The 57267-nt window shown below is 73.6% G+C and carries 49 protein-coding genes (1 of these 49 running past the window's edge); 25 read left to right on the top strand and 24 right to left on the bottom strand.

Features of this window, described 5'->3' with window-relative positions; genetic code table 11:
- Together ACWCPN_RS23375 and ACWCPN_RS23370 are read left to right on the top strand one after the other, a co-directional pair.
- Positions 1-420 carry the 3' end of an SIS domain-containing protein gene (locus ACWCPN_RS23375; RefSeq protein ID WP_451209313.1) on the top strand. Its footprint begins 462 nt before the window's first position, so 420 of the gene's 882 nt are visible here — the last part of the coding sequence; its start codon lies beyond the left edge, outside the window; it ends in the stop codon at positions 418-420.
- 27 nt (positions 421-447) lie between these two features.
- Complete coding sequence (locus ACWCPN_RS23370; protein ID WP_392293703.1) at positions 448-1341, top strand: class II fructose-bisphosphate aldolase; 894 nt, start codon at positions 448-450, stop codon at positions 1339-1341.
- Here ACWCPN_RS23370 and ACWCPN_RS23365 read toward each other — a convergent pair.
- Positions 1328-2464, bottom strand: coding sequence for a methyltransferase (locus ACWCPN_RS23365; RefSeq protein WP_451209362.1), 1137 nt, complete (start codon positions 2462-2464; stop codon positions 1328-1330). The two genes, ACWCPN_RS23370 and ACWCPN_RS23365, sit on opposite strands and share 14 nt — an antisense overlap.
- Before the next feature lie 76 nt (positions 2465-2540).
- Between ACWCPN_RS23365 and ACWCPN_RS23360 the strand changes: the two genes are divergently transcribed.
- The 4 genes from ACWCPN_RS23360 to ACWCPN_RS23345 all read left to right on the top strand — a co-directional run bounded on the left by ACWCPN_RS23360 (position 2541) and on the right by ACWCPN_RS23345 (position 6012).
- Positions 2541-3191, top strand: coding sequence for an alpha-ketoglutarate-dependent dioxygenase AlkB family protein (locus tag ACWCPN_RS23360; RefSeq protein ID WP_365124682.1), 651 nt, complete (start codon positions 2541-2543; stop codon positions 3189-3191).
- A 46-nt stretch (positions 3192-3237) separates the two neighbouring features.
- Positions 3238-4473, top strand: coding sequence for an ROK family protein (locus tag ACWCPN_RS23355; RefSeq protein ID WP_392293702.1), 1236 nt, complete (start codon positions 3238-3240; stop codon positions 4471-4473).
- Positions 4470-5204, top strand: coding sequence for an NUDIX domain-containing protein (locus ACWCPN_RS23350; RefSeq protein WP_451209309.1), 735 nt, complete (start codon positions 4470-4472; stop codon positions 5202-5204). The genes ACWCPN_RS23355 and ACWCPN_RS23350 overlap by 4 nt, the downstream gene beginning before the upstream one ends.
- 526 nt (positions 5205-5730) lie before the next feature.
- Positions 5731-6012 carry an SHOCT domain-containing protein gene (locus ACWCPN_RS23345; RefSeq protein ID WP_365124610.1) on the top strand — a complete coding sequence of 94 codons (282 nt, stop codon included), beginning with the start codon at positions 5731-5733 and terminating at the stop codon, positions 6010-6012.
- A 173-nt stretch (positions 6013-6185) separates the two neighbouring features.
- Here ACWCPN_RS23345 and ACWCPN_RS23340 read toward each other — a convergent pair whose 3' ends face one another.
- Positions 6186-6848: an ATP-binding protein gene (locus ACWCPN_RS23340; RefSeq protein WP_451209306.1), complete on the bottom strand. Its 663-nt coding sequence runs from the start codon at positions 6846-6848 to the stop codon at positions 6186-6188.
- A 207-nt stretch (positions 6849-7055) separates the two neighbouring features.
- Positions 7056-7379 carry a hypothetical protein gene (locus tag ACWCPN_RS23335; protein WP_199209522.1) on the bottom strand — a complete coding sequence of 108 codons (324 nt, stop codon included), beginning with the start codon at positions 7377-7379 and terminating at the stop codon, positions 7056-7058.
- 376 nt (positions 7380-7755) lie between these two features.
- Between ACWCPN_RS23335 and ACWCPN_RS23330 the strand changes: the two genes are divergently transcribed.
- Positions 7756-8883: a PLP-dependent cysteine synthase family protein gene (locus tag ACWCPN_RS23330; protein WP_199209521.1), complete on the top strand. Its 1128-nt coding sequence runs from the start codon at positions 7756-7758 to the stop codon at positions 8881-8883.
- Positions 8884-8901: 18 nt separating this feature from the next.
- Here ACWCPN_RS23330 and ACWCPN_RS23325 read toward each other — a convergent pair whose 3' ends face one another.
- Entirely contained in the window at positions 8902-9732 is an 831-nt protein-coding gene (locus tag ACWCPN_RS23325; RefSeq protein WP_199209520.1) for a DeoR/GlpR family DNA-binding transcription regulator, read from the bottom strand.
- A gap of 305 nt (positions 9733-10037) precedes the next feature.
- Between ACWCPN_RS23325 and ACWCPN_RS23320 the strand changes: the two genes are divergently transcribed.
- A complete protein-coding gene (locus ACWCPN_RS23320) occupies positions 10038-12368 on the top strand; it encodes a hypothetical protein (RefSeq protein WP_451209301.1) in 2331 nt (776 codons plus the stop codon).
- A 39-nt stretch (positions 12369-12407) separates the two neighbouring features.
- On the opposite strand, the gene ACWCPN_RS23315 is transcribed toward ACWCPN_RS23320, so the two are convergent.
- From ACWCPN_RS23315 to ACWCPN_RS23300, 4 genes are all read right to left on the bottom strand, one after another.
- On the bottom strand, positions 12408-14849 hold the full coding sequence (locus ACWCPN_RS23315; protein WP_451209298.1) for a right-handed parallel beta-helix repeat-containing protein: 2442 nt from the start codon (positions 14847-14849) through the stop codon (positions 12408-12410).
- A 111-nt stretch (positions 14850-14960) separates the two neighbouring features.
- Positions 14961-15566, bottom strand: a complete 606-nt coding sequence (locus ACWCPN_RS23310) for an Rv1733c family protein (RefSeq protein ID WP_451209296.1) — start codon at positions 15564-15566, stop codon at positions 14961-14963.
- Positions 15567-15721: 155 nt separating this feature from the next.
- A complete protein-coding gene (locus ACWCPN_RS23305; protein WP_451209293.1) occupies positions 15722-16546 on the bottom strand; it encodes an MOSC domain-containing protein in 825 nt (274 codons plus the stop codon).
- A gap of 42 nt (positions 16547-16588) precedes the next feature.
- On the bottom strand, positions 16589-17026 hold the full coding sequence (locus tag ACWCPN_RS23300; RefSeq protein WP_451209290.1) for a DUF6643 family protein: 438 nt from the start codon (positions 17024-17026) through the stop codon (positions 16589-16591).
- A 304-nt stretch (positions 17027-17330) separates the two neighbouring features.
- Here ACWCPN_RS23300 and ACWCPN_RS23295 point away from each other — a divergent pair, with 304 nt between their 5' ends.
- Entirely contained in the window at positions 17331-18647 is a 1317-nt protein-coding gene (locus ACWCPN_RS23295; protein ID WP_451209287.1) for a TerD family protein, read from the top strand.
- Between the two features lie 2 nt (positions 18648-18649).
- Here ACWCPN_RS23295 and ACWCPN_RS23290 read toward each other — a convergent pair whose 3' ends face one another.
- Positions 18650-19825, bottom strand: a complete 1176-nt coding sequence (locus ACWCPN_RS23290) for a glycosyltransferase (protein WP_451209284.1) — start codon at positions 19823-19825, stop codon at positions 18650-18652.
- A gap of 57 nt (positions 19826-19882) precedes the next feature.
- Here ACWCPN_RS23290 and ACWCPN_RS23285 point away from each other — a divergent pair, with 57 nt between their 5' ends.
- Positions 19883-20677, top strand: coding sequence for a glutamate racemase (locus tag ACWCPN_RS23285; protein ID WP_451209281.1), 795 nt, complete (start codon positions 19883-19885; stop codon positions 20675-20677).
- Between the two features lie 101 nt (positions 20678-20778).
- Positions 20779-21324 (top strand): hypothetical protein, encoded by a 546-nt coding sequence (locus ACWCPN_RS23280; protein WP_451209278.1) that lies wholly within the window; start codon positions 20779-20781, stop codon positions 21322-21324.
- Positions 21325-21354: 30 nt separating this feature from the next.
- On the opposite strand, the gene ACWCPN_RS23275 is transcribed toward ACWCPN_RS23280, so the two are convergent.
- On the bottom strand, positions 21355-22320 hold the full coding sequence (locus ACWCPN_RS23275; RefSeq protein WP_451209275.1) for an O-antigen ligase family protein: 966 nt from the start codon (positions 22318-22320) through the stop codon (positions 21355-21357).
- A 308-nt stretch (positions 22321-22628) separates the two neighbouring features.
- Between ACWCPN_RS23275 and lnt the strand changes: the two genes are divergently transcribed.
- The 4 genes from lnt (at position 22629) to ACWCPN_RS23255 (ending at position 27690) form a co-directional block, all read left to right on the top strand.
- Entirely contained in the window at positions 22629-24239 is a 1611-nt protein-coding gene (lnt, locus tag ACWCPN_RS23270; RefSeq protein ID WP_451209272.1) for an apolipoprotein N-acyltransferase, read from the top strand.
- 66 nt (positions 24240-24305) lie between these two features.
- Positions 24306-24785, top strand: coding sequence for an NUDIX hydrolase (locus ACWCPN_RS23265; protein ID WP_199209511.1), 480 nt, complete (start codon positions 24306-24308; stop codon positions 24783-24785).
- A 54-nt stretch (positions 24786-24839) separates the two neighbouring features.
- Positions 24840-25661, top strand: a complete 822-nt coding sequence (locus tag ACWCPN_RS23260) for a 3-hydroxybutyrate dehydrogenase (protein ID WP_365124592.1) — start codon at positions 24840-24842, stop codon at positions 25659-25661.
- A 76-nt stretch (positions 25662-25737) separates the two neighbouring features.
- Complete coding sequence (locus ACWCPN_RS23255) at positions 25738-27690, top strand: helix-turn-helix domain-containing protein (RefSeq protein WP_392293689.1); 1953 nt, start codon at positions 25738-25740, stop codon at positions 27688-27690.
- A 52-nt stretch (positions 27691-27742) separates the two neighbouring features.
- Here ACWCPN_RS23255 and ACWCPN_RS23250 read toward each other — a convergent pair whose 3' ends face one another.
- The 4 genes from ACWCPN_RS23250 to ACWCPN_RS23235 all read right to left on the bottom strand — a co-directional run bounded on the left by ACWCPN_RS23250 (position 27743) and on the right by ACWCPN_RS23235 (position 32493).
- The gene (locus ACWCPN_RS23250; RefSeq protein WP_451209268.1) at positions 27743-29119 is read right to left on the bottom strand and encodes an MFS transporter; all 1377 of its coding nucleotides are present in this window, start codon (positions 29117-29119) and stop codon (positions 27743-27745) included.
- 187 nt (positions 29120-29306) lie between these two features.
- Complete coding sequence (locus ACWCPN_RS23245; protein ID WP_451209265.1) at positions 29307-30329, bottom strand: TolB family protein; 1023 nt, start codon at positions 30327-30329, stop codon at positions 29307-29309.
- Positions 30326-31618 carry an MFS transporter gene (locus ACWCPN_RS23240; RefSeq protein ID WP_451209262.1) on the bottom strand — a complete coding sequence of 431 codons (1293 nt, stop codon included), beginning with the start codon at positions 31616-31618 and terminating at the stop codon, positions 30326-30328. Before ACWCPN_RS23240 ends, ACWCPN_RS23245 begins: the two co-directional genes overlap by 4 nt.
- Positions 31619-31644: 26 nt before the next feature.
- The gene (locus tag ACWCPN_RS23235; RefSeq protein ID WP_451209259.1) at positions 31645-32493 is read right to left on the bottom strand and encodes a glycosyltransferase; all 849 of its coding nucleotides are present in this window, start codon (positions 32491-32493) and stop codon (positions 31645-31647) included.
- A gap of 476 nt (positions 32494-32969) precedes the next feature.
- Here ACWCPN_RS23235 and ACWCPN_RS23230 point away from each other — a divergent pair, with 476 nt between their 5' ends.
- From ACWCPN_RS23230 to ACWCPN_RS23195, 8 genes are all read left to right on the top strand, one after another.
- Positions 32970-34277, top strand: a complete 1308-nt coding sequence (locus ACWCPN_RS23230; protein WP_451209257.1) for a sugar transferase — start codon at positions 32970-32972, stop codon at positions 34275-34277.
- Between the two features lie 23 nt (positions 34278-34300).
- Positions 34301-35356 (top strand): Gfo/Idh/MocA family protein, encoded by a 1056-nt coding sequence (locus ACWCPN_RS23225; protein ID WP_451209255.1) that lies wholly within the window; start codon positions 34301-34303, stop codon positions 35354-35356.
- A gap of 11 nt (positions 35357-35367) precedes the next feature.
- On the top strand, positions 35368-36369 hold the full coding sequence (locus tag ACWCPN_RS23220) for an NAD-dependent epimerase/dehydratase family protein (RefSeq protein WP_451209253.1): 1002 nt from the start codon (positions 35368-35370) through the stop codon (positions 36367-36369).
- On the top strand, positions 36366-37505 hold the full coding sequence (locus ACWCPN_RS23215) for a DegT/DnrJ/EryC1/StrS family aminotransferase (RefSeq protein ID WP_451209250.1): 1140 nt from the start codon (positions 36366-36368) through the stop codon (positions 37503-37505). The genes ACWCPN_RS23220 and ACWCPN_RS23215 overlap by 4 nt, the downstream gene beginning before the upstream one ends.
- Positions 37502-38212: an acetyltransferase gene (locus ACWCPN_RS23210; RefSeq protein ID WP_451209248.1), complete on the top strand. Its 711-nt coding sequence runs from the start codon at positions 37502-37504 to the stop codon at positions 38210-38212. The genes ACWCPN_RS23215 and ACWCPN_RS23210 overlap by 4 nt, the downstream gene beginning before the upstream one ends.
- On the top strand, positions 38209-39327 hold the full coding sequence (locus tag ACWCPN_RS23205; RefSeq protein ID WP_451209245.1) for a DegT/DnrJ/EryC1/StrS family aminotransferase: 1119 nt from the start codon (positions 38209-38211) through the stop codon (positions 39325-39327). Before ACWCPN_RS23210 ends, ACWCPN_RS23205 begins: the two co-directional genes overlap by 4 nt.
- Before the next feature lie 69 nt (positions 39328-39396).
- Positions 39397-43002 carry a DUF4082 domain-containing protein gene (locus tag ACWCPN_RS23200; RefSeq protein WP_451209242.1) on the top strand — a complete coding sequence of 1202 codons (3606 nt, stop codon included), beginning with the start codon at positions 39397-39399 and terminating at the stop codon, positions 43000-43002.
- 70 nt (positions 43003-43072) lie between these two features.
- Positions 43073-44119, top strand: a complete 1047-nt coding sequence (locus ACWCPN_RS23195) for a glycosyltransferase family 2 protein (protein WP_451209239.1) — start codon at positions 43073-43075, stop codon at positions 44117-44119.
- Between the two features lie 17 nt (positions 44120-44136).
- Here ACWCPN_RS23195 and ACWCPN_RS23190 read toward each other — a convergent pair whose 3' ends face one another.
- Positions 44137-44793 carry a hypothetical protein gene (locus ACWCPN_RS23190; RefSeq protein WP_451209236.1) on the bottom strand — a complete coding sequence of 219 codons (657 nt, stop codon included), beginning with the start codon at positions 44791-44793 and terminating at the stop codon, positions 44137-44139.
- A 71-nt stretch (positions 44794-44864) separates the two neighbouring features.
- Here ACWCPN_RS23190 and ACWCPN_RS23185 point away from each other — a divergent pair, with 71 nt between their 5' ends.
- Both ACWCPN_RS23185 and ACWCPN_RS23180 read left to right on the top strand, forming a co-directional pair.
- Positions 44865-46892, top strand: a complete 2028-nt coding sequence (locus ACWCPN_RS23185) for an O-antigen ligase family protein (RefSeq protein ID WP_451209233.1) — start codon at positions 44865-44867, stop codon at positions 46890-46892.
- Positions 46889-47800, top strand: coding sequence for a glycosyltransferase family 2 protein (locus ACWCPN_RS23180; protein ID WP_451209231.1), 912 nt, complete (start codon positions 46889-46891; stop codon positions 47798-47800). Before ACWCPN_RS23185 ends, ACWCPN_RS23180 begins: the two co-directional genes overlap by 4 nt.
- Positions 47801-47819: 19 nt before the next feature.
- Here the strand turns inward: ACWCPN_RS23180 and ACWCPN_RS23175 are convergent, their stop codons facing one another.
- From ACWCPN_RS23175 to ACWCPN_RS23135, 9 genes are all read right to left on the bottom strand, one after another.
- Positions 47820-48611 carry a glycosyltransferase family 2 protein gene (locus tag ACWCPN_RS23175; RefSeq protein ID WP_451209228.1) on the bottom strand — a complete coding sequence of 264 codons (792 nt, stop codon included), beginning with the start codon at positions 48609-48611 and terminating at the stop codon, positions 47820-47822.
- An 11-nt stretch (positions 48612-48622) separates the two neighbouring features.
- Positions 48623-49669, bottom strand: coding sequence for a hypothetical protein (locus ACWCPN_RS23170; protein ID WP_451209226.1), 1047 nt, complete (start codon positions 49667-49669; stop codon positions 48623-48625).
- A complete protein-coding gene (locus ACWCPN_RS23165) occupies positions 49666-51153 on the bottom strand; it encodes an oligosaccharide flippase family protein (RefSeq protein ID WP_451209223.1) in 1488 nt (495 codons plus the stop codon). Before ACWCPN_RS23165 ends, ACWCPN_RS23170 begins: the two co-directional genes overlap by 4 nt.
- Positions 51116-51994 carry a Wzz/FepE/Etk N-terminal domain-containing protein gene (locus ACWCPN_RS23160; RefSeq protein WP_451209220.1) on the bottom strand — a complete coding sequence of 293 codons (879 nt, stop codon included), beginning with the start codon at positions 51992-51994 and terminating at the stop codon, positions 51116-51118. The genes ACWCPN_RS23165 and ACWCPN_RS23160 overlap by 38 nt, the downstream gene beginning before the upstream one ends.
- Positions 51995-52045: 51 nt before the next feature.
- Positions 52046-53161 carry a non-hydrolyzing UDP-N-acetylglucosamine 2-epimerase gene (gene wecB, locus ACWCPN_RS23155; protein ID WP_451209217.1) on the bottom strand — a complete coding sequence of 372 codons (1116 nt, stop codon included), beginning with the start codon at positions 53159-53161 and terminating at the stop codon, positions 52046-52048.
- Positions 53162-53164: 3 nt separating this feature from the next.
- Positions 53165-54424 (bottom strand): nucleotide sugar dehydrogenase, encoded by a 1260-nt coding sequence (locus tag ACWCPN_RS23150; RefSeq protein ID WP_365124557.1) that lies wholly within the window; start codon positions 54422-54424, stop codon positions 53165-53167.
- Positions 54424-55194, bottom strand: a complete 771-nt coding sequence (locus ACWCPN_RS23145) for a WecB/TagA/CpsF family glycosyltransferase (RefSeq protein ID WP_451209214.1) — start codon at positions 55192-55194, stop codon at positions 54424-54426. Before ACWCPN_RS23145 ends, ACWCPN_RS23150 begins: the two co-directional genes overlap by 1 nt.
- Complete coding sequence (locus ACWCPN_RS23140; RefSeq protein ID WP_451209211.1) at positions 55191-56363, bottom strand: hypothetical protein; 1173 nt, start codon at positions 56361-56363, stop codon at positions 55191-55193. Before ACWCPN_RS23140 ends, ACWCPN_RS23145 begins: the two co-directional genes overlap by 4 nt.
- 277 nt (positions 56364-56640) lie before the next feature.
- Positions 56641-57240 carry an acyltransferase gene (locus ACWCPN_RS23135; protein ID WP_365124551.1) on the bottom strand — a complete coding sequence of 200 codons (600 nt, stop codon included), beginning with the start codon at positions 57238-57240 and terminating at the stop codon, positions 56641-56643.
- Between the last annotated feature and the right edge of the window lie 27 nt (positions 57241-57267).

Below are 57267 nucleotides of genomic sequence, written 5' to 3'. Positions count from 1 at the left end.
ACCGCGGTCGTGGTCGCCGACGCCCGCACGGCCCTGGCGAGTCCCCTGCCCGAAAGGCTGGTCGACCGCACGCAGTTCACATTCCTAGGACGCGGCTGGACCGTGGGTCTCGCGAACGAGGCCGCCCTGAAGATGCGGGAGGCCTCGCTGTCCTGGACCGAGGCCTACCCGGCGATGGAGTACCGGCACGGGCCGATCAGCGTCACCACCGAGGGCACCGCCACCTGGATGCTCGGCGAGGCACCCGCCGGCCTCGCCGAACAGGTGCGCGACACGGGCGGTTCGTGGATCGCCGGCACCCTCGACCCGCTCGCCGAACTGGTCCGCGTCCAGCGCCTCGCGGTCGCCGTCGCCGCCCGGCGGGGCCTCGACCCCGACCTCCCGCGCCACCTCACCCGCTCGGTGATCCTCGCCTCCTGACCCGCGCTTCCGGAAGGGAGACGAGCCGTGCCCCTCGCGACCACCGGCGAGCTGGTGACCCACGCCGCCGAAAACCGTTCCGCCGTCGCCGCGTTCAACATCATCACCCTGGAACACGTCGAAGCCGTCATCGCCGGCGCCGAATCCACCGGCGCCCCCGTGATCCTCCAGGTCAGCGAGAACGCGGTGAAGTTCCGCTACGGACGGCTCCTGCCGCTGGCCCGCGCCGCCGTCGCCGCCGCCGAACGCGCCGACGTGCCCGTCGCGCTCCACCTCGACCACGTCCAGAGCGACGACCTGCTGCGCCAGGCGCCCGGCGCCGGGTTCGGCTCGGTGATGTACGACGCCGCCCACCTGCCCTACGCCGACAACCTCGCCGCGACCCGGGCGGCCGCCGACTGGGCGCACGCCCGGCACCTGTGGATCGAGGCCGAGCTGGGACAGATCGGCGGCAAGGACGGCCGGGCCCCGCTGGACGCCCACGCGCCGGGGGCGCGCACCGACCCCGCCCAGGCGGACGACTTCGTCGCCGGCACCGGGGTCGACGCGCTCGCCGTGGCCATCGGCAGCGCCCACGCGATGACCACCCGCACCGCGGCCCTGGACCACGCCCTGCTCGGCCGGCTGTCCGCCGCGCTGTCCGTACCCCTGGTCCTGCACGGCTCCTCGGGCGTGCCGGACCACGGTCTGGTGGCCGCGGTCGCCGGCGGCATCGCCAAGGTCAACGTCGGCACCGCCCTCAACGCGGCGATGACCGGCGCGATCAGGGACTTCCTGGCCGCCCATCCGGATGCCGTCGACTCCCGCAAGTACCTGCACGTGGGCAGGGACGCCATGGCCCGGGAGGTGGCCCGGATCATCGACGTCCTGGCCGGCGGCCGGACCGCGCCCCCCGCGGATCAGGTGGTCAGCCCCGCTTGACGGCCTTCAGCACCACGAACTTCGGGTCGCTCGCCACCAGCCCGCTGTTGCCGAACAGCCGCTTCAGCTTGACGTGGTAGCCCAGATGCCGGTTGCCGATCACCCACAGCTCGCCGCCGGGGCGCAGCGCCCGCTTCGCCCCGGTGAACATCCGCCAGGCCGTCGCGTCGGTGGTCGCCTGGTGGGAGTGGAACGGAGGGTTGTTCAGCACGAGGTCCACGCTGCCGGGCGCCACCCCGGCCAGGCCGTCCCCGACCCGGAACTCCGCGTGCCCGGGAACCCCGTTGGCCTTGTACGTCGCCTCGGCGGACGCCACGGCCTGGAACGACTCGTCCACGAACAGCACTTCGGCCGCCGGGTCGGCCAGCGCCATCGCCGTACCGACCACACCGTTGCCGCAGCCGAGGTCCGCCACCCGCCCGGCGCCCGGTCCGGCCGGCAGGTGCCGCAGGAAGAAGCGGGTGCCGATGTCGAGCCGGTCGGCGCAGAAGACCCCCGCGTGGTTGACGACCGGGCGCCCGGAAACCGCCCCGACATCCTCGGGGAGGTCGTAGCCGTACGGCCACGGGTTGGCGGGCCGCTCCAGGGCCGGGTCCGGGGAGCAGAGGATCAGCCGGGCCTTCTGCCGGGCCAGCGAGGTCCGGGTCGGCCCGAGGATCCGCTCGAACAGGTTCAGCGTGGAGGTGTGGATCTCCTTCACCATCCCCGTGCCGACCACCACGGTGCCCGCGTGCACGGCGGGTGCGAGCCGCAGCAGCTGGTCCTCCAGCAGGGCCAGGCTCTTCGGCACCCGCACGAGCAGCACGTCCACCCGCTCCGGCGGCTGATCCTGGGTGGTCAGCAGCCGCACGGCACCGGGTTCGACGCCCGCCCGGGCCAGGTTCGCCCGCGTCGCCTCCTGGCTGAGGAAGGAGTCGGTGATCTGCGTCGGCCGGTGCCGGGCGAGCGCCGTGACCAGCGCGCCCCAGCGGTCGCCGACCACCACGACCGTGCCCGTCAGCGGCACCCCCTCCTCGGCCAGGTGCCGCAGCAGGTACGCGTCGGAGGCGTCCCAGGCGCGCAGCGGGTCGCGGGGATCATCGGGGAAGCGGGACAGCTCGAGCTCGCCCCATGGCGTCGTCATACGGTCGTTCATCGCGCTCCAGGCTAGCCGAGCCGCAGCTCACGACCGTTCGTGCAGGATGGAAGGTATGGATGGCATGGATGCGGAGCTGTTCGCCAGGGAGCCGACGCGGGTCGCGCCGGGCGCCGTGCACGTCCCCGGCTGGCTGCCCGCCGAGCGCCAGCGCGCGCTGCTCACCTCCTGCCGCGAGTGGGCCCGGCCACCGGCCGGCCTGCGCACCGTCCGCACACCCGGCGGCGGCACGATGAGCGCCCGGCAGGTCTGCCTCGGCCGGCACTGGTACCCGTACGGCTACGCCCCCACCGCCGTCGACGGCGACGGGGCGCCCGTGAAGCCGTTCCCGCCCTGGCTGGACGAGCTGGCCCGGGAGGCCGTGACCGACGCGCTCGGCCCGCGCGCGCTCCCGGCCGAGCCGTACGACATCGCCCTGATCAACTTCTACGACGGCGACGCCCGCATGGGCATGCACCGCGACGCCGACGAGCGGTCGGACGCGCCGGTGGTGTCGCTGAGTCTGGGCGACACCTGCGTCTTCCGGTTCGGCAACACCGAGACCCGCACCCGGCCGTACACGGACGTCGAGCTGCGCGGCGGCGACCTGTTCGTGTTCGGCGGGCCGTCCCGCCTCGCCTTCCACGGGGTGCCGCGCGTGCGTCCGGGGACGGCGCCGCCGGAACTGGGCCTGACCGGGCGGCTGAACATCACCCTGCGGGTCGGTGGTCGGTAGCCCCGGGGCAGGCCATCACGGCTGCGGATCATGGGAGACTCCCCTCATGACCGGCAAGGCGGACCCCCGTAAGGCGGGGGAAGGGACCACCCCCAGGGCGCGGCTGGACCGGGGGCGCGGTGCGCTCGGACCCGCGCTGGAGCTCGTGCACACCGGGCGGGCGCCGACCCGGGCCGTGCTCACCGCCGAACTCGGGGTGACCCGGGCGACCGCCGGAGCGGTGGCGGCCGAGCTGGAGGCGCTCGGGCTGATCCGGGTGAACGCCCGGCCCGGCGCGGCGGCCGGTTCCCAGGGTCGCCCCTCGCACCGCCTGGAGGTCGCCGAGGACGGCCCGGTGGTGCTCGCCGCGCAGGTCCACGCCGACGGCTTCCGGGCCGCGCTGGTGGGCCTCGGCGGGCGGATCGTGGCGACCGCGCCCGGCTGCGAGACCGTCGACGCGGACCCCGCGAAGGTGCTCGGCTCGGTCGTCGAGGCGGGCGCCGGACTCCTGCGCACGACCGGCCGCCGCTGCGTGGGCGCCGGGCTCGCCGTGCCCTCCGCCGTCGCCGAACCCGACGGCCTCGCCCTCAACCCGCTCCACCTGGCCTGGCCGGTGGGCGCACCGGTCCGCCGCATCTTCGCCGAGTGCGTGCGGGACGCCGGCATCACCGGCCCCGCCTTCGCGGCCAACGACGTCAACCTCGCCGCGCTCGCCGAGCACCGGCACGGCGCCGGCCGGGGCGCCCGGGACCTGCTGTGCGTGGCCACCGGGCACCGGGGCGTGGGCGGCGCACTCGTCCTCGACGGCCGCCTGCACACCGGGAGTTCGGGCCTCGCCCTGGAGGTCGGGCACCTCACCGTCAACCCGGAGGGCCGCCCCTGCCACTGCGGCAGCCGCGGCTGCCTCGACGTGGAGACGGACCCGCTGGCGCTGCTCGTCGAGGCGGGCCGCGACCCGGGCCCCGAGGTCTCCCTGCTCCAGCAGGCCAACGACATGCTGCGCGAGCAGTACACCGACCCGGCCGTGCGCACCGCCGCCGAGACCCTGATCGACCGCCTCGGACTGGGCCTGGCCGGTCTGGTCAACATCCTCAACCCCGACCGCATCATCCTCGGCGGACTGCACCGCACCCTGCTCGACACCGACCCCGGACGCCTGCGCGCGGTGGTCGCCGACCGCAGTCTGTGGGGCCAGAGCGGCGGCGTGCCGGTCCTGGCCTGCACCCTGGACCACAACAGCCTGGTCGGCGCGGCCGAGCTGGCCTGGCAGCCGGTGCTGGACGATCCGCTGGCGGCGCTGTGACGCGGGCGGGCCGGGTGGAACTGCTGGACGCCCCGCGCATCCGGCTCGTCGAGACCGCCGTGCCCGAACTGTCCCTCGCGCACCGGTCGGCCATGGACCGCCGGTGGGAGGAGGCGGTCCGGGCCAATCCGGCGCTCTTCGACGGTCCGGTGGCCGCGCTGACGGGCCTGGAGCGGGACGGGCGGGACGGTCTTGTGCTCTGGTGGGCCCGGGCCACGTACCGGTACCGCGCCCTGCGGGGGGTACCGGACGCGCCCAAGTGCTCCTCCCTGTTCGTCTCCGTGGTGCAGCCGTCCGACGACGGGCGTCTGGTGGTGGGGCGGATGGCCGCCTCGACGTCGGCGCCGGGCCGCTGGCAGCTTCCCGGCGGGACGGTCGAACCACCGGACGAGGGAGCCGAACTGGACGTCGACGGGCTGCGCCGGCACGCGGCCCGCGAGCTGTCCGAGGAGACCGGCTCCGGCATGCCGGCCGAGGCCCTCACCCTGTGGCTGACCACTCGGGGCGCGGGCGGCGGCGTCGGCGTCATGTTCCTCGCCCCGCCGTGCCCCGGCCGGGAACTGCGCGAGCGGTACGCGCGGCTGGTGACCACGGAGACCGGCGAGGGCCGCGAGCCCGAGTTCGACCGGATCGAACTGATCCGCCCGCCGGCCGGCCTGGACGGGCTGGAGGGCCCGCGCGTCGACTACCTGGAACCGGTCCTCCGTCACTACGCGGACGCCTCGGCCTGAGCCGCGGGCACCGGTCCGGCCCGGCGACCCGGCCGCCCCGGGCGGTGGAAACCGCACGCCCGCGCGCGTCCGGTGTCTGCGTCCGGCGTCTGCGTCTGCGTCGGACGGCCGGTTCCCCGCCGCGGCAGGGACAGACCTGCACCAGGGCCTCGCCGCACGGCGCGCGGTACGTGCACTCGGACCGAGCGGATCCGGGCCGGATCGTGCGCCGCGAGCGCTGCGCTCCCGCGGCGCTCGATGCGGGCGCGCGTCTCCCGTGCCATGAGCGTCTCGTCTCCCCGGGTCGCGGACCGGCGGTGCCGCGCTCTTCGTCGTCCTGGCGGCGGCCCCCACCGGAACCCCCCTCCGGCCGGGGACCCGCGCGATCGGGCCGCGACCGTGCCCGGGGCGGCGTACGGCATCTCCCTCGGCGTACTCCCGCGGAGGTACACGCACTGCCGCCGGCCGCACGACGACCCGGACCCCCCTGCGGAGGGAGTCTCGTGCCATCACCCGACGAACCGAGACGACGACGGAGACGAACGAGATGCAGACCCTGGCGAACTGGGACGGCGGGCCCGGCCCGTGGATCCTCTTCTTCCCCCTGATCTGGGCGGCCGTCGTGATCGGTGCCGTCACCTTCCTGCGCCGCACCGGCCTGCGGGGGAGGGGCCCGTGGCGGCCGGTGACCGGTGGCCGCCCGGCGGGTGACGCGCCGCTCGCGGTACTCGGCCGCCGCTTCGCCGCCGGTGAGATCGACGAGGACGAGTACTGGCGCCGGATGTCCGTCCTGGAGGAGCACTTCGGCCGCAAGGACGGTGCTGCCTGAGGACCGTGACGGCGGGCGCGCGGAAGGCGGCCCGCGTGGCCGGCGCGGCGAGGACGTGGACGGCGGCCACGGCGACGGTGCGAGGGGCGCGACACCGGGAACGCGCTCGGCGACCCCTCGCGCCCCGCCCCGTCCGTACGTCGTGGTGGCGTCGTGGTGGCGTCACCGCCCGGTCAGCCGGGAACGGCCGACCGGGCGGGAGCGGATGCCACGGCCGAGGCATGCGCCACGGCGGGGGCGGGGGCGGGGGCGGGGGCGGGGGCGGGGGCCGCGGGGACCGGTGTGGGCGCCGCGGTGACGGGTGCGGGAGCCGGGGCGACCGGTGTGGCCGCCACCGGGGCCGGCCGTGCCTCGGTGAGCCGGGGCGCGGGGCGCCGCTCGGCCGCGGGCCGGGGCGAGCGGGCCGGCCGGCGGACCGCAGCGGACGGCGCGGGCAGGGTGAACCACACGACCTTGCCGTCGTCGCCCTCGGGGCGGGCTCCCCAGCTCTCGCTCATCGCGGCCACCATCGCCAGCCCTCGGCCGCAGGTGGCCAGCGGGACCAGGTCCAGTGCCTCGACGGCGTCGGCGACCACGGGGAGGCGGGGATCGTGGTCGCGCACCGAGACCGTGAGCCGGTCGACCAGCAGTTCCAGCTCGACGGTGCACGACTTGTCCGGCCGGGCGTGCCGGTGGACGTTGCTGAGCAACTCGGTCACACCGAGCGCGGCCCGGTCTATCAACGGGTCCATGTGCCAGTAGCGCAGTTGCGCAGATACGATTCTGCGGACCTGGCCGATCCGCGACGGCAGGGCTTGGAGCTCCACCGTGCAGTGCCTGCTTGAGTGACTGATCACGGCTGCGACTCCCCGATGTGAGGTCCGGAGGAACCGGAGGAAACACGGAGAACAAACGGATCCAGCAGGGTGCTTGCGTCCAAACGTCCGCCTGCTGTGAGGGCCGGCGGGCTGGTTCGCAGCGTTATCGCCGGTAAACCCAGAGTGACGTGAGACCAGCGTGACGCAGCGGATGCGCTCCCGCAACTCGCCACCGTCGGTTGCCGGTCAGCCGCCACGACCGGCCGCGCGGCGCACCGCTTCGATGAACCGCCGGGCCGCCGGCGGCCCCGGCTCGCCCGGCGCGGGGTCGTGCTCACCCAGCGTCAGCGAGTACCGCTTGCCGTTGAGGTCCGCGTGCGCCCGGGCCTCCGGGGCGAACCACGGCCTGGAGGCGCGTACCGCCTGCACCGGCGCGCTGTCGATCTCGCTGCCGTAGCTGGTGAGCAACTCCACCCGGCCGTCGCTGATCCGGACCTGCCCGGCCCGGGTGAGCGAACGCAGCCGTTTGCCGATCCGCACGCCCTTGGCCGTGAACTCCGGCTCCGCCATGTCCTGCCGCCCCCTTGTGCGCGTCCTTCGCCGCGGTGCCGGACCGCGTGGGTCCGGATCGGCCCGTCCGGTCGTGCCGGTCCGGGCCGGCGCGGTGTCGTGCTCCAGTGTGCGCCGCTGTCCGGGACGATCGTCCCGTTCGGTGCAGTCTGCCCCGGCGAGGTCGGGAGCACCAGTGCGCAGGGGGCGCGCGCGAAGGGCGCCCGGAGCACTCCCGCCAATGCGCCCCGGGGCGCCTCGCGCTGCTGTGCCCCAGCGTTCCTTTGAGTGGCCCAAAGATGCGTTTATGCAGGTGAGGCGAGGTGTGCAAGGTGCCTATGATGCGAGGTGCCGGCCGCAGGAGGCGCCGTCGGCGCCCAGCGTAAGGAGCCCCGCCGTGAGCACCACCCCACAGACCGGCACCACCGGCACCACCCTGGACGTCGACCGCAGCGACGCCGCCTACCGAGCCTGGCTGAAAGACGCCGTCCGCAAGGTGCAGGCCGACGCCAACCGCTCGGCGGACACGCATCTGCTGCGCTTCCCGCTGCCCGAGCGGTGGGGCATCGACCTGTACCTGAAGGACGAGTCGACGCACCCCACGGGCAGCCTCAAGCACCGGCTCGCCCGCTCCCTGTTCCTGTACGGCCTGTGCAATGGCTGGATCCGGCCGGACCGCCCGGTGATCGAGGCGTCCAGTGGCTCCACGGCCGTCTCCGAGGCGTACTTCGCGAAGCTGGTCGGCGTGCCCTTCATCGCCGTCATGCCACGCACGACGAGCGCCGAGAAGTGCCGTCTGATCGAGTTCCACGGCGGACAGTGCCACTTCGTGGACGACTCCCGGAAGATGTACGAGGAGTCCGCCCGCCTCGCGGTGGAGACCGGTGGCCACTACATGGACCAGTTCACCTACGCCGAGCGGGCCACCGACTGGCGCGGCAACAACAACATCGCCGAATCGATCTTCCGCCAGCTGGAGTTGGAGCGTTTCCCGGAGCCCGCCTGGATCGTCGCCACGGCGGGCACCGGCGGTACCTCGGCGACCCTCGCGCGCTATGTGCACTACATGCAGTACGACACCCGCATCTGTGTCGCCGACCCCGACAACTCCTGTTTCTTCGAGGGCTGGACCACCGGCGATCCGGACGTCACCTGCGACTGCGGCTCCCGGATCGAGGGCATCGGCCGGCCGCGCATGGAGCCGAGCTTCGTGCCCGGCGCGATCGACCGGATGATGAAGGTCCCGGACGCCGCCAGCGTGGCCGCCGTACGCGCCCTGGAGCGGGCCATCGGCCGCAAGGCGGGCGGCTCGACGGGCACCGGACTGTGGAGCGCGCTGAAGATAGTCTCCGAGATGGTGGCCGAGGGGCGCACCGGCAGCGTCGTCACTCTGCTGTGCGACCCGGGGGACCGCTACCTGGACAAGTACTACTCCGACTCCTGGCTCGAGGAGCAGGGCCTGGACATCGCCCCGTACACGGCCGCGATCGAGTCGCTGCTGGACACGGGCGTGTGGCCGGACTGAGGGCCGGCCGACGCCCCGTCAGATGTCCTCGTCGTCCTCGGTCTCGCCCGCCACCACCAGCCGGCGCAGGTGCTCGGCGATCTCCGTGCGCGCCTCGGCGGGCAGGCCCGCGTCGGTGACCAGCGTGTCCACCTGCGCCAGTCCGGCGAACGAACTCAGGCCCACCGTGCCCCACTTGGTGTGGTCGGCCACCACCACGACCCGGCGCGCCGACTGCACGAGCCGGCGGTTCGTCTCGGCCTCCGCGAGGTTCGGCGTGGACAGCCCGGCCTCCACCGATATCCCGTGCACGCCGAGGAAGAGCAGATCGAAGTGGAGCGCGGCGATCGCCTGGTCGGCCACCGGGCCCACCAGCGAATCGGACGGGGTGCGCACCCCGCCGGTCAGCACCACCGTCGCCGCGCCCTGCCGCTGCCCCGAGGTGCGCTGCGCCGCGTGGAAGACGTCGGCGACCCGCACCGAGTTCGTCACCACGGTCAGGTCGGGCACCTCCAGCAGGTGCTGCGCGAGCGCGTAGGTCGTCGTACCGCCGGACAGGGCGATCGCCGTGCCCGGAGTGACCAGCCGGGCGGCGGACCGCGCGATGTCCTCCTTCGCGGTCAGCTCCAGCGCCGACTTCGCCTCGAAACCGGGCTCGTGCGTGCTCGCCTCGACCACCGGGACCGCGCCGCCGTGCACCTTCTCCAGCATGCCCTGGCGGGCCAGCGCGTCCAGGTCGCGCCGCACGGTCATGTCGGACACGCCGAGCTTGCGGGTCAGTTCGTTGACCCGGACACCGCCCCGGCGCCGGACCTCGTCCAGGATGAGGGCGCGGCGCTGCTCCGCGAGGAGGTTCTGATTCTCACTCACGTACGCTCCGGTCCCTTCGCCGCGATCCGTCGTCCGACCCGCCCGCCGCACCGGCTCCGACCTGGAGTCCAGTGGTCCGGGGTGCACGGGCGTTCCATCCTTTCACGGGACGGCCACGGTCGCGCCACCGCCTTTCCCGACGCGCACATGCCATCGCGGCCCGGGACACGGCCGGGGTACCGGGACCGCTGTCACACGGATCGGGGAGATTGCGTGACGAGAGGTGTACCAGGGCCCGGAAACGGAGAACCTGAAGCCCGCGTGGACAGGTGTCCGGCAGCCGCGTCTCGGGGGAAGTGCTGACAGTGGAACGTGCGCAGGAACGCAGTCCCGGGCCGGCGACGGACGGCTCCGCCTTACGGCCCGCACCGGCGGGCGCCGAGCTGGAACTGCTGGTGCACGGCGTCGGCGGCACCACACCCGAGAAGATGCTCGGTGACCCGCGCACCGTGCGGGTCACCGGCGACGGCACGGCAGCGATCTTCCGGCGCGCCGCCGACGCCGGGGAATGCGCGGCCGCGGACGGACCCCGCGGCGAACCGGTCCAGGAGGCGTACGTCTGGTGCAACCTCACCTCCGGTGACGGCACCCGCGCCCTGTGGCTCCTGCTGCTGCCTTTCATGGTGGTCAACCTCGCCCACTGGATGCGCCCCGCCGCCCACGGCCGCATGCGCACCGTCCGGCTCTACGGCCTCCTCGTGCGGCTGGCCGCCCTCACCCTGACCGTGCTGTTCACGGCCGCCGCCTGTGAGGTCGTCCTCGACCTGGTCGCCTGGCAGTGCGCGGGTGTCGCCGACTGCGCCCGCCGCCACACCTGGCTGGGCTTCCTCTCCCCGGCCGTGGCCGGCGACGCCTGGTGGACCCGGCCGGGCCGCCGCCTCGCGCTCGCCGCGCTGATCCCGGCCGCCCTGACCGCCCTGCTCTGGTACCTCTCGCACCGCACCTGGAACACCTACGAGTCCCACCAGCCGATGGCCCGCGACCCCGAGCCGGAGACCGACACGAGTGCCCTGGCCCGGCCCGGCTTCTGGTACGGGCGCCGCCTGGTGGCCCGGCTGCGCGCCGCCCACACCGCGGCAGGCCTGCTCACGGTCGCCGCCGCCGTCGCCACGCCCACGGCCCGCTTCGACCACCGCCCCGGCGGGCCGGCCGTGCTGAACGCGCTCGGCTGGCTCCTCGCGGCCGCCCTGCTCGGCTGCGCGGCCGCCGTGGTGGCCGTTGTCTGCCGCCGCGGCCGCAGCGAGCGGTGCCCCGACCACCGGCTCGACCGCCACCTCGTGCGCCGCCTGCCGCTCGGCGCCCTCGTCCTGCTGCTGCTCACCCTGGTCCACGCCGGCTGGTCCCGTCCCGGCTGGCGGTCCGCCGGCCGGCTGCCCGGTGACGCCGCCTTCGGCGCCCTCATGCTGACCCAGGGACTGCTCGTCGTCGTCCTCGCCGTCGTCGCCCGCGGCCTGTACCGCCGGCGGCCGGAGCCGCGCGCCGCGGGCCACGGCCTCGGCGGGCCGGCGGTGGCGCTGCTCGCCTGCGCGCTGGGCGGCGTGATGTCCGGCGGCGTCGCACAGCGCGTCGCCGACTGGCTGGACGGCACCCGGTCCCTCCTCGACGGCCCGCCGGTACTGCTGACCTGGCAGGCCTCCGTCATCCCGCCGCTGCTCGTGGTGCTGCTGTTCCTCGCCGCCCACCTGGCCCGGCGCACCGCCCGGCTCGCACGGGCCGAGCGCGACCGGGTACGGCACGAGCATCCCGGCGAGCCCGAGGACCCCGCCCGCACCCGCCGTATCGCCCACGCGCGGGCCATGGCCACGCTCACCGACCGGGCGCCGCTGGTCATCGGTGTGCTCTGCGCCGCCACCCTGGTGCTGGGCGCGGCCGCGCTCGCGGGCGCCCTGGCCACCGGCGAGCCGCCCGAGGGCGCGGCCCGGCGGACGTACGACGTCGTCCGGGCGGCCGCCGAGACCTCGCAGGCGCTGGGCTCCTGGCTGGTCGGCATAGGGTTCCTGCTGTTCGTCACCTGGGGCCGGCGCGCCTACCGGGACGCCTCCGCCCGGCGCACCATCGGCATCCTCTGGGACGTCGGCACCTTCTGGCCGCGCGCCGCCCACCCCTTCGCCCCGCCCTGCTACGCCGAGCGCGCGGTGCCGGACCTGACCTGGCGGATGGCGACCTGGACCGCGCGCACCGGCGGCCGGCTGGTCCTGTCCGGCCACTCCCAGGGCAGCGTGCTGGCCGCGTCCGCCGCCTGGCAGCTCAGCCCGTCGACCCGCAAACGCGTCGCCCTGCTCACCTACGGCTCCCCGCTGGAGCGTCTCTACGGCCGCTGGTTCCCGGCCCACTTCGGTCCGCCCGCGCTGGCCGCACTGCACCGGGACGTCGCCTGCTGGCGCAACCTCCACCGCCCCACCGACCCCATCGGCGGACCCGTCCGGCTGCCCGGCGACTGCGGTCCCGAGGTCGACCACGAGCCCCTGCGCGATCCCCTCGCCTACGGCCGCACCCCCGAGCACCCGCTCCCGGCCCCGGTCCTCGGCCACTCCGACTACCAGGCCGATCCGGCCTTCGCCCGCGAACGGGCCCGTCTCCTGTCCCGCCTGCGCCCGGAGCTGCCCACCCAGCGTCCGCAGAGCCCGGAACCGTGACGCGCGCGGGCTGGACTGCCCCGGTCAGGGCAGCTCGGGTCAGGGCAGCTCGGGCAGGTCCTCGCCGTACAGCAGGGTCAGGTCGTCGGTGCTGGGCTCCGCGAGCTGGGCGACGCGGCTCGCGTGCCGTTCCACCATCGCCTCGAAGGTCTGACGCGCGGTACGGCCGTTGCCGAACGCGGCGCCCTTCGGGATCGCCGTGAAGTACTTCAGCAGCGCCTCCGACGCTCCCGGGGTCAGCCGGTACTCGTGCTCGTCGGCCTGCTGCTCCACGATCCGGAGCAGCTCGTCCGGGCCGTAGTCCCCGAAGGTGATGGTCCGTGAGAAGCGCGAGGCGACACCGGGGTTGACGGAGAGGAAGCGCTCCATCTCGGCCGTGTAGCCGGCGACGATCACCACCACCGCGTCCCGGTGGTCCTCCATCAGCTTCACCAGCGTGTCGATGGCCTCCTTGCCGAAGTCGCGCCCGGCGTCCTCCGGGGAGAGCGCGTACGCCTCGTCGATGAACAGCACACCGCCGTGCGCCCGCTGGAAGGCCTCCTGGGTGCGGATCGCCGTCGAGCCGATGTGCTCACCGACCAGGTCGACCCGGGACACCTCGACCAGATGTCCCTTCTCCAGCACCCCGAGGGAGGCGAGGATCTCGCCGTACAGCCGGGCCACCGTCGTCTTGCCCGTACCGGGGGAGCCGGTGAAGACCAGGTGCCGCTTGACCGAGGCCGCCTTCAGGCCCGCCTGCTGCCGGCGCCGGCCCACCTCGATCATGTCGGTCAGCGCCCGGACCTCCCGCTTGACGCTGTCCAGGCCCACCAGCGCGTCCAGTTCACCGAGCACGTCCTTCGAGGACCGGGCCGGCTGCTCCGGCCCGACCGCGGCGACGGCCGGTTCCGCGTCCAGGGCGCGCTGGCCGGGGATCGCTCCGAGCAGGCCGGCGGAGGAGGGGGCCGCCGACTGCTCGGCCGTCTCGCGCCGGTCCGGCGGCCTCAGGCCGCCGCTCTCGTCGCTGGTGCAGTCCTCCACCACCGGGCCCGTCCCGGAGCCGGCGTCCGGCCCGGCGTCCGCGAACTCGTAACCACCGCGCGCGCACCGCTCCGTGCGGCACTTGCGCAACGTCGTGCGGCATCCGTCGATCACGTGGAATCCGTAGCCGCCGCTGCCGCTGACCCGGCAGTTCACGAAGGTGCCCCGGCCGCCGGCGGAGACGTAGAAGCCCGCCTCGGCGGGGGAGTCGACGGTGCACCGCTCGACGGTGGGGTCGGCGCCCTTGGTGACGATCACCCCGGTCTGGGTGCCGTCCACCGTGCAGTTGGCGAGGTTGCCGCCGCTGCCGTGGTCGCGGAACCAGGCGCCGGTGGCCGCGTCCCGGATCCGGCAGTCGTCGAGCTGTGCGGTCGCGCCGTCGCTCACCGACACCGCCGTGTTGCGGACCTGGTACAGATCGCTGTCCACGACGTCCGCGCGCGAGCCGCGGTCCAGCACGAACAGCGCGTCCGGCACGTCGTGCACCCGGCAGGCGTCGAGCACCGCGGTGGCGCCGTCGCTCACCCACACCGCCGGGTAGTCACCTGTGCTGTCGAAGATCTCGCACTGGTTGGCGTCGACCCGGGTGCCCGGGTCCCACACCGAAAGGCCGTTGCGGCCGAACTGCCGGACCGTCGTCCTGGTCAGCGTGAGCACCGAGCGGGAACGCAGGTCGATCGCGTTCTCCGGGACGTCGTGGATCCTGCAGTCGGCGAGCGTGAGCACCGCGTCCGTGTCCAGCGTGACACCGTCGGCCGTGGTGCGGTGCAGATCGCAGTCGGTGAGATGCGCCGTGGCCCGCCCGGTGACCTGCACCCCGGAGCCCCGGACCTCGTACACCTCGCAACCGACCGCCTCCAGCGCCGAGTTCTCCCCGGTCGCGGTCAGTCCGTTGCCGGCGGCGTGGTGCACGCGGCAGCGCTCCAGCCGAGGATGGGCGCCGCCGTGCACGGAGACCCCCGCCTGCCCCGCCGAGACGACCTCGCACTCCTCGAACACCCCGCCCGCGCCGTCGAGTACGGCGATGCCGATGCCGGCCGGGTTGTCGACGGTGCAGCGACGCACGGTCGGACGCGCCCCGCCCCGCACCTCGATGCCCGCGGCGGACCGGGTGACGACGCGCACGTCCCTCAGCTCGGGCGTGCCCTCCTCCACCAGCAGGGCGGGCGCGGCGCCGTCCTGGCCCTCCACGTGCAGGTCCTGCACCACCGCGGAGGCCCGGACGGTCAGCGGGACACCGTCCGGCGGCGCGATCCGAACCGAGCCCGGCGCGCCCTCGGGACCCCGCAGGGTCACCGGCCGCCGCACGACCAGGTTCTCCCGGTAGGTGCCGGGGGCGATGGTGAGGACGTCGCCGTCGGCGGCGGCCTCCAGGGCTGCGGCGAGCGAAGCGTACTCACCCGTGCGGCGACGCCACCGCGAAGTACCGCTGTGCGTCACCTGGACCGTGCCCTGTGCCATGGCGTTGCCGTGCCCCCACCTCGTAGTACGCGGGTTTTGGTGCCGAATGCGAGTCGGCCGCTCCACCGTAGCGTGCGCGCGGGTGGTGGGATGACCAGAGCGGGAAGGCCGTCAGCTGCCGGTGCCCGCCTTGCCCCAGTCCGGACCCGCCCGGTCCCAGGCCCGGTCCCAACGCGCGTACCGGCGGCGGACCATGCGCCACACGATCAGCCGCCGCCCGCATTCGACCAGGCCCGCCGTGAGCAACGCGGCGCCCAGGCCCGCCAGTACGGCGTGCGTGGTCGCCGTGGGGGAGTCCAGCGGGCGTGTCGTGACACGGCCGTGCCGGTCCGTCCAGAGCGCGAAGCGGTCGCCGGGGTGCGGCGATCCGAGCTTCGCCAGTGCCGGTCCGCGCCGGTGGCCGCCACCCGGTGCCGGCCAGTCCGCGAGGACCCTGCTGTGGGCGTCCCCCACGGCGCTGGTGTCGGGGTCGGTCTCCACCGGGGCGCCGCCGAGTCTTCGCACCACGGTCGCCGTGACGAGGTGACGTTCGTGCTGCTGCTCCCGCGCGGAGCGCTGCAGGGAGTCCTGAGCCGTCGTCCCGACCAGGACGCCGGTCACCGGAGCGGCCACGGCGATCAGCACCAGTGCCGCCAGGGCCACCCAGGCCTCGGTCAGATCGGTCGCACGGCGCAGCGGATTCCGCCGCCAGCGCCACAGTCCTTTGATGGCCCGCACGTCCCCCACCCCCTTCCGCTCCTCGGCGGTCCCCCCGAGGAGCCGCCCGCCCCCGCGTCCGGGCCGGGGGCGAGTGGCCTCACCCCCGGCCCGGACCGTTCACGCAATCCTCATGGTGTCCCAACGACCGGTCCCCGCGCCGGGGTTCCCGGGAGTCACGACAGCACCCGGACCGGGTCGCCCACCCGGATGGTGCCGGGCGCGAGCGGCACCAGGTTCTGGCCGAACAGCAGCCGGCCGCCGACCTTGCGGTGCCGGGCGAGGGTGCGCAGGGGCTCGCGGCCGCGCCGGGCGGTGTCCTGGTCGGTCGTGGTCACCACGCAGCGCGCACAGGGCTTGGCGACCCGGAAGTCCACCCCGCCGATCGAGAGGCCGGACCAGTCGTCCTCCGCCCACGGCTCGGTGCCCTCGACGACCACGCTCGGCCGGAAGCGGTTCATCGGAAGCGGGCCCTCGTCGGCGTGATCGCCCCGCGCCACCAGTTCGTTCAGGGCGTCGAGGGAGGCGACGGAGGTGACGAGCAGGGGATAGCCGTCGGCGAAGCTCACGGTCTCGCCCGGTCGCGCGTACTCGGGGTCCAGCGGGCGGCGGGACGCCGGATCGTCCATGTGGACCAGCCGGACACCGGCGCCCAGATGGCCGGAACACCACATATGGGCGGAGTCGGACGCCGGGACCGCCGTCACCTCCGTGCCGAAGACGCTCACCGGCACCGTGGCGGCCGGTTCCGGGACCGCGACCTCCAGCGGTTCACGTCCGGGTGCGGACAGCCGAACGCCGCCGCCGGGCAAGGGCTCGGCGGCGGCGAGTGCGAGACGCGGCTGTTCGCGCTGTGTGACGACCTTTCCCCCGTCGTCGATCAGTGTCCAGCGTCGGTCCCCGGCCGGCCCCCAGGGCTCCACCACGGCCTCCCGGGGCGAGACGCCCCGGAACGCCTTGACCGGATAGACGTGGATCGACCGCAGTCGCGCGTTCCCCATGAGGCCATCGTGCCAGGTGGCAGCGGCGGCCGGGGGTGCGGGTCAGTAGCCCCGGTACTGCTGGTTGTTGTACGGGTCCTGGTACGGAGCCGCGGCCGGCCGCGGGGCGGCGGGGCGCATGGCCTCGTACCCGGTGCCGCCGGCCATCGGGCGCTGCTGCTGCGGCGCCTGCGGACCCGGGTAACCGCGCGGCGCGCTCGCCTGCTGCGGGATGTACGCCGTGGGCGCCTGCTGCAGCGGGGCGGGGTGCTGCGCCTGCGGGTAGCCGTAGGCGGGGGCCTGGTGCGACGGACCGGCCGGGAGGGCGGGCAGCGCCGACGGCAGCGCGGGCAGGCTGCTGCCCGTGTCGTACGCGGCGGGGACCCGGATCGGGGCGATCTGCGGGGTACCCCGCTCGGCCACGAGGGAGTCGTAGATCGGGGTGTCCGGGAAGGAGGCGGAGTAGTAGCCGCCGCCATAAGTGGAGCGGGGGGAGGTCATGGCACATAAGTTAAGCCCACGATGTGCTGGTTGGGGAGACCGATAAGAGGGTTGTTTTCCGTGTCGGCAGTGACGCGGGATCCCCAATCCGAGCGAACTCGGCAAAAATGGACGCCGATCAGGGTTTGGATCGTGTAAAAGCCGAGTTCCTGATGGGTTACCGGCGGTTGACAGGCGATCTTCGCCGCTCGTCCTGTGCGGCTCATGTGCGTCCGCCGTCCCCGGGAATAGGTTGGGCGGGTAGCGATCATCCGGGGTGCCCGGGAACGTCCGGGGCGCACGCCGACACGCGATGGGGGCGGACATGACAATGACGAAAGGATCGAACGCGCCGGTGCCGACCACGGCCCTGCGCGTCGAACTGGGCTGGCGACCGGGGCCCTCGGTACCCGACGCGGACGCCTCCGCGCTGCTGCTCGCGGCCGGAAAGGTCCGCTCCGACGGGGACTTCGTCTTCTACAACCAGCCCGCGCACCCCTCGGGCGCGGTCCGGCACCAGGGCAAGCGGACCACCGGTGAGCGGGTCACCGACACTCTCCTCGTCGACCTCGCGCGCGTGGAGAGCGGGATCGACCGGATCGTCCTCGCGGCCTCGTCCGACGGCGGGACGTTCGGGCAGGTGCCCGGCCTCTACGTCGAGGTGACCGAGGACGGCGGCGGCGCGGTGGTCGCCCGCTTCGACAGCCCCGGAGCGACCTCCGAGACCGCCTTCGTGCTCGGCGAGTTCTACCGGCGCCAGGGCGGCTGGAAGTTCCGCGCCGTCGGCCAGGGCTACAGCAGCGGACTCGAGGGACTGGCAACGGACTTCGGCATCACCGTCGACGAACCGCAGCGGCACGCCGCGCCGTCCGCACCCCCTGCCCCGCCCGCGACGCCGCCCGTCCGGCCCGCCGCACCGCCGCCCCCGCCCGCCGCGCCGCCGGTGACGATGCCGCCGCCGGTCACCGCGTCGGTCCCGCTGCCGCCGCCCCCGGCCGCCGCGACCGCGCCGGTCCGCCTCTCCAAAGTCACCCTCACCAAGGCCGCCCCGTCCGTCTCGCTGGCCAAGCAGGGCGGTACATCGGGAGCCATGCGGGTCAACCTGAACTGGCAGGTGCGCAAGCAGTTCCCTGGCCGGCGGGGCCGCTGGGGCGGCGGCCAGGGCGACGTCGACCTCGACCTGTGCGCCCTGTACGAACTCGCCGACGGACGCAAGGGCGTCGTACAGGCCCTCGGCAACGCCTTCGGATCGCTGAACCGTCCGCCGTACATCCACCTGGACGGCGACGACCGCACCGGCGCGGTCGCCGACGGCGAGAACCTCACCGTCAACCTCGACCACAAACAGGACTTCCGGCGCATCCTGGTCTTCGTCACCATCTACGAGGGCGCCGCGTCCTTCGCCGACCTGCACGCCACGGTCACCCTCCAGCCGCAGCACGGCGCCCCGATCGACTTCTCCCTGGACGAGTGCACCGTCCCGTCCACGGTCTGCGCGCTCGCCCTGATCACCCACGCGGGCGGCGACCTCGTCGTCCAGCGCGAGGCCCGGTACCTGGTGCCCGACCGGGGAATGAGCCCGCAGCGGACCATAGACCGCGCCTACGGCTGGGGCATGAACTGGACACCCGGCCGCAAGTGAAATCAGCCCTCGTCGGGCCGCACCTCCGGACGCGCGTAGGTGCGGCCCTTCCAGGCCGCACCCCGCCCCCGGTAGTGCTGCACAGCCGAGTCCACCGTCATCAGGAGATAGAGGAGAGCGGTGAAGGGCAGCAGCGGCGCGAGCCACGGCGGCTGCCGGTGGTAGCGCAGCATCGGCAGGTACGTCCCCGCCATCACCGCCCACGCCAGCGCGCCCGCCGCCGCCGTGGCCGCACTGCCCGCGGCCGCCCCCGCCACCACGGCCGCGGGCGGCACCAGGTACACGAGGGCGAGCCCGGCGACCGTGCCGAACAGCAGCGGCGGGCTGTGCCGCAACTGGGCGTAGGCACTGCGCGAGACCATCCGCCACAGATCGCGCAGCCGGGGGTAGGGCCGCACGCTGTCCACCCGGTCGGCCAGCCCCAGCCACACATGACCATCGGCACGCTTCACCGCGCGCGCGAGGGCGACGTCGTCGATCACCGCGTGCCGGATGGCGTCCGGGATCCCCGCCCGCTCGGCCATGTCCGCGCGCAGCAGCACGCAGCCGCCCGCGGCGGCCGCCGTACGCGACCCCCGCCGGCCGATCCGGCGGAACGGGTAGAGCTGCGCGAAGAAGTAGACGAACGCGGGCACCACGAGCCGCTCCCACAGGCTCGCCACCCGCAGCCGCGCCATCTGCGACACCACGTCGAAACCGCCCGTACGGGCCGCCGCCACCAGCTCCCGCAGGCTGTCCGGCGCGTGCGCGATGTCGGCGTCCGTCAGGAGCAGGTACTCGGGGTCACGCGCGCGTGCCAGGGCGATCCCGTGCCGCACCGCCCAGAGCTTGCCCGTCCAGCCCGCCGGCGGCTCGCCGGGGGAGGCCACCGTGAGCGGCAGCCCTCCGTGCCGGCGGGACAGCTCCCGGGCCACCTCCGCGGTGCCGTCCGTGCTCCCGTCGTCCACCAGGACGATCCCGGCGCGCCCCGGATAGTCCTGGGCGAGCAGCGACGGCAGACTCGCCGGCAGCACCGCGGCCTCGTCCCGGGCCGGCACCACGACGCACACCGACGGCCAGTCACCGGAACCGCCGCGCGGCGGCAGCCGGACGTCCGTGCGCCAGAAGAAGCCCTGGCACAGCAGCAGCCAGCACCAGGCGGCGAGGGAGGCGACGGCGATCCACAGAAGGGCGCTCACGGGCGCAGTCTGCCCCACCCGACCGGCCGATCGGAGCCCATCGTCTATCGTGGCCGGGTGAAGATCGCGCTCATGGACTCCGGAATCGGCCTGCTGGCGGCCACCGCCGCGGTACGGCGCCTGCGGCCCGACGCGGACCTCGTCCTCTCCCTCGACCCCGACGGCATGCCCTGGGGGCCGCGCACCACCGAGGACCTCACCTCACGAGCCCTGGCCGTCGCCGACGCCGCCGCGGCCCACCGTCCGGACGCCCTGATCATCGGCTGCAACACCGCCACCGTGCACGCGCTGCCCGCCCTGCGTGCCCGTCTGGAGCCCGGCATCCCGGTGATCGGCACGGTCCCGGCGATCAAGCCGGCCGTCGCCGGCGGCGGCCCGGTCGCCATCTGGGCCACGCCCGCCACCACCGGCAGCCCCTACCAGCGCGGTCTCATCGAGGAGTTCGCCGACGGCGTCCGGGTCACCGAGGTGCCCTGCTGGGGGCTGGCCGAGGCCGTGGAACACGCGGACGAGGCGGCCATCGACACCGCCGTCGCCGCCGCGGCCGCGCTGACCCCGGACGACGTCACGACCGTCGTCCTCGGCTGCACCCACTACGAACTGGTGGCGGACCGGATCCGCGCCGCCGTACGGAACGGAAGCCCCACCCCGCTCGCCCTGCACGGCTCCGCCGGGGCGGTCGCCGCCCAGGCCCTGCGCCGCCTCGGCGAACAGCCCACCCCCGAGGTCCCGGCCGACGGCACGCTGACGGTGCTGCTCAGCGGCCGCGAGGGCGCGCTGCCCGCGGCCGCGCTGCTCTACCCCGAGGGACGGCTGCTGCCGTCGGCCGGGCCGCTCGCCGACCGGCACTGACCCCTCACCCGGGCCGCACCCGGCCGGTGTCCGGGCGGCCCGGAGGAGTCACCCTCCGCGAGCCGGTAGCCGCGCACCGAAACCTGAGTAACCTCGTATCCATGAGCGAGCACCGCCACGCCGAGGACGCCTCGCACCCCGACGTCTGGACCGGACGCGCCACCAACCGGGTCCAGTGGCTGCTGGCGCTGGTGGGCGCCGCCTGCATGGCGCTCGGCATCGAGCTGGCCGTGGAGTCCGCCTGGACCTCCGGCGTCGCCGCGCTGGCGATGTCCGTCGTCGGCTGCATCGCGGCCGGCCTGCTGGTCCTCTTCGGCACGCTGGCCTTCGTGCACGTCGACCTGAAGCTGGAGAAGGACTGCCTGGAGGTGCGCTGCGGCCACATCGGCGTGCCGCGCCGCCGCATCCCGCTCTCCGAGGTCGCCGGAGCCGACTTCGCCGCCCTCGTCACCCCCTGCCACTGGGGCGGCTGGGGCTACCGCTGGCGCCCCGAGAAGGGCACCGCGGTCGTCGTCCGGCGCGGCGAGGGCATCGTGCTCCGGCTGTGGGACGGCCACACCTTCACGATCACCGTGGACAACGCGGAGTCCGCGGTCCGCGCCATCAGGGCCCGGCTGCGGGCCATCACGCCGGGCACCATCAGCTGACACCCGGCCGGCTCCGCCCGTGCCGATCCGCTACGGCTGCGTGCCGTCCCCGGTCCACGGCCGTGCCGTCGCCCACCCCGCCAGCAGACCGGCGCCCGCCGTCACCGTGGTGAAGCTGAGCGCGTTGCCGACCGCGGCGAGCACCGCGACCGCGGTCAGCGCCGCGCCCGCCGTGAGGGCCACCGGGGTGGAGCGCGGCGAGCGCCACAGGGCGTGCAGTATCCAGCCGTGCACGGCGACCAGCAGCAGGACTCCGATCAGGCCCTGCTCGGCCGCCTGCTGGAGCGGGGCCGAGTGCGGTCCGCCGCCGGCCGGTGCTCCCGGTGGACCGGCCGCCGCGAACTCGCCGAACCGGCCGGGGCCGACGCCGAGCAGGGTGTCGTGGCCCGCCAGCCGCGCGGCCTCCCGCCACAGCCCGAGCCGGCTCTCGGTGAACCGGCTCCGCAGGGCCCCGGTGAGACCGGCGGGCAGCGCGTCCGCCCCGGCCGCCCAGACCGCCGCCGCGGGCGCGGCCGCCGCGAGGGCCAGCCCGGCGATCCCGGCGCCCCGGCAGGGCATCGCGCCCGCCGCGAGCGAGCACAGCAGGACGGCCGCGCCGGCCGCGCAGCCGGCGGCCGAGTCCGTCGCGGCACCGGTCAGCGCGATGCCCGCGGCCAGCAGCCGAAGACCGATCCGGGTCGCCGGCCGACGCGCCGACCAGGCGGCGCAGCAGGCCGCGCCGGTGGCCAGCGCCAGTACGGCCGCGGTGGCACCGGCGTGCCCGAGGGGGACGGCGTACCGGGCGCCGGGGGAGAGGCCGGGCAGCACCAGCGGCAGCGCCCCTCCCACGACCGCACCGGCCGCCGGCGCGGCCACCGGCAGCAGCGACCCGGAGATGCGCCCCGCGGCATAGCCCGCGGCCACGGCGAGCACCGCGAGCAGCACGCCCTCGGGCCGCCCCTCGTGGGCCGCCGCCGTGATCAGCGACCAGGCGGCGCACGACCCGAGGAGGATCATGCCCACCCCGTCAGAAACGTTTCGTCCGGTCTCCCGGCAGTCGGCGCCGTAGTCGCCGGCCGCGGCTTCCGTTCCCCTCGACCCCACCCCGTAGCCCCTCGTACCCAGGTCCCCCGACCTGTGGCGGTCCCCGGCGGCGCGCACCGGGACCCGGCCGCACCGCTGGGGCTGGGCACACGGTAACGGCTGACGGCCGCTTTGTGGACGAGTCGCGCGGCAGGACGTGACCGGTGACGGGGCGCCGGAGGCGGCCGGGACGTCCTGGACGGCGCTGTCGGCATCGAGGGGGGCCGCCGTAGACTCCCCGGGTGACCGTCACCGCAACTTCCGTGGACCAGTCCGACCAGCTCAGGCCGCCCGCCGCGCAAGCGGCGCGCGGCGGCCGGCTCCTGCGGCTGGTCCCGGCCGCCGTCTCCGCCCTGTGCGGAGTGCTGCTCTACGTCAGCTTCCCGCCGCGCACCCTGTGGTGGCTGGCCCTGCCCGCCTTCGCCGGCTTCGCCTGGGTGCTGCGCGGCCGCGGCTGGAAGGCGGCCCTCGGCCTCGGCTACCTCTTCGGGCTCGGCTTCCTGCTGCCGTTGCTGGTGTGGACGGGGGTGGAGGTCGGTCCCGGACCCTGGCTCGCGCTCGTCGCCATCGAGGCGATCTTCGTGGCGCTGGTCGGCGTCGGCGTGGGCGCGCTGTCGAGACTGCCGGCCTGGCCCGTGTGGGCGGCCGCCCTGTGGATCGCCGGAGAGGCGGTCCGCGCGCGCGTGCCCTTCCGCGGCTTCCCCTGGGGCAAGATCGCCTTCGGCCAGGCGGACGGCGTCTTCCTGCCGCTCGCCGCGGTGGGCGGCACCCCGGTGCTCGGCTTCGCCGTCGTGCTGTGCGGGTTCGGCCTGTTCGAGGCCGGGCGTCTGATCGCCGAGCGGCGCCGCACCCGGACCCTGCGGCGCGGGGCGGCGGCCGCCGCCCTGCTGAGCGTCGCCGTCCCGGTCGCCGGAGCGGTCGCCGCCCGGCCCCTGGTGAGCGACAAGGCACAGGACGGCAGCGCGACCGTCGCGGTCATCCAGGGCAACGTCCCCCGCTCCGGTCTGGAGTTCAGCGCCCAGCGCCGGGCCGTGCTCGACCACCACGTGAAGGAGACGCTCGAGCTCGCCGCCGACATCAAGGCGGGCAAGGCCGCGAAGCCCGACTACGTACTGTGGCCGGAGAACTCCTCCGACATCGACCCCTTCACCAACCCGGACGCGGCCGCCGTCATCGACGAGGCGGCCAGGGCCGTCGGGGTGCCGATCTCGGTCGGCGGGGTCGTGGAGAAGGACGGCAGGCTGCTCAACGAGCAGATCCTGTGGGACCCGGTCAAGGGACCGACCCAGACCTACGACAAGCGGCAGGTGCAGCCGTTCGGCGAGTACCTTCCGCTGCGCGGCCTGGTCGGCGCGATCAACAAGGACTGGACCGGCATGGTCCGCCAGGACTTCAGCCGGGGCAGCGAGCCGGGCGTCTTCGACTTCGGCGGTGCCCGGGTCGGCCTCGCCACCTGCTACGAGGCCGCCTTCGACTGGGCGGTCCGGGACACCGTCACGCACGGCGCCGAGATGATCTCGGTGCCCAGCAACAACGCCACCTTCGACCGCAGCGAGATGACCTACCAGCAGCTCGCCATGTCCCGCGTCCGTGCCGTCGAGCACAGCCGGACCGTGACCGTGCCGGTCACCAGCGGCGTCAGCGCGATCATCATGCCGGACGGCAGGATCACCCGGAGGACCGGCATGTTCGTGCCCGCCTACCTCGTGCAGAAGGTGCCGCTGCGCACCTCCGAGACGCCCGCGACCCGGCTCGGCATCCTGCCGGAGATGGCCCTGGTGCTGATCGCCGCCGGCGGCCTCGGCTGGGCGATCGGTTCCGGTGTGCGCGCCCGGCGCGCCGGTGAGGCGTAGCCGTACGACGGCCGTACGTCCCCTGACATGCGCGGGAGCCGCGGACCGGCCCGTTAGGGTCGGTCCATGGCTACTCCTGACTTCATCCGCACCCTCCGGGCCAGCGCCGGTCAGCAGCTGCTGTGGCTCCCCGGGGTCACCGCGATCGTCTTCGACGACGACGGCAGAGTGCTGCTGGGCCGGCGGTCCGACACCCGCAGGTGGTCGGTGATCGGGGGCATCCCGGACCCGGGCGAGCAGCCCGCGGCCTGCGCGGTGCGGGAGGTGTTCGAGGAGACGGCGGTGACGTGCGTCCCCGAGCGGGTCGTCCTCGTCCAGGCCCTGGAGCCGGTCACCTACACCAACGGGGACGTCTGCCAGTACATGGACATCACCTTCCGCTGCCGTGCCGTCGGCGGCGAGGCCCGCGTCAACGACGACGAGTCACTGGAGGTCGGCTGGTTCACGGTGGACGCGCTGCCGGACCTCAACGAGTTCGGGCGCCACCGGATCAAGCAGGCCATGTCCGAGGCACCCACATGGTTCGACCCTATGACTAATAGCTGAAGTGTGGGTGGTCACCACATGTGGTGAGGGGTGGGCCCCGCCTATCGTCGGCTCATGACCACGTCCAGCCCGCCACCGGCCGCCCAGCCCACCGCCCCGCACCCCTCCCTCGACCTCGGCGGCCGCACCGCCCTCGTCACCGGCGCCGCCAGCGGCATCGGGCGCGCCTGCGCGCTGCGGCTCGCGGCCGCCGGCGCCGAGGTGAGAGCCGTCGACCGGGACGCGGCGGGCCTCGCCGAGCTGGCGGAACTCGCCCAGCGGGCCGGTGACCTCCCGGGCTCGGTCGTACCCCACGCCCTGGACCTCACCGACCTCGACGCCGCCGAGCGCGTCGCCGCCGGCACCGACGTCCTGGTCAACAACGCCGGACTGCAACTGGTGCGTCCGCTGGAGGAGTTCCCGCCCGAGGTCTTCCACACCGTGCTGACCGTGATGCTGGAGGCGCCGTTCCGGCTCATCCGGGGCGCCCTTCCGCACATGTACGCGCAGGGGTGGGGGCGGATCGTCAACGTGTCCTCGGTGCACGGACTGCGCGCCTCGGCCTTCAAGTCCGCCTACGTGGCCGCCAAGCACGGCCTCGAGGGACTGTCCAAGACGGCCGCGCTGGAAGGCGCCCCGCACGGGGTGACCTCCAACTGCGTGAATCCCGCCTACGTGCGGACCCCCCTGGTCGAGAAGCAGATCGCCGACCAGGCGCAGGCCCACGGCATCCCCGAGGAACGCGTCCTGTCCGAGATCCTGCTGAAGGACAGCGCCGTCCAGCGGCTCATCGAACCCGAGGAGGTGGCCGACGCCGTGGCGTACCTGTGCGGCCCGCAGGCCTCCTTCGTCACCGGCACCTCCCTCGTCCTCGACGGCGGGTGGACGGCCCACTGAACGGTCCTGCGCCGCCGGGCCCCGGAGTTCTCCACGGGCCCGGCAGGCCGGGCCGCCGATGCGGAATCCTGTGACCATGTCTCGCGATCACGTCCAGCCGGCCGGAACCCCCGCCTCCGAGGGCGCCCCGGGGGTGCCCGACGACGGCGCGGGCGCCCCCTACCTCGAGCTGCTGGCCCGCGACGCCCCGGTGGAGGCCTACGAGCAGCCGGTGCTGCTCGCCCGCGCCGAGGGACAGCCGGCCGACCGGGTCGCCGCGCTGGAGCGGGCCAAGCTGCTCGCCCTGCGGGTCCGCTCCGAACTGGAGGGGCGCCGCCGCCGCGAGGCCGAACTGTCGGCGCTGTTCGAGACCGCCCACGACCTGGCCGGACTCCGGGACCTGGACGCCGTCCTGCAGGCCATCGTGCAGCGCGCCCGGTCCCTGCTGGGCACGGACGTCGCCTACCTCAGCCTCAACGACCCGGCACGCGGCGACACCTACATGCGGGTGACCGAGGGCTCCGTGGCCGCCCGCTTCCAGCAACTGCGGCTCGGCATGGGCGAGGGGCTCGGCGGGCTGGTCGCCCAGACCGCGCGGCCGTACGTCACCGACGACTACTTCAAGGACGCCCGCTTCCAGCACACCCGCGCCATCGACGCCGGCGTCGAGGACGAGGGCCTGATCGCCATCCTCGGCGTGCCGCTGATGCTCGGCCCGAACGTCATCGGCGTCCTCTTCGCCGCCGACCGGCGCGCCCGCGTCTTCGAACGCGGGCAGATCGCCCTGCTCGGCTCCTTCGCCGCGCTCGCCGCGGCCGCCATCGACACCGCCAACCTGCTCACCGAGACCCGCTCGGCGCTGGCCGGTCTGGAGCGGGCCAACGAGATCATCCGGGACCGCAGCGCGGTCATCGAGCGCGCCTCCGAGGTGCACGACCGGCTCGCCGAACTGGTGCTGCGCGGCGGCGGGGTCCACGACGTGGCAGCGGCCGTCTCCCAGGTCCTCGACGGAACGGTCGAGTTCACCGAGGCCGGCACGGCGCCGGCCGGGGCCCTGAAGGCCTCCCGGACCGAGGGGCACGCGGTACGGCACCAGGGCGACTGGGTCGCCGCGGTGGTCGCGGGCGGCGAACTCCTCGGCGCGCTCGTGCTGCGCGGCCACCCGGACCTCGACCCGGTCGACCAGCGCACCCTGGAACGCGCGGCGATGGTCACCTCGCTGCTCCTGCTCGCCCGCCGCTCCGCCGCCGAGGCCGAACACCGGGTGCGGGGCGAACTGCTGGACGACCTCCTGGACGCGCGCGAGCGCGACCCGCGCCTGCTGCGTGAACGCGCCGCCCGGCTGCACGCCGACCTGGACGCCACCCATGTCGTCCTCGCCGCCCGGCTCGAGGGGCCGGCCGCCGACGCCGACGACGAGGCGGCCGCCCGGCGGCGCCTGTGGTCGGCCGCCTCCCATCTCGCCGCCACCCGGCACGGCCTGGCCGCCGCCCGGGACGGCGGCACGGTCCTGGTGCTCCCGCTGGCCGCCGGCGACAGCGCCACGGAGCTGGCCCGCCGGACCGCCCGCCACCTCGGCACGGCCGTCCACCAGCCCGTCACCGTCGGCGCCTCCGCGCCGGTCACCGACCTCACCGTCCACCACGACACGGTGGCCGGCGCCTACGCCGAGGGCCGCCGCTGCCTGGACGCGCTGCGCCTGCTGGGCCGCGGCGGGGACGGCGCGGCGGCCGAGGACTTCGGCTTCCTCGGCCTGCTCCTCGCCGGCGACCGGGACGTGGGCGGCTTCGTCGGCCGCACCGTCGGCCCCGTCGTCGACTACGACGAGCGCCGCGGCACGGAACTGCTGCACACCCTGGACGCCTACTTCGCCTGCGGAATGAGCCCCGCCCGCACCAAGGACGCCCTCCATGTGCACGTGAACACGGTCGCCCAGCGGCTGGAGCGCGTGGGCAGGCTGCTGGGCGAGGACTGGCAGACGCCGGCCCGCGCCCTGGAGATCCAGCTCGCCCTGCGGCTGCACCGGCTGGCGGCCCCGGAACGGCACTGACCGGCCCCCGCGAAGGGAGCCGGTCAGTGCGGTGCGCGAGCGGTGCGGCCGGTCAGACGGTGCCCGCCCTGGCCGCCGGGTTCGCGTCGGCGGGCTCACCGTCCCCCGCCTCCACGTCGGCGAGGTCCCGGTGCCGGGTCTCCTTGGCCACACCCACGGCGATCAGGGTGAGCACGGCCGCCGCGATCACGTACAGCGCGATCGGGGTGGAGCTGCCGTAGTCGGCCAGCAGCGCCGTGGCGATCAGCGGGGCGGGCGCACCGGCGGCCACGGAGGCGAACTGGGCGCCGATGGAGGCACCCGAGTACCGCATCCGGGTCGCGAACATCTCGGCGAAGAAGGCCGCCTGGGGCGCGTACATGGCCCCGTGCAGCACCAGCCCGACGGTCACGGCCAGCAGCAGGTACCCGAAGGAACCGGTGTCGACGAGCGCGAAGAACGGGAACATCCACAGCCCGACGCCGGCCGCGCCCAGCAGGTACACGGGCCGCCGCCCGATCCGGTCCGAGAGCGCGCCCCAGGCGGGGATCACGGCGAAGTGCACGGCCGAGGCGATCAGCACGGCGTTCAGCGCGGTCTGCTTCGAGACGCCGGCGGACGTGGTGGCGTAGACGAGGATGAACGCGGTGATGACGTAGTAGCTGATGTTCTCCGCCATGCGGGCGCCCATGGCGACGAGCACGTCCTTCCAGTGGTGGCGCAGCACCGAGACGAGCGGCAGCTTCTCCGGCTCCTCGGTCCGCCGGGTCTCGGCCCGCCGCAGCGCCTCCTTGAAGACGGGGGACTCGTCCACGGAGAGGCGGATCCACAGACCGACCATCACCAGCACACCGGAGAGCAGGAACGGTATCCGCCATCCCCAGGTGCCGAAGGCGTCGTCCGAGAGCACGGCGGTGAGCAGCGACAGCACTCCGGTCGCGAGCAGCTGCCCGGCCGGCGCACCCGTCTGCGGCCACGCGGCCCAGAACCCGCGCCGCCGCGCGTTCCCGTGCTCGGAGACCAGCAGGACGGCGCCGCCCCACTCACCGCCGAGCGCGAATCCCTGCACCAGACGCAGCGTGGTCAGCAGCACCGGAGCGGCGGACCCCACGGTCGCGTGGGTGGGCAGCAGACCGATGGCGAAGGTCGCCCCGCCCATCATCAGCAGGCTCAGCACCAGCAGCTTCTTGCGCCCCAGCCGGTCACCGTAGTGCCCGAACACCAGGGCGCCCAGCGGGCGGGCCGCGAACCCGACGGCATAGGTGAGGAACGACAGCAGTGTTCCGACGAGCGGGTCGGAGTCCGGGAAGAACAGCTTGTTGAACACCAGCGCGGCGGCGGAACCGTACAGGAAGAAGTCGTACCACTCGATGGTGGTGCCGATGAGGCTCGCGGCGACGATGCGGGGAAGGTTCGAAGGAGCGGGTGGGGCGCTTGCGGGCGACGACATCGGCACCACTTCCTGCGTGTGACGGGGGACGTTTGCGTGTCGCCACACCGTAGGAACGAGTGGGTCGTAGGCGTATGTGGTGGGGCACCATAGTTTTCCGTGCCGGTGTGCGTGCGCCGACCATGGAGGACGACATCTCTCGGCCACCCGGGGACACCGGCGGATCACCCGCGGCGCCCGCCTCCGGCTACAGCGGCGCCGGTGAGGAGGCCCCCGCGATCAGCAGACGGGGGGTTCCCGTGCCGTCGGCGGGCACGCTCCACAGGTCGCTGCCGCCCACCCTGCCGTCGGCGGGCAGGGCGTAGGCGAGGGTGCGGTCGTCGAGCCAGGTGGCCTGGTCGTCGACACTGTGGCGCTCCGCCAGCGGCGTCCGGCGCAGGGTGCGCAGATCGAGGACGTACTCGTGCCAGAGCGTGGCGCCGGACAGCACCCGCTTCTTGAAGGCGACCCGGGTGCCGTCGGGGGAGAGCGAGGGGCACTCGACGTTCTCGGCCAGGGTGGTGACCGACCGCCGGGAGAGCGAACCCCGCACCAGATAGGTCTTCCCGGCGGTGTTGAGGGTGGCGTAGAAGGTGTCGTCGTCGGAGGCGAAGGTGACGCCCCAGAAGTTGATGTCCGAGGCGTGGTACGGCTTGCCGTCCCTGACGACCGAGAACTTCTCCAGGCTGGGGACCAGCCGCATGGTGCGGGTGTCCAGGATCGAGGTCCGGGTGGAGAAGAAGGCGGAGGAGTAGGACTCGCCGGAGACGAAGACGGTCCAGGCGGCGTAGCGGCCGCTGGGCGACACCCGGGCCCGGCTGGGCGTGCCCGCCAGCGGGAACTCGCGCCGGGTGCGGAGGTCCGCGTCCAGGAGCAGGGCGCGGTTGCTCTGCTTGAGGACGCCGGGGTCGGACTGGAGGCAGACGCCGGTGCCGGCCGCCGCGTAGAAGCGCGCGCACTTCAGGTCCGAGGCGATCCGCCGGCCGCCGGGGTCGGCCGACGGCACCGACGCGACCGAGGCGCGGTGCGGCCCGGCCGCCGCGTTCACGAACGCCAGGCGGTGCTTCCCGTCGAGCGTCAGCCTGCCCTCGCCCACGGCGGGGCCGCCCGCCCCCGGCCGGTCGGCGCGGTCGGCGCGGGAGGCGGCGTGCAGGACCACACCGGTGCCCAGGCCGGCGAGCAGCAGGACCGCCACGGCGAGTACGAGCAGGCGGCGGTGGAGCGTCGTCATCCGGATCCTTGGGGCTGAGGGGGTCGTCGGGTCCCGCCGGCCGGCCGCAGCACCACGGCCGCGACGGCCGCGCACACCAGCAGGCCGACCGCCGAGCCGGCCAGTGCCGGGCCGTCGCCCCACACCGTCCAGGCCGCGCCGAAGGCCAGCGAACAGCAGAACCGGGCCAGCGCCTGGCTGGTGCCGACGATGGCGAGGCCACTGGCGCGCAGCTCCTCGGGCACGATGCCGGCGAGGGCGGCCGGGAGCACGCCGTCGGTGGCCGCGTAGAACGTGCCGTGCAGGGCGAGCACGGCGGGGGCCAGGACCGGTGTGGCCGGGGCCCACAGCAGCAGGGCGTAGGCCACGAGCAGGCCCACGTGCCCGGCGAGGAACACGGTGCGCCGCCCGATCCGGTCGGCCAGCGCGCCGGCGGGCACGGCGAGCAGCAGGAACACCGCGGCGGTGCCCAGCGGCAGCAGCGTGAACCACTGCTCGCCGATGCCCGCGCGGCGCTGCAGGAGCAGGTAGACGAAGGCGTCGCTGACGGTGGTCAGGCCGAGGAGCGCGGCGCAGCCGGCCAGCGCCCGCAGCCGTGGCAGACGCAGCAGCGCGAGAGCCTCGCGCACCCGGACCGGCGGCCTGCCGTCCGGGCCTTCCGGTGCGTCGGTGCCCGCCTCCCGCCGCCTGCCGGGTACGAACAGCACCAGCACGAGCACGCCGAGCACGGCGACGCAGGCGCTCACCCCGAACACGGCGTCGTAGCCGTCCGCCGCCGCGCGCAGGATGAGGAAGGCCGCGAGCGGGCCGAGCATCGCGCCGGTGGTGTCCATCGCCCGGTGCACGCCGAAGGCCCGGCCCTGGTTCGCGGCCGGCGTGGACAGGGAGATCATCGCGTCGCGCGGGGCGGTGCGCAGGCCCTTGCCGGTGCGCTCCAGGGCGAGGACGGTGCCGAGCGTGCCGATGCTGCCGGCGAGCAGCAGCAGTGGTTTGCAGAGCGCGGACAGGCCGTAGCCGAGTCCGGCCAGCAGCTTGTGGTTGCGCACGCGGTCGGCGAGGTGGCCGCCGGTGAGCTGGACCAGGGCGCTGACGCCGTTGTAGACGCCGTCCAGGGCGCCGAACCCCAGCGGGCTGAAGCCGAGTCGGCTGACCAGGTAGAGCGGCAGGACCGCGGTGACCATCTCCGAGGAGACGTCGGTGATCAGGCTGACCGTGCCGAGCACGAGCACGACCGGGGCGACCCCGCGCCGGGGGCCGCGACCCCGCGCGGTGTCCGCCCGGGCGGGTGTGGAGCGGTCGGTGAGGTACATGATCGGGGACTCCAGGTGCGGTGCGATCAGTTCTGCCGGCTGCTCTCGTCCCGCAGCCAGGTGCCGAAGTCCTCCGCCTCGATGGCCTTCCGGGCGCGCCACCGGGCGACGACCGCCGTGGCGACGAAGACCACGGCACCCGCCAGGAGCCCCGGCTCCGCGCGGACCACGGCCAGCAGATCCGCCCTGCCGGTGCGCGCCGACGCCTCCCGCGGGTCCCGGTGCTTCTCGACCTGGGCGGTGGACACCGCGGCCCGGATCCGCCGTCTGACCAGATCCGGCCAGGTGCGCGGCGGGTGGACCACGACCCGGGCCGCACCGACCACGAGCCTCTCCTCGGGGGCGAACGCCAGGGACGCGGCCAGGTCGTCCGCCATCAGCGGCGGCAGCGCCGCGATCCGGGCGTACCCGGCCTTGGAGACCGCGATGACGCCCCGGCCGAACAGCCCCTCACGCACGGCCGGGAGCCGCTGCCACACGCGGTAGTAGGCCCGCACCGGCCAGGCGCATGCGGCCAGCGGGAGCTGACGTTCGGGCGCGGTGGCGAGGATGCCCGAGGCCTCGTCGGCGAGGGGCCCGGTCAGCGCCCGCACGTCGGCGCCCGTGATCACGACGTCGGCGTCCACGTAGATCCGCGGGAAACCGCGCGCGTGGTCGTCCCCCGCCCGCAGGGCCGCGTGCTTGGAGGGGACCGGGATCTCCACCACCGTTACGCGCGGCCCGCGTTGGGCGGCGATCCGCGCGGTGTCGTCCGTGCAGCCGTTGCACACGACCACGATCTCGGTCTCGTCCCCGGAGGGGTCCGCCAGCAGCGAATCGAGGAGCCGGCCGAGGACGCGCGCCTCGTTGTGCGCCGGGATCACGATGCTCGTCACCCGGGCAGTATGCCGTCGGTGTCGTCATTGCGCCGAGTGTTTCGTCCAACTGTTCCCGCGACTGCGTCCCGTGGTCTAGATTGAGGTCCGCCGGGCCGGTTTGGGAGGGACATCCACACCTGACGCTCAGTCAAGTAGCGGATTCGTAAGCCGGATACGGCACAGGCAACAGCCAACATGCAGGGTTCGCGAGGCGGTTGGGGAACCGCTGACCGCTCCCTGGTTTTCCGGCGTCGATGTGTTGAGGAGACGCACCGGCGCCGTTCCGGCCCTGGCCGCGGACTTGCGACCGTATGTCCGCATCGCTCGGTCAGGGGTAGCCCGCATGTGGTGGGGGGGGCATGACCATTGAGGTCACGCATGAGCAGGTGGTTCTGGATCACAGGAGTCCAGAAGCGCGCCGAAGACCTTGGGAACGGAAGTACCGTTCGGTCCTGTTGGTCGCGGACGGCCTGGCGGCCGTAGCCGCGGCCTTAGTGATCCACGGGGCCTACGGCCGCTGGACGGTGGCCCTGGTGCTGCCGCCGATGTGGATCGTGGCGATGCTGGCGCATCGCTCCTACGACCGGGGCGCCCTGGGCCTGGGAACCGAGGAGTACCTGCGGGTGCTGCGCGGGGCCGTCGCCCTGCCGGCGCTGGCCGCTTGCGCGTACTGGCTGTTCGCACGCGACCTGGGGCTGCTGCACGACATGATCGCGGCCGCGGTACCGGCCGCCGCGATCGCCCTGGCGGTCCGGTACGCGCTCCGCCGCCGGCTGTACCGGCGCTGGGCGCGCGGCCGGGACCGCACCACGACGCTCCTGGTCGGGCCGTCGCGCGGGATCGTCGAACTGGTCGCCGTGCTGCGCAGGCCGGGCGGCGCCAATGAGTTGCAGGTCGCCGGCGTGTGCCTGAGCGACCCGGAGAACGCCGTCGCGATCCGTGAGCTGGGGCTCCCCGTCCTCGGCGGGATCGGCGACATGAACGACGTCGTCCGCGCCATGGGCATCGGCACCGTCGTGGCGCTCCCCGCGCCCGAGTTCGACGCCTCCGTCCTGCGCCGGATGTCCTGGACGGCCGCCGTGCAGGACGTCGACTTCCTGCTGGCACCCGTGCTGACCGACGTGTCCGCCTCCCGGCTGGTGGTACGGCCCACCAACGGGGTCCCGCTGATGCGGATACAGGCACCGAACCTCTCCCGTGCCTCCCGGCTGCCCAAGGACCTGCTGGACCGGGCGCTCGCCGCGGCGCTGCTGGCGGTGCTCCTGGTGCCCATGCTGGTGATCGCCCTGGTCGTCCGGCTGGACAGCACTGGTCCCGCGCTGTTCCGGCAGCGCCGGGTGGGCCGCTACGGAAACCACTTCACCATGCTGAAGTTCCGCACCATGCGGCAGGACTCCGAGGCCCTGCGTGCGGAACTGGAGCACCTCAACCAGAACAGCGACGGTCTGCTGTTCAAGGTGAAGGAGGACCCGCGGATCACCCGGGTCGGCTCGCTGCTGCGCCGCAGCTCGATCGACGAGATCCCGCAGCTCCTCAACGTGGTGCGCGGCCACATGTCGCTGGTCGGCCCCCGCCCCTCGCTGCCCGAGGAGGTCGAGGAGTACACGCCGGACGTCAAACGCCGGCTGCTCGTGAAGCCCGGCCTCACCGGACTGTGGCAGGTGAGCGGCCGTTCCGACCTGCCCTGGGACGAGGCGGTCCGGCTCGACCTCGGATACGTGGACAACTGGTCGATGGGCCTCGACCTGACCATCCTGCTGCGCACCGGGTCCGCCGTGGTGCGCGGAGCGGGGGCCTACTGATGGACCGAAGGAAGAGGAACACAGTGACGCAGACCACGGATCCGCTGGGGGTCGCGGTCGTCGGAGCCGGCTACTGGGGCCCCAACCTGGTACGCAACTTCCAGGCCAGCGAGCGGTTCCGGCTGCGCTGGCTCTGCGACCTCGACGTGGACCGGGCGCAGCGGGTCCTCGGCGGCTACTCGACGGTCCAGGCCACCGCAGACTACGCGGCCGTCCTGGCCGATCCCGCCGTCGCCGCGGTCGCCGTGGCCACCCCCGCCGGGACCCACCTCGACATCGCCCTGGCCGCCCTGCGCGCCGGCAAGCACGTCCTGGTGGAGAAGCCGCTCGCGGCCACCTACGCCGACGGGATGCGCCTGGTCGCCGAGGCGGAGGAGCGCGGCCTCACCCTGATGTGCGACCACACCTACTGCTACACACCCGCCGTGAGCCGCATCCGCGACATGGTCCGCTCCGGCGAACTCGGCGAGATCCACTTCGTCGACTCGGTGCGGATCAACCTCGGCCTCGTCCAGAAGGACATCGACGTCCTGTGGGACCTGGCCCCCCACGACCTGTCGATCCTGGACTTCATCCTCCCCGACGACGTCGAGCCGGTCGCCGTCGCCGCCCACGGGGCCGACCCGATCGGCACGGGACAGGCCTGCGTGGCCTACCTGACGCTCCAGCTCAACACGGGGGCCATCGCCCACGTGCACGTCAACTGGCTCTCCCCGACCAAGGTGCGCACCACCATGGTGGGCGGCTCCAAGCGCACCCTGATCTGGGACGACCTCAACCCGGTGCAGCGCGTCGCGGTCTACGACCGCGGGGTGGACCTGGCCGCGCCGCAGGAGATCGGCGCGGACGAGCGCAGGGAGATGCTCGTCTCCTACCGCTCCGGGGACATGGTCGCCCCCGCGATCGGCGAGAAGGAAGCGCTGCGCAGCATGGTCGACGAGTTCGCCGACGCGATCGGCGGCGGGCGGGCACCGCTGACCGACGGCCGGGCGGGCCTGCGCGTGCTGGACATTCTCGAAGCGGCCTCGCGGAGCCTGGAGTTCCGGGGCGCGGTCGTCGGCCTGCGCGCCGGGCATTGACAGTTCCACCGATGGAGAGGGCACTTCAGTTGAGCAGCGTACGGGGCAAGAAGATCCTGGTCACCGGAGGGGCGGGGACCATCGGGTCCAATCTCGTCGACCTCCTGGCCGAGGGCGGTGCCCGCGAGATCGTCGTGCTGGACAACTTCGTCCGCGGACGGATGGCCAATCTGGCCGGCGCCCTGCGCAGCGGCGTCGTCGAGGTCGTCGAGGGCGACATCCGTGACGCCGCCGCCGTGCGGAAGGCCACCGACGGCGCGGACCTGGTGTTCCACCTCGCCGCGATCCGCATCACGCAGTGCGCGGAGGAGCCCAGGCTCGCCAACGAGGTCATGGTCGACGGCACCTTCAACGTCCTGGAGGCGGCGGTCGAGGCCGGGGTCGGCAAGGTGGTCGCCTCCTCCTCGGCCTCCGTCTACGGCATGGCCGAGGAGTTCCCGACGACCGAACGCCACCACGCCTACAACAACGACACGTTCTACGGCGCGGCCAAGGCCTTCAACGAGGGCATGCTGCGCAGCTTCCACGCCATGTACGGCCTGGACTACGTGGCACTGCGGTACTTCAACGTCTACGGCCCCCGGATGGACATCCACGGCCTCTACACCGAGGTGCTCATCCGCTGGATGGAGCGCATCGAGTCGGGCGAGCCGCCGCTGATCCTCGGCGACGGCAGCCAGACCATGGACTTCGTCGACGTCAGGGACATCGCCAGGGCCAACGTGCTCGCCGCCGAGTCGGATCTTACCGACGAGGTCTTCAACGTCGCGAGCGGCACGGAGACTTCGCTGAAGGAGCTCGCCCAGGGCCTGCTCGACGCGATGGGCGCCGAGGGCCTGGAGCCCGAGCACGGCCCCGCCCGCGCGGTCAACGGGGTGGTCCGGCGGCTCGCGGACACCACGCGCGCCGCCGAGCGGCTCGGCTTCACCGCGCGGATCGACCTGCGCACCGGGCTCAGGGACCTGGTCGACTGGTGGCGCGCGGAGCGCGCCGCGGGGGAGGCCGCCCGGTGAGCGCCGACCGTGTCCCGGTGATGATCCCCTGGCTCGGCGAGGAGGAGGCCCGGGCCGCCTCCGAGGCGGTGCTCTCCGGATGGGTCGCCCAGGGCCCCCGGGTCGCCGCCTTCGAGCGGGCCTTCGCGGAGCGGGTGGGCGCCGAGCACGCCGTCGCGGTCAGCTCGTGCACCACCGCCCTGCACCTGTCCCTGGTCGCGCTCGGCCTCGGGCCGGGCGACGAGGTCGTGGTGCCCTCGCTGTCGTTCATCGCCACCGCCAACGCGGTGCGCTACGTCGGCGCCGAGCCCGTGTTCGCCGACGTCGAGCCCGCCACCGGCAACCTGACCACGGCCACCGTCGACGCCGTCCGCACCCCCCGCACCAGAGCCGTCCTCGCCGTCCACCAGGGCGGCGTACCGGCCGATGTGCACGCCCTGCGGGCCGCCTGCGCCGACTGGGACCTGCCGCTGGTGGAGGACGCGGCCTGCGCCATCGGCTCGACCGTCGGCGGCAAGCCCGTGGGGCACGGAGCGCTGATCGCCGCCTGGTCCTTCCACCCCCGCAAGGTCGTCACCACCGGCGAGGGCGGCATGGTCACCACCGACGACGCCGCGTGGGCCGAGCGCCTGCGCCGGCTGCGCGAGCACGGGATGAACGCCTCGGCGGCCCAGCGCCATGCGAGCAGCAAGCCGGTCCTGGAGAGCTACCTCGAGGTCGGCTACAACTACCGGATGACGGACATCCAGGCCGCGGTCGGCCTGGTCCAGCTCGGCAAACTCGACGCGATGATCGTCCGTCGCCGCGAACTGGCCGCCCGCTACGACCGGTCGCTGCGGGACGTGCCAGGACTCACCCCGGTCCGCGACCCCGGGCACGGGCAGAGCAACTTCCAGTCCTACTGGGTGCTCCTGGACGAGGGCTTCCCCGTCGGCCGGGACGACCTGCTGGCCGCGCTCGCCGATGCCGGAGTCTCCGCCCGGCGCGGGATCATGGCGGCGCACCTCGAACCCGCCTACGCCGGCCACCCCCGCGCGCCGCTCCCGGTCACCGAGCGGATCAGCCGCGACTCGCTGATCCTGCCGCTGTTCCACACGATGACCGAGGCCCAGCAGGACCGCGTCGTGACGGCGCTGCGCGAACAGGCCCGAAGATGACCGGGCTGCTGATCGTCGGCGCCGGCGGCTTCGCCCGGGAGACCGCGCAGGCCGTACGGGACGCGGGCGGCACCGAGCTGCTCGGCCACCTCGACGACGACGCCGCCCTGCACGGAACCGAGGTGGACGGCGTCCCCGTCCTCGGCGGCTGCGACCTGGTCCACGACCTGGACCGGGCCCGCGTGGTCGTCTGCGTGGGCAACCCGCGGGACTACGCGTCCCGCGCCCGGCTCGTCGGCAGGCTCGGTCTGCCCGCGGACCGCTACGCCACCGTGGTCCACCCGACCGCCTCGGTGTCGAGGTCGTCCGAGGTGGGCCCCGGGTCGGTCCTGCTCGCGCACTGCGCGCTGACCGCCGCCGTGCGGGTGGGCGCGCACGTCGCGGTGATGCCGCAGGCCGTCCTCACCCACGACGACGTCGTCGGGGACTTCGCGACCATCGCGTCCGGCGTCCGCATCGGCGGGGGCGCACGGGTGGAGCGGGGCGCCTATCTGGGCTCCGGCGCCCTGATCAGGGAAGGCACGACGGTCGGCGCCTGGTCGCTGATCGGGATGGGGAGCGCCGTGCTCGGCGATGTGCCGCCGGGCGAGGTCTGGGTGGGGAGCCCGGCCCGGCGGCTGCGCGCGGCGGACACGCCCGCACTCGACCAACTCGCCTCGCGCAAAGACGACTTCGCGACGCACGCACTGGGGGGACCAGTCACATGAACCAGATTCCGCTCGTGGACCTCAAGGCGGCCCACGAGGAGGTCGCCGACGAGGTACGGGCCGGCTTCGAACGTGTCCTGGCGGGCACCGCGTTCATCGGCGGCGAGGAGGTCCGCCTGTTCGAGCGCGAGTACGCGGACTTCGGCGGCGTCGCGCACTGCGCCGGTGTCGCCAACGGCACCGACGCCGTCGAACTCGCCCTGCGCGCCAGTGGGGTGGGACCCGGCGACGAGGTCGTGGTGCCCGCCAACACCTTCATCGCCACCGCGGGCGCGGTGGCCCGCACCGGGGCGCGGCCGGTCCTCGCCGACTGCCTGCCCGACACCTACCTGCTCGACCCGGGGGCCGCGCTGGACGCGGTCGGCCCCGCCACCCGCGCGGTCGTCCCGGTCCACCTCTACGGTCAGATGGCCGACGTGACGGCCCTGAGCGGCGGGCTGCCCGGAAACGTCCGGGTGGTCGAGGACGCGGCACAGTGCCAGGGCGCCACCCGCGACGGCCGGTCGCCGGGCAGCGGCGGCATCGCGGCGACGAGCTTCTACCCGGGCAAGAACCTGGGCGCCTACGGTGACGCGGGCGCGGTGCTCACCGACGACGAGGAGCGGGCCGGCCTGGTACGGGCCATCGCGAACCACGGCGGCGTCGCCAAGTACCGCCACGACGTGCCCGGTTTCAACAGCCGGCTGGACGGGCTGCAGGCCGTCGTCCTGCGGGCGAAGCTGAAGCGCCTCGCGGCCGGCAACGAGGCCCGCCGGGCGGCCGCGGCCCGCTACGACGAGCTGCTCGCCGGCCTCGCCGCGTCCGGCCGGGTCGTGCTCCCGGTGACGGCGCAGGGCAACGTCCACGTGTGGCACCTCTACGTCGTCCAGGTCGACGGGGCCGACCGCGACGACATCGTCGGCAAGCTCAACGCGGAGGGCATCGGTGCCGGGGTGCACTATCCGGCGCCGGTCCACCTGACCCCGGCGTACCGCCACCTCGGCCACTCCCGGGGCGACTTCCCGAACGCCGAGCGGACGGCGGAGCGGATCCTGTCGCTCCCGCTCCACCCGCACATCACCCCCGACCAGCAGCAGCGCGTCGTGGACGCACTCGCCCACGCCCTGCGCGGCTGACCGGTCACGGCTTCACAGCTCCACCCCGACCGCACGGGTCGGTCCTGCACAGCACCGTGAGAGGTACACATGAAAAAATGGAGCAGACGGATCCGGGGCGGCCGCCTCGCCGTCGTAGCAGCGTTGATCTGGGCGGTGCTCCCGCAGGCGGGGATCGCCCTGGCAGCCTCCGATCCGTGCGGAACGGGTTCGAACCCCGTCGTCTGCGAGAACTCCAAGCCGGGCAGCCCGAAGTCCGACTGGTTCTCGCCCAACGCCTACGGTGACATCAAGGGCTTCTCCACCAAGGAGAGCGTCCAGGCCGGTGACACCGTGCAGTTCAAGGTGCAGTCGAAGGTCCCGTACCACATCGAGATCTACCGCCTGGGCTGGTACGGCGGCGACGGCGCGCGCGAGATGTCCACCGCGGCCCAGGCCGCCGTCACCTACCCGGCCAACTACCTGACCAATCCCGCCGGCTGCACCAAGAAGAGCAGCACCGGCCTGGTCGACTGCGGCAACTGGCCGGTCACCGCCAACTGGACGGTGCCCGGTGACGCCGTCTCCGGCCTGTACATCGCGAACCTGACCCAGGCGGACGGCGACGGCCTGATGCCGTACCCGTTCGTGGTCCGCAGCGACTCCAGCACCTCCGACGTCGTCGTGCAGACCAGCGACCAGACCTGGCAGGCCTACAACGACTACGGCGGCCAGGACCTCTACGGCGGCACCGGGCCCGCTCCGGACGGCCGCGCCTACGAGGTCAGCTACAACCGCCCGCTGGACATCGGCGGCGACAACGGCATCTACGGCTCCGAGTACATGATGCTGTCCTGGCTGGAACGCAACGGCTACGACGTCAGCTATCTGTCCGGCGTCGACGTGTCGGCCAACGGCGCCACCCTGCTGAAGAAGCACAAGGTGTACCTGTCCTCCGGCCACGACGAGTACTGGACGCAGAGCCAGTACTCCAACGTGCTCGCGGCCCGGAAGGCCGGCGTCCGGCAGGGCTACTTCAGCGGCAACGAGGTCTTCTGGAAGACCCGGCTCACCCCGAGCATCGACGGCGCCAACACGGCCAACCGCACCCTGGTCTGCTACAAGATGACCAAGATGGCGCAGAACAACGGCATCGCCGACCCGAGCGGCACCTGGACCGGCACCTGGATGGACCCCGCCAGCACCCAGTACGGGCAGGACTACCAGCCGCCGAACATCCTCACCGGCTCCATGTTCACCGTGAACGGCTACCGCAGCGACGCCATCACCGTCCCCGGCTCGTACGGGAAGAACCGGATCTGGCGCAACACGTCCGTCGCCGGGCTGACGTCGAGCCAGACCGCCACGTTCCCGACGGGCACCCTCGGCTACGAGTGGGACAGCGACATCGACAACAGCACCCGGCCCGCCGGGGCGATCGACGTGTCGTCCACGACGGTGGACATCAACGACGGCAAGCTCCGCACGGACTGGGGCAACGTCTACGGCAACGGCACGGCGACCCACAACCTCGTCGAGTTCCGCGACCAGGACTCCGGCGCCCTGGTGTTCGGGGCGGGCACCGTGCAGTGGTCGTGGGGACTGACGAACATCCCGACGTACAACCCCGACGACACCGTGGTCACCGAGGACGCCCGCATGCAGCAGGCGACCCTGAACGTCTTCGCCGACATGGGTGTCCAGCCGCAGACCCGGCAGAGCAACCTGGTCGCCGCGACGGCCACGACCGACACCACCGGCCCGGCCGTCACCGTGACGGCCCCGGCCTCCGGAGTCACGGTCCCGGCGCTGAAGCCGGTCACCGTCACCGGCACCGCCACCGACTCCGGCGGCGGCGTGGTGGCCCGGGTGGAGGTGTCCACGGACGGCGGCCAGACCTGGAAGGCCGCCACCGGCCTCGCGTCCTGGAAGTACACCTGGACCCCGACCACCCCCGGCGCCGTGTCCGTCAAGGTCCGCGCGGTGGACGACAGCGTCAACATCGGCGCCGTCGGCACCCTCCCGCTCACCGTCGGCCCGCAGGCCTGCCCCTGCACCGTCTGGCCCGCCTCGGCCGTGCCCGGCACCGTCAACGGCGGTGACGGCAGCTCGGTGGAGCTCGGCGTCAAGATCCGTACCACGGTCGCCGGTTCGATCACCGGTGTCCGCTTCTACAAGTCGCCCGTCAACACCGGCACCCACACCGGAAGCCTGTGGAGCGCCTCCGGCACCCGCCTGGCCACCGGCACCTTCACCGGCGAGACGGCCTCCGGCTGGCAGCAGCTGAACTTCTCCACCCCGGTGAGCGTCAAGGCCAACACCACGTACGTCGCCTCGTACTTCGCCCCGAACGGCGGATACTCCTACGACGGCGGCTACTTCTCCGGCGGTGACGCGGGCCTCGCCCCGCTCACGGCCCTGAAGTCCGGTACCGACGGCGGCAACGGCGTCTACCACTACGGCTCCACCAGCGCCTTCCCGTCCTCGCAGTCCTCGGGCAGCAACTACTGGGTCGACGTGGTGCTGGACACCTCGACGGCCAGCACCACCGCGCCCACCGTCACCTCGACCTCCCCGACGTCCGGGGCGGCCGGCGTGTCCATCACGGCCCCGGTGTCGGCCGTCTTCAGCTCGGCCGTCGACTCCGACAGCCTGACCTTCACCGTGAAGGACCCGGCCGGCGACACCGTGCCGGGGACCTGGACGCTCCCCGCGTCCAACAAGGCGACCTTCACCCCGTCGACGGAACTGGCGCTGCACACCACGTACACCGCCTCCGTCCAGGCCTCCGACCTCTGGGGCAACGCCATGGCGGACCCGGTGACCTGGACCTTCACCACCAGTACCACCCCGCCGGCGGTCACCTGCCCCTGCACCCTGTGGGGTCCCTCCGCCGTACCCGCCACCACGGACATGACCGGCGACACCAACTCGGTCGAGCTGGGCACCCGCTTCACGTCCTCCACGAGCGGCTGGGTCACCGGTGTCACCTTCTACAAGGGAACCGGCAACACCGGCACCCACACCGGCAGCCTCTGGTCCGACACCGGCACGCTGCTCGCCACCGGCACCTTCACCGGCGAGACGGCCACGGGCTGGCAGCGGATGACCTTCACCACCCCGGTGGCCATCGGCGCCGACACCCCGTACGTCGTCTCCTACCACGCGCCGAACGGCCACTACGCGGTCGACGGCGGCTACTTCGCCGCGGCCCACCAGTCCTATCCGCTCACCGGCACCGCCGACACCACCGCGCACCACAACGGGCTCTACCGGTACGGCGCCGACCCGGCCTTCCCCAACGGTTCCTACGGATCCGCGAACTACTGGGTGGGCCCGGTCTTCACCGCCGACAACCCGGGCGCGTCCCTGGCGGCGCCCGGCGCCTCCGAGGACAACGCGGCCACGCTGACGCACACCGCCGACGCGGGCAGCCCGCTCGTCACCACCCTGCCGGCGAAGACCGCGGTGTCGTCCGTCAAGGCGACCGTGACCGTCCTGTCCGGCCCCCGGGCGGCGGCGGCCAGGAAGCTCCACGTCACGGCCGTCACCTCCTACGACCGGGCGGGTCACAAGGTGTCCGTGCACCTGTCCGCCCCGCTGCCGGACGGCACCCGGTTCAAGGTCACGGTCACGGCCCGGGACAGGCACCGCCACGCGGTGAAGTCCCGTACCTGGACCCTGACCGCCAGGACCGTCCACAAGAAGAAGAACTGACCCGTCACAGCGCACCGGTGGCGGCCCCCGCGAACCCGGGGGCCGCCACCGGGGATTGGCATTCCCACCGATGAGCAGCGTCAGTGTTGTGATCCCTTGCCACAAGTACGGCCACTTCCTGGCCGACTGCGTGAGCAGCGTCCTGGACGAGCAGGACGGCGTCGACGTCCGGGTCCTCATCATCGACGACGCCTCGCCCGACGACTCGGCGGAGATCGCGCACAAGCTGGCCGCCTCCGACCCGCGGATCGAGGTCCGCGTCCACGAGACCAACAAGGGCCACATCGCCACCTACAACGAGGGCCTGCTGGACTGGGCCGACGGCACCTACGTCGCCCTGCTCTCCGCCGACGACCGGCTGGTGCCCGGCGCCCTGGTCCGGGCCGCCGCGCTGCTGGACGCGCACCCCGAGGCGGGGTTCGCCTACGGACGCCCCCTGCGCTTCCAGCACGGCGGCCCGCTGCCGCCGGCCCGCACCCGCGGCACCGGCTCCGTCGTCTATCCCGGGCAGTGGTGGCTGGAGCGGCGCTTCCGCGAGGGCACCGGCTGCATCACCTCGCCGGAGGTCGTCGTCCGCACCAGCCTCCAGCGCGAGGTCGGCGGCTACGACCCGGCGCTGCCGCACGCCGGCGACATCGAGATGTGGATGCGGCTCGCCGCGCACGCCGACGTCGGCTACATACGCGGGGCCGACCAGGCCTTCTACCGTGTCCACGGCAAGAACATGTCCACGACCGACTTCGGCGGTCAGCTCGACGACCTGCGCCAGCGCCTCGTGGCCTTCGACTCGGTGCTCGCCAAGTGCGCCGACCGGCTGCCGCACGCCGACCGCCTCGCCGAGGAGGTCCACACCCGGCTGGCCCGCTTCGCGCTGCGCCGGGCCTACCGTGCCTACGACCGGGGACGCACCGGGGCCGTTCCGGTCGACGAGTGCGTGGCCTTCGCGGAGGAGTGCCTGCCGGGATACGCGGCGCTGCCCGAATACCGCGCGCTGCGGCTCAGACGGCGGATCGGGCCGAAGGCGATGCCGTATCTCCAGCCGCTGGTGTGGTCGGCCGTGGCCGAACGCGGCCGGGAGTGGCTGTGGTGGGAGTCGTGGAAGCGCCGCGGTATCTGATGGGAGAACAGTTCGTCTCAGCCGGCCGCGGGGACCGGGCCGGCGTGCCGGCCGGGCGCGGCCTCGCGACGGCTCATCAGGTACCGGTCGAGCCACAACGCGCCGACAACGCCGCCCGCCAGGCCCAGCAGGCCCGTACCGGCCAGCCCCCGGCTCCGGTCGCCCCGCACCTCGGCGGCGCTCGGCGAGGTCAGCACGGAGGCGGTGATCCGCGAACCGGCCGGCACCCGCTGGGCCGACTGCATCGCGTCGACGTGCTTGGTGTAGACGTCGACGATGCGGCGCACCGCCGTCACGGCGGCATCCGGCCCGGCGGCCTGCGACTGGATCTGCAGGGAGGGGATCAGATAGCGGGGCGTGGCGCTGGTCCCGCTGTTGCGGGGGACGAGATGGTAGGTCCCCTGGACTCCCGCCGCCCTCAACTCCCTTTCCCCGGCCGGGGATTCGAGCTGCTGCACGACCCCGTAGGAGACCAGGGCGAGCGGCGGCTGCAGATTGGTGAGCTGGTTGGGCTGGTTCCGGGTCACCGGCGGCTTCAGGACGACGACCGCGGACCCGGTGTACTGCGGCGCGGGACGCACCACCTGGTACGCCGCGGCGGCCGTCAGCAGCAGTGCGGCCAGCACCACGTACCAGCGGCGGAGCAGTGCGTCGGCGACGTTCCCGGGCGACATACGAGATCCTTCCGTCAGCCCCGATACTGGCAGGACGCGCGGCGGGATGCCACCGAACGGGGGGATGGTTCATGAGTCTTGGTGAGATCTGGGCCATTCTGCGCAGACGCTGGTACTTCGTCGTGCCCCTCACCCTGCTCAGCCTGGTCTGCGGCGGATACCTCTACGTGACCGTCCCCGTCTCCTACCAGTCGCAGAGCTCGGTCACCCTGCTGGACTCCTCGGCGGTCTCCCGGCTGCCTCCCACCTTCGGCAACCCCATCTCGAACGCGGGCGGTTCGCTGATCGTCACGGCCGACGTGCTGATCAGGACCCTGGAGTCGAACGACGCCGCCAAGGAGCTGCGCGGCCGGGGCGTCACGGACCCGTACACGGCCGGCTTCGCGCCGACGGCCGACAGCCCGCTGCTCACGCTCAGCGTGACCGGGACCGACCGGGCCAAGGTGCTGAAGGAGACCAACACCCTCACCGAGTTCGCCGGCGAGCAGCTCAAGGCCCTGCAGGCCGCGGCCAAGGTCCCGCCCGCGTACTTCGTGCAGACGGCGCCCGTCGTCCTGCCGCAGACCCCGGTGGCGAAGTCGAAGAACCGCTACCAGGACATCGCGGCCGTCGTCATCCTCGGAGTCGTCAGCGCCTTCCTGCTGTCGATCCTGATGGAGGGCGTCGCGGTGGTCCGCCGCCGGCGGCACGCCGCGAGGAGCGCCGCGCCCCGGTCCCGGGACGCCCGCGCCCCCGTTCGGGTCCGGAGAGGACTGCTCGGCCGGCGGGTCGACGCCACGGCGATCCTCACCGTCTACCTGGTACTGGCCCTCTTCATCCCGTCGAACCTGGCCCTGCCCGCGCTCGGCGGGGTCGGCACCCCCGCCAACGTCTTCGCCCTGCTGGGCCTGTTGTGGTACCTCGCGACCTGGCTCGGCGGCCGCGTCCTGCCCGCGCGGGGAACCAGGCTGGCGCGCGTCGCGATGTGCGTGCTCGGGCTGGCCGTCCTGGCGGCCTACATCTCGGACGCGGCACGTGAGAGCTCGCACGCGGAGGTCCTGGGCGCCGACCGCGGCCTCATCGGGTTCCTGGTGTGGGTGTCGCTGGTCGTCCTGACCTCGGCGGGCATACAGGAGCGCGGCCGGCTCGACGTGCTGATGCGCCGGGTGGTGGTCCTGGGCGCGGTCGTCGCCGCGATCGGCTTCTACGACTTCTTCTCGGGAACCAACATCGCCGACTCCATCCACATCCCCGGCCTGCAGACCAGCGTCGCCCAGGTGAGCGTCATGGACCGCGGTGCCTTCACCCGGCCCCGGGCCACCACGGCCCAGCCGCTCGAGTTCGGCGGCATGCTCGCGATCCTGCTGCCGTTCGCCATCCAGCAGGCCTTCGACCCGGTACGCCGCCACCTCCACCGGACCCGCCGCTGGGGTCCGGTGCTGCTGATCGCCGGCGCGCTGCCCCTGACGGTGTCGCGGACCTCGATCATCGGCCTGCTGCTGGTCGCCCTGGTGATGGTGCCCCGCTGGCAGCCGGCCCGGCGCTGGGCCGCGATCGGCGTGATGACGGCCTCCGTGGCCGTCTTCAAGGTGCTCGTCCCCGGGCTGATCGGCACGATCACCGGCCTGTTCGCGTCGTTCCTGTCCAACTCCGACAGCAGCACCCAGGCCCGTACGGTCAAGTACAGCGCGATCGTGCCCTATCTGGAGGAACATCCGCTGTTCGGGCGGGGCTTCGGCACCTTCACCCCGGACCGGTACTTCTTCACCGACAACCAGTACATGCTGACCCTGGCCGAGATGGGCGCGCTCGGACTCCTCGCCATGCTCGTCCTGTTCGTCGCCGGCATCCACCAGGGCGGTGCCGTCCGGCGGCTGGCCCGTACCGAGGCCGACCGTGAACTGGGGCAGGCGTTCTTCGCCTCGTCGCTGGTCGCGCTCGTCGTGAGCGCCACCTTCGACTCGCTCAGCTTCCCGATGTTCGCCGGCCTGTTCTTCCTGCTGCTGGGGGCGGGTGGCAGCCTCCTCGGCTTCGTCCGGGGCGAGGCGGCCGGCGCCGCCGAGCCGGCCCCCGCAAGGACCACCGAACCCCAGCTCCCCCGACTCGTGGAGGCCCGATGAGCCCCGTCGCCGTCATCGCCGTCACCTGGAACAGCGCGTCGGTGCTGCCCGGGTTCCTCGCCGCGCTGCCCGAGGGCATGGCCGGCCTCGACTGGCGGCTCGTCGTCGCCGACAACGACTCAGCCGACGACACCGTCGAGGTGCTCCGGTCGCTCGCCCCGGACGCCACGGTCGTCCAGACCGGCCGCAACGCCGGGTACGCCGCCGGGGTCAACGCGGCCCTGAAGGCGGCCGGCGAGTGGGAGGACGGATACGCGGCCGTACTCGTCTGCAACCCGGACATCCGGATGCGGCAGGGCTGCGCCAAGCGCCTCGTGGACACCCTCGGGGCCCAGGTGGGCATCGCCGTCCCCCTGCTGTACGAGGAGGGCCGGGCGGCGCCCCTGCACTCGCTGCGCCGCGAGTCGAGCGTGCCCCGGGCCCTCGGCGAGGCCCTCATCGGCAACCGCCGGGCCGGGCGTTTCCCGGGCCTGAGCGAGCTGGTCACCGACCCCGCCGCCTACGCGCGGCCCACGCGCGCGGACTGGGCGACCGGCGCGCTCATGGCCCTCTCGGTCGACTGCCTGGCCGCCTGCGGGCCGTGGGACGAGTCCTTCTTCCTCTACTCGGAGGAGACCGAGTACTGCCTGCGCGCGCGGGACCGCGGCTACGCCACCCAGCTGGAGCCGACGGCCGAAGCCGTTCACCTGGGCGGCGAGTCCCGGGTCTCGCCCCGGCTGTGGACCCTGCTCACACTCAACCGCGTGCGCCTGTACGGGCGGCGCCACGGGCCCGGCGCGACGGTGTGCTTCCGGGCCGCCGTGTTCCTGCGCGAGGCGTCCCGCGCGGCCCTCGGCAGGCGGGCCAGCCGGGCCGCGGCGGCCGCGTTGCTCAGGCCGGGCGCGCTGCGGGTCACGCCCGGGCCGTGAGGCGCGGCCGGCCTCCCGCTCAGCCGGACCAAGTGGTGTAGAAACTGCCGGGGTTCACCAGGTACCGCACGGTGGCGTGCGGCACGTGGCGCACGGTGTGGCGGCGGCTGTAGCGGTGGACCAGCTCCCAGTCCTCACGGGGCAGCACCTCCGGGGTCCGGCGCAGCCGGCTGAAGCGAAGGGTCCTGTCGCGCCGCCCGACGAAGGCGTTGGTGTCCAGGAAGGACTCGCGGGCGGACCGGCGGCGGTCGAACGGCACGGACAGGACGTCCCGTTCGGTCCCGTCCGGCAGGACCCGGCGCAGCGCCGTGTAGACGCCGTCGGGCCCGCCGGGGGCCTCCAGCACCGCCAGCGCCCGCTCCAGATGGTCCGGCTCCCACAGGTTGTCGTCGTCGAGGAAGGCCACGTACCGCGACCGGGTCAGGCGGATGCCCACGTTGCGCACCACCCCGGCGACCCCGGTGTTCCGGGCCAGCGACACGGCGAACAGCCGCGGATCGTCGGGGAGTCCGGGGAGGCCCGCGCCGTCGTCGACGACGATGACGACCTGGTCGCGGACGGTCTGGTCCAGCGCCGAGCGGACGGCCGCCCGCAGTTCCCCGGGGCGGCGGTGCGTGGCGATCACCGTCGCGACGAGGGCGGCCGGCGGGGGAGCGGTGGCGGCCGCGAGGCGACGGGTCTCGGCGCTCTCGACACGGCGCAGTCGCACCGCGGACGGGGCGAGGAGGACCTTGTTGCGGAGCTCGAACAGCACGAGCCAGCCGAAGGCGCCCTTGAGCAGTTCCCAGGGGGCGCGGGCGATGCGTCTCATGGTTCTCTTCCTCAGCCGGCCGGCTCGGGGGCGACCGAGTGCCCGTGGGTGAACCGGTTGCCGCGCCAGACGTTGCCGGCCCCGCCGGCGTTCCAGGCGGTGACGGCGCCGTAGTGGCCGGAGTTGCGGTGGTACCGGGTGGAGAAGACGTTGTTCGTGACCTGGATGCCGGTGGCGCCCTCGCCGCCCCCGTACAGGGCGTAGGCGCCGCCGGCCAGCAGATTGCCGTCGATGACGGTGTTGGAGACGGGTCCGGTGTCGGCGAAGAGCCCGACGGCGGCCGAGGCCCCCTGGTCCACGGGGACGGAGTTGAGCAGCGTGTTGTGCCGGACGACGAGGCTGCCCTTGTTGCTGCCGCCGCTGATCACCGCGTCGGTGTGCTGCCACTCGCCGCCGGCGTTGCGGAAGGGCACCAGGTCGTGGACGTAGTTGTCGTGGAGGTCGCCCTGTCCCATGGAGAGGGCGTTGCCGAAGACGGAGACGTCGCACCAGCCGACCTCGACGGCGCTCACGCCCATGTTGGAGACGGCGTAGTCCACGCCCCCGTTGTCGGGGCCCTTGCCGGGGACGGCGGTGATGGTGCTGTGCAGGATCCGCAGCCCGCTGTGCCCCGGACGCAGGTTCACCCCCCACCAGTTGGTGGAGGTGATCCTCGAGTCGATGATGGTGACGTCGTCCGCGTAGATGTCGAGTGAGCCGGTGATGTCCCACCCCCGGATGACGGTGCCGTCGGTCCTGACGCTCATGTTCCCGGTGGAGTGCGGCTCCAGCGGGATGCGGGGCCCGGTGGAGCGGGCGTCGGGGAAGCCCGCTTCGGCTTGCGCCGCCGGTGCCGCGGGCCGCGGGGACGCCCCGCGGGGCGCGGGGCTCCCGGACGACGAGCCGGCCGGGGCCGCCGAACGGGCTTCCGGTGACGAGGGGTCTGCCGGCGCCGGGGGAGGCGGGTGGGCGGTGCCGCGGGAGGTGCCGTGGACGGACGGTGCGGCGTCGGCGCCCGAGGCGCACGCGGCGCAGAGTAACAGGGCGAGTGCGGCGAGCAGTTGACGGAGCCTGGTCACGCGGCCTCCGGGGTTCGGGCGCCGAGCAGGAAGCGGCGGCTGGGCAGGACGCACACCACATAACAGGCCAGCGCGGTGGCGCCGATGGCGAAGAGGGCGACGATGCCGTCGCCGAGGAGCCGCTTCGCGGTGAGGGTCACCACGGTCATCACGACTCCCCCGAGGAAGGGCCAGGTACAGGCCCTGACGACGTGGGCGGGGCCGATCCCGGCCCGGCCGAGGGCGTACAGAAATACGGGGACGACGAGAACGGCCGCGACGATGACGTGTCCCTGGGAGACCCCGACGATGCCGCCGAGGCGGGCGCCGGCGACGAGGACGGGGACGAGGGCGACGACCCACAGGCCCTGGACGAGGATGAGGGAGCGCCGCTGGCCGGCGGCGACGAGGCAGTCGTAGGCGAGTTCGCAGCCGATCCGGACCAGGCCCAGCGCCATCAGCCAGGGCAGCGCCGAGGAGGCGGGCACCCATGTGCTCCCGTAGACGAGACGGACGACCGGCTCGGCCAGTCCGCCGAGCAGCACGCAGAGCGGGACGGTGCCGGTGACCAGCACGCCGAGGGCACGGCTGAAGCCTTGTGCGAGGGCCTCCGGGGTGGCCGCCAGGCGGGAGAAGCCGGCGAAGGAGACGCGGCGGGCCGCCTCGGAGATGATGCGCACCGGCCAGCCCGACATGTTGAACGCCAGGACGTAGAAACCGAGGGCGACCGAGCCGAGGGACGACCCGACGACCATCGTGTCCACGTTGACGACGGCGAGCGCGAGCAGGCTCGCCCCGGCCAGCGGGAGGCCGAACCTCAGCAGGGCGCGGGCCTGCCGGGGGTCCCAGCCGAACCGCAGCATGCCGGGGGCGGCGAGCGCGCAGCCGAGGAGCGCGGCGACGTTGCCGGCCACCGCTCCCCAGGCGAAGCTCATCGCGCCCCAGCCGGCGAAGGCCAGCACCAGCGTCACGGCGGTGCTGAGGACGAAGTTGAGCGCGTCGATCACCATCCGCCTGCCCTGTGCGAACTCACGCGTCAGGTAGCCGGCGGGGACCTGGGCCACCCCGTCCAGCACCAGGCACAGGCACATCACCCGCAGCACGTCGGAGGCCCCGGGCGAGTCCAGCAGCCCGGCCACCGTCGGTGCCGAGACGAAGATGGCGGCGTACAGCAGGACGCTGGAGGCGGTGCCCAGCGTCAGCACGGTCGGCGCGAAACGGCGCGGGTCGCCGTCCCAGCGGACGATGGCCAGGCCGACGCCCAGCTCGTTCGCGGAGAGCAGCACCAGGAGCACGGTCTGGGCGATGCCGTAGACGCCCCATTCGGCGGGCCCGAGGGCGAAACGCGCCAGCAGGATGCCGGTGGCGAAGTTGCCGAGGCGCATCACCACGGTGTTGATCAGGCTCCACCGGGCCGCGGAACGGACCTTGTGCCCGAGGGAGGGGGAAGCGGGGGTGTCGCTCGGCTCAGCGGTCTCGCTGTCCGGTGTGCGAACGCTGTCCATGAGTCGACTCCTCGTCGAGCGGCTCGGCGGCGGGCGCCACGGCCATGGCGGGCCGTCCGGCCCCCGGCTCCGCGGCGGGCCTGTTCTCGGCGGACCGCGACCAGCTGGGCGGCGTCCTGAGTGCGATGGTCCGTTCCGCGGCCGATTCCCCGGCCGCGGGCTCGGCGGCGGGCGGACCGGAGACGGCGGCCGGTCCGGAGACGGCCGCCGGACGCTCGGGTTCCGCCGCGCGCGCCTGCGGCCGCGGCCGGCGGCGCGCCTCCACGTAGAAGGCGGCGGCCAGACTCAGCACCAGGCCCAGGCCCCCGGCCATGACCAGGTACTCCAGCCGGGTCTTCGTCTGCGCCACCGGGTTCTGCGGGGGCACGATCGTGGTCATGCGGATCATGGCCTTCGGGGAGACCGACTGCTGCTTCTGGAACTGGTCCAGCCGCTCCTTGGCGTACGCCGTCAGGATGCGGTCCGAGGACAGCACGGCGGCCTTGTCGGTGCCGGTGACGGTGAGCCACATCAGCGGCCCCTGCGCGTTGTCGGCGAGCTTGGCCTCGAACGTGCCCTTGGCGCCACGGGACTTGAGTTCCCGCAGCGAGCCGTCGGAGTTGAGGTTGCGGGCCAGGCTGTCGGCCATGCCGGTGAGCGAGGTCTGGGTGCTGAGGAACGGATTGCCGTCGTAGGCCACGGTGGCCTTCTGGGAGTTCAGAAGGGCCACCGTGCTCTGCGACTGGTAGGTGACCGGAACGACCAGCGCCACGCCGGCCGCCAGCGCGGCGGTCAGCAGCAGTCCGGGCAGCAGCACGTACCAGCGCCTGCGCATCACCCGGAAGATCTCAGCGAGATCCATGGTGGTCCCCCCTCACGCCCCGACCCCCGATGAGCATATGTTGCAAGCGGATCATATGGCTGCTGTTTGGTCGGTGGGCCTCGGCCGGCTGCTCGCGGTGCCTCCCTCCAGCAGCACGTCGGCGATGCGGTCGCTCGCCAGTCCGTCCCACAGTTCGGGCCGGCGCGGGGCGGGGGGCTCGTCCAGGACCCGGTGCACGGTGGAGACGACGCGTGCCGGGTCCCGGCCCGCCAGCACGTTGGTGCCCTGCTCCACGGTGACGGGCCGTTCGGTGTTGTCCCGCAGGGTCACGCAGGGCACGCCGAGCGCGGTGGTCTCCTCCTGGACGCCGCCCGAGTCGGTCAGCACCAGGCGCGCCGAGTCCTGCAGCGCGATGAAGTCCAGGTATCCGGCGGGCGGCACCAGCCGGATACCGCCGGGGACGCCGATGCCCGCCAGCCGTTCGGCGGCGCGCGGGTGCACGGGCAGCAGCAGCGGGCAGCGGCCGGCTATCTCGCCCAGAGCCTTCAGCAGCCCGGCGAGGACCTCGGGGTCGTCCACGTTGGCGGGCCGGTGCAGGGTGACCAGACCGTACTCCCCCCGGGTCAGGCCGTGCCGGTCGAGGACGTCCGAGGCGCGGGCCCGTTCCAGGTTGGCCAGCAGCGTGTCGATCATGACGTTGCCCACCAGGTGGATCTGGTCCTCCCGGTACCCCTCGGCGCGCAGGTTCGCGGCGGCGTCGGGGGAGGGGGCCAGCAGATAGTCGCTGACCCGGTCGGTGGCGACCCGGTTGACCTCCTCCGGCATGCTCCAGTCGCGGCTGCGCAGTCCGGCCTCGACATGGGCCAGCAGCGGGCCCGCCTTGGCCGTCACCAGGGCGCAGGCCAGGGTGGAGTTGATGTCGCCTACCACCACGACGACGTCCGGGGACAGCTTGCCGAGCAGGGGCTCGAACGCGGTCATCACGCGGCCGGTCTGCTCGGCGTGGCTGCCGGAGCCGACCCCGAGGAAGTGGTCGGGCGGCCGGATGCCGAGGTCGGTGAAGAACACCTCGTTCATGGCCGGGTCGTAGTGCTGACCGGTGTGCACCAGCACCACCTCGGCGCCCCGGCGTTCCAGCGCGTCCATCACCGGTTTGATCTTCATGTAGTTGGGTCGCGCACCGGCGACGCAGACGATGCGGGGCATGGTTCAGAGCACCTCGATCGTGGGCCCGGCCGACAGCCGGCGGCGGCAGTCGAGGACGAAGCGGGCGTGCTGGGCGATGAGTTCGTAGTCGAAGCTGTCGTGGTCGGTGAGCAGGACCACCACGTCGGCGGCGGCCAGCTCCTCCGGCACCGGTTCCACCCGCACCAGCCGGGTGTCCACCGGCAGGCTCTCGACCACGTGCGGGTCCGCCGCCTTGACCTGTGCTCCCATGTCGAGCAGCAGCTGGGAGATGCGCAGGGCGGGCGACTCGCGGGCGTCACCGGTGTTCTTCTTGTACGCCAGGCCCAGCAGCAGGATGTTCGAGCCGTTCACCGACCGGCGTCTCTCGTTGAACAGGTCGCTGATGCGCCGCGCCACGTACTCGGGCATGTGGTTGTTGATGTCGTTGGCCAGCTCCACGAAGCGGAAGCTCTGGCCGAGTTCGCGCTGCACCCGCCAGGACAGGTACGAGGGGTCGATCGGGAGGCAGTGGCCGCCGACGCCCGGTCCGGGCGTGAACTTCATGAACCCGAAGGGCTTGGTGGACGCGGCGTCGATGGCCTGCCAGACGTCGATGTCCAGGTGGTGGGCGAACATCGCGATCTCGTTGACCAGCGCGATGTTGACGTGCCGGAAGGTGTTCTCCAGCAGCTTGGCGAGCTCGGCCTCCTTGGGCGAGCGCACCGGCACGGTGGTGTCGACGAGCTGCCCGTAGAAGTCCCGCACGGCCTCCAGCGAGGCCGCGTCGACGCCGGACACCACCTTCGGGGTCTCCTTGAAGCCCCAGACGGTGTTTCCGGGGTCGATCCGCTCCGGGCTGTAGCCGAGGTGGAAGTCGGGGCCCGCGGTCAGGCCCGAGCCGTCCTCCAGGATCGGGGCGAACAGCTCCTGGGTGGTGCCGGGATAGGTCGTCGACTCGAGGACGACGGTGGCGCCGGGGCGCAGATAGCGGGCGAGGGTGACCGCCGACTCCTTGATGTACCGCAGGTCGGGGGTGCCCTCGTGCAGCGGCGTCGGCACGGTCACCACGGCGACGTCGAAGCCGCCGCAGTCCCGGGCCGCGTCGCTGGGGCGGTAGGTGCCGTTGTCCAGCGCGGCGCGGATCCGCTCCGAGGAGACGTCCTCGACGAAGGACTCGCCGGCGGCGAGGCTCTTGATCCGCCGGGAGTCCACGTCGTAGCCGATCACCTCGTGACCGACCTCGGCGGCCCGGACGGCCAGTGGCAGGCCGACATATCCCTGTCCGACCACGACGACGCGCATCAGTGACTCCTGTTCGCGGAGGCGGGCGACGGGGTGAGCCGGATGAACTCGCGCGCCGTCATGAGGACGAAGGCAGCATTGGTGGTGAGATAGCGCCGGCCCAGCCGGCGCGGCTCCTGCAGCGCCCGGTAGAGCCACTCGACGCCCCACCGCTGCCAGATCACGGGGGCCCGTCGGGTGACGCCGGCCAGGATGTCGAAGGAGCCGCCGACGCCGTGCACCACGCGGGCGCCGGTGCGCTCGCCGTACGCGGCGGTGAAGATCTCCTTCTTGGGCGACGTCATGCCGAGGAACAGCATCCGCGCGCCGCTGCGGGCTATGGCGTCCGCGACGGCCTCCTGCTCGGAGTCGTCGAAGTAGCCGTTCCGGCTGCCGGCCACCTTCAGGCCGGGGAAGCGGCCGGCCACCTCGGCCAGCATCCGCTCCAGCACCTCCTGGCGGGCGCCGAGGAAGTACACGGACACGCCCGCCGACTCCGCCTCGGCCAGCAGCCGCAGGAACAGGTCGATACCGGCCACCCGCTCCGGCAGCGGGGCGCGCAGGAGCCGGCCGGCCCAGACCACGGCCTGTCCGTCGGCGAGGACGAGATCACAGCCGGACACGGCCTCGGCGAGCCGCTTGTCCCGCCGCATGTTCACCAGCTTCGCGGCGTTGACCACGCCGATCTCCAGCTGCCGGCCCTCCCGGACCGCGGCCAGGCAGCGCCGTACGGTCTCGTCCATGGTCAGCGGGTCGAGTTCGACCCCGAAGAGGGACTGACGCCCGCTCATACGCGGCCTCCCTGCCAGGCGTGGAGCATCCAGCCGAACTCGTACGGGCGGCATTCGCGGTCGACGGAGACGGGGCGGTACACCCGGTCCAGGGGCGTCAGCCGGAGGTTCGGGACGACCCGGGTGCCCAGGCCCCGGGCGGCGCGCACGGCCTTCTTCGGATCGCCCCGGAAGACCTTGCGCCAGGTGACGCCGAGCTCGTCCAGGATCAACGGCTCCTGCCTGCCCGGCTGTCCGGCCAGCTCGGGCACGTCCGTCATCCAGCCGAGGCCCTTGCGGACCGACGCCGCGAAGTCGGTGCCGCCGGCGTCGGCGAGGTCGAACAGGGCGGTCGGCGCCATCGCGTGCTGGTGGACGCTGTAGACCGGGTAGCCCTCCACGACGCCGCCGGTGCGCGCGTCGTAGTGCCACCACCACTGCCCGCCGTCGCCCTGCAGCTCGCAGATGCGCGCGGCGCAGGCCTCGGCCGCGGCCAGTGCCTCCGGATCGCCGTCCCCGTCGCCGCACGCGTGCGCCCGGGCCAGGGCCTGGAGCGGGTACGTCTGGTCGGCGAAGCAGCTCACGTGGGCCCGGTACCAGGGCACCAGCCCGGGGCCGGTGGCGTGCGGGAACAGCGGGCTGTTCCCGATCCTGGCCCGCAGCAGGCGGTCTCGGGCGGCGGTGAGCCGGTCCTCCACGTCGACCGTGCCGTGCGCCGCCGCCAGGGCGGAGAGCACCCACGCCGCCTCGACGGTGTACTGCGGCCTGCCCTCCTCGTCCAGGGCGCGCATCCGGTCGAGGGCGTCGGACAGCTTGGGATGCCCGGTGTCGGCGGCGGCCCAGGCGATGAGCGCCGCGTCACCGAGATTGGTCACCGCGGGCAGGGACTCGATCAGCAGACCCGTGAACTCCTGGGCGCTGCGACCGCCGAGCACCGTGCGCTGGCGCTCCTCGGGCAGGAACCGGACGCCGAGCGCGGTGATGGCCGCGTACCGGGTGCTGGTCCCGCGCCGCTCCAGCGTCCACGAGCCGTCGGGTGACCGGTGCCCGGCCATGGTGAAGGCGAAGGCCTCCTTGCCGGGAAGCAGCATCGACGGAAGCCCGGACTCGGCGACCGTGAGCAGTCGTTGGGCGAGCATGAGCAGCGCCGGTTCCTCGCGGCCGAGCGCCGCCAGACGTGTGATGGTCATCGTTCGGACACACCAACCCCCCTGTGGGTCCTGTTTTCGCGCAGACTTGAGATCGCCGCGGCGTGAACGGCCGGGCGGTGTAAGGGCAATGCGGAGGTCAGGCGCCGGAGCGGCTGCCGCTCCTCGCTTCAGGCACAGATGTCCCCACTCTGAAACCCCCCCGGGTCGTGTGCTCCCTGTGCTGAACCTGCACAGTTCGCACACATGTTATGCCTGCACATGTTCGACGAACGGTGTTTTGGGAGAATCGGGACCGGTACTTCGTGAGTTCAACTGCTCATGCGCGCGGGACGAGTTCGCCGTCCTTCTCGTCGTAGCGCTCGCCGGTCTCGGGGCACTCCCAGCAGCCCGGCTCGCCCTCCCGCTCCACCAGCCGTACGCCGGCCCGGCCGACCCAGCCGACGCGGCGCGCCGGGACGCCCGCCACCAGCGCGAAGTCCGGCACGTCCCGGGTCACCACGGCGCCCGCCGCGACCAGGGCCCAGCGTCCGACGCGCACCGGCGCCACACACACCGAACGGGCCCCGAGCGACGCGCCCTCGCCGACCACGACGGCCACCGCCTCCCAGTCGCCGCCGCGCTTCAGCCGGCCCCCCGGGTCCACGGAACGGGGGAAGTGGTCGTTGGTGAGCACGGCCGCCGGGCCGACGAACACCCCGTCGCCGAGCACCGCGGGTTCGTAGACCAGGGCGTAGTTCTGGAGCTTCACATGGTCGCCGATCCGCACCCCGGGGCCGACGTACGCCCCCCGGCCCACGATGCACCCGCCGCCCAGCCGGGCGTCCTCCCGGATCTGGGCCAGATCCCAGACCGTCGTGCCGTCGCCGATCGTGGCCGACTCGTCGACCTGGGCGGTGGGCTGGATCCTGGTGTTCAACGGGTCGGTCTCCTCTTGTGGTCGGTG

It is taken from the genome of Streptomyces sp. NPDC002386, assembly GCF_053593175.1.
The sequence above is the reverse complement of the archived record's forward strand: the minus strand, read 5'-3'. Positions and strand labels throughout refer to the sequence as shown.

What these genes read in the sequence shown, in the direction of transcription:
- ACWCPN_RS23195 (WP_451209239.1), top strand. Translation starts at nt 43,073, where the DNA reads ATGAGCAGCGTCAGTGTTGTGATCCCTTGCCACAAGTACGGCCACTTC.
- ACWCPN_RS23175 (WP_451209228.1), bottom strand. Translation starts at nt 48,611, where the DNA reads ATGAGACGCATCGCCCGCGCCCCCTGGGAACTGCTCAAGGGCGCCTTC.
- ACWCPN_RS23245 (WP_451209265.1), bottom strand. Translation starts at nt 30,329, where the DNA reads ATGACGACGCTCCACCGCCGCCTGCTCGTACTCGCCGTGGCGGTCCTG.
- ACWCPN_RS23265 (WP_199209511.1), top strand. Translation starts at nt 24,306, where the DNA reads ATGGCTACTCCTGACTTCATCCGCACCCTCCGGGCCAGCGCCGGTCAG.
- ACWCPN_RS23280 (WP_451209278.1), top strand. Translation starts at nt 20,779, where the DNA reads ATGAGCGAGCACCGCCACGCCGAGGACGCCTCGCACCCCGACGTCTGG.
- ACWCPN_RS23185 (WP_451209233.1), top strand. Translation starts at nt 44,865, where the DNA reads ATGAGTCTTGGTGAGATCTGGGCCATTCTGCGCAGACGCTGGTACTTC.
- ACWCPN_RS23165 (WP_451209223.1), bottom strand. Translation starts at nt 51,153, where the DNA reads ATGGACAGCGTTCGCACACCGGACAGCGAGACCGCTGAGCCGAGCGAC.
- ACWCPN_RS23275 (WP_451209275.1), bottom strand. Translation starts at nt 22,320, where the DNA reads ATGATCCTCCTCGGGTCGTGCGCCGCCTGGTCGCTGATCACGGCGGCG.
- ACWCPN_RS23365 (WP_451209362.1), bottom strand. Translation starts at nt 2,464, where the DNA reads ATGACGACGCCATGGGGCGAGCTCGAGCTGTCCCGCTTCCCCGATGAT.
- ACWCPN_RS23260 (WP_365124592.1), top strand. Translation starts at nt 24,840, where the DNA reads ATGACCACGTCCAGCCCGCCACCGGCCGCCCAGCCCACCGCCCCGCAC.
- ACWCPN_RS23360 (WP_365124682.1), top strand. Translation starts at nt 2,541, where the DNA reads ATGGATGCGGAGCTGTTCGCCAGGGAGCCGACGCGGGTCGCGCCGGGC.
- ACWCPN_RS23200 (WP_451209242.1), top strand. Translation starts at nt 39,397, where the DNA reads ATGAAAAAATGGAGCAGACGGATCCGGGGCGGCCGCCTCGCCGTCGTA.
- ACWCPN_RS23240 (WP_451209262.1), bottom strand. Translation starts at nt 31,618, where the DNA reads ATGTACCTCACCGACCGCTCCACACCCGCCCGGGCGGACACCGCGCGG.
- ACWCPN_RS23220 (WP_451209253.1), top strand. Translation starts at nt 35,368, where the DNA reads ATGGAGAGGGCACTTCAGTTGAGCAGCGTACGGGGCAAGAAGATCCTG.
- ACWCPN_RS23305 (WP_451209293.1), bottom strand. Translation starts at nt 16,546, where the DNA reads ATGGGGAACGCGCGACTGCGGTCGATCCACGTCTATCCGGTCAAGGCG.
- ACWCPN_RS23355 (WP_392293702.1), top strand. Translation starts at nt 3,238, where the DNA reads ATGACCGGCAAGGCGGACCCCCGTAAGGCGGGGGAAGGGACCACCCCC.
- ACWCPN_RS23345 (WP_365124610.1), top strand. Translation starts at nt 5,731, where the DNA reads ATGCAGACCCTGGCGAACTGGGACGGCGGGCCCGGCCCGTGGATCCTC.
- ACWCPN_RS23300 (WP_451209290.1), bottom strand. Translation starts at nt 17,026, where the DNA reads ATGACCTCCCCCCGCTCCACTTATGGCGGCGGCTACTACTCCGCCTCC.
- ACWCPN_RS23335 (WP_199209522.1), bottom strand. Translation starts at nt 7,379, where the DNA reads ATGGCGGAGCCGGAGTTCACGGCCAAGGGCGTGCGGATCGGCAAACGG.
- ACWCPN_RS23315 (WP_451209298.1), bottom strand. Translation starts at nt 14,849, where the DNA reads ATGGCACAGGGCACGGTCCAGGTGACGCACAGCGGTACTTCGCGGTGG.
- ACWCPN_RS23145 (WP_451209214.1), bottom strand. Translation starts at nt 55,194, where the DNA reads ATGAGCGGGCGTCAGTCCCTCTTCGGGGTCGAACTCGACCCGCTGACC.
- ACWCPN_RS23140 (WP_451209211.1), bottom strand. Translation starts at nt 56,363, where the DNA reads ATGACCATCACACGTCTGGCGGCGCTCGGCCGCGAGGAACCGGCGCTG.
- ACWCPN_RS23250 (WP_451209268.1), bottom strand. Translation starts at nt 29,119, where the DNA reads ATGTCGTCGCCCGCAAGCGCCCCACCCGCTCCTTCGAACCTTCCCCGC.
- ACWCPN_RS23160 (WP_451209220.1), bottom strand. Translation starts at nt 51,994, where the DNA reads ATGGATCTCGCTGAGATCTTCCGGGTGATGCGCAGGCGCTGGTACGTG.
- ACWCPN_RS23210 (WP_451209248.1), top strand. Translation starts at nt 37,502, where the DNA reads ATGACCGGGCTGCTGATCGTCGGCGCCGGCGGCTTCGCCCGGGAGACC.
- wecB (WP_451209217.1), bottom strand. Translation starts at nt 53,161, where the DNA reads ATGCCCCGCATCGTCTGCGTCGCCGGTGCGCGACCCAACTACATGAAG.
- ACWCPN_RS23205 (WP_451209245.1), top strand. Translation starts at nt 38,209, where the DNA reads ATGAACCAGATTCCGCTCGTGGACCTCAAGGCGGCCCACGAGGAGGTC.
- ACWCPN_RS23150 (WP_365124557.1), bottom strand. Translation starts at nt 54,424, where the DNA reads ATGCGCGTCGTCGTGGTCGGACAGGGATATGTCGGCCTGCCACTGGCC.
- ACWCPN_RS23255 (WP_392293689.1), top strand. Translation starts at nt 25,738, where the DNA reads ATGTCTCGCGATCACGTCCAGCCGGCCGGAACCCCCGCCTCCGAGGGC.
- ACWCPN_RS23295 (WP_451209287.1), top strand. Translation starts at nt 17,331, where the DNA reads ATGACAATGACGAAAGGATCGAACGCGCCGGTGCCGACCACGGCCCTG.
- ACWCPN_RS23180 (WP_451209231.1), top strand. Translation starts at nt 46,889, where the DNA reads ATGAGCCCCGTCGCCGTCATCGCCGTCACCTGGAACAGCGCGTCGGTG.
- ACWCPN_RS23190 (WP_451209236.1), bottom strand. Translation starts at nt 44,793, where the DNA reads ATGTCGCCCGGGAACGTCGCCGACGCACTGCTCCGCCGCTGGTACGTG.